General features: G+C 63.3%; 53 protein-coding genes (2 of these 53 running past the window's edge). 26 read left to right on the top strand and 27 right to left on the bottom strand.

What is annotated here, in order from left to right; translation table 11 throughout:
* From lpxK to MHM97_RS19355, 5 genes are all read right to left on the bottom strand, one after another.
* Positions 1–455: the 5' portion of a tetraacyldisaccharide 4'-kinase gene (lpxK, locus tag MHM97_RS19375; RefSeq protein WP_239324605.1), read on the bottom strand. It extends 547 nt beyond the left edge of the window; the window shows 455 of its 1,002 coding nt (coding positions 1–455); the start codon lies at positions 453–455; its stop codon lies off the left edge, out of view.
* Positions 442–1,641 (bottom strand): 3-deoxy-D-manno-octulosonic acid transferase, encoded by a 1,200-nt coding sequence (locus tag MHM97_RS19370; protein WP_239324604.1) that lies wholly within the window; start codon positions 1,639–1,641, stop codon positions 442–444. The genes lpxK and MHM97_RS19370 overlap by 14 nt, the downstream gene beginning before the upstream one ends.
* On the bottom strand, positions 1,641–2,441 hold the full coding sequence (locus MHM97_RS19365; RefSeq protein ID WP_239324603.1) for a 3'(2'),5'-bisphosphate nucleotidase CysQ: 801 nt from the start codon (positions 2,439–2,441) through the stop codon (positions 1,641–1,643). Before MHM97_RS19365 ends, MHM97_RS19370 begins: the two co-directional genes overlap by 1 nt.
* Positions 2,428–3,774 (bottom strand): TldD/PmbA family protein, encoded by a 1,347-nt coding sequence (locus MHM97_RS19360; protein ID WP_239324602.1) that lies wholly within the window; start codon positions 3,772–3,774, stop codon positions 2,428–2,430. Before MHM97_RS19360 ends, MHM97_RS19365 begins: the two co-directional genes overlap by 14 nt.
* Before the next feature lie 140 nt (positions 3,775–3,914).
* Positions 3,915–5,429: a DUF2125 domain-containing protein gene (locus MHM97_RS19355; RefSeq protein WP_239324601.1), complete on the bottom strand. Its 1,515-nt coding sequence runs from the start codon at positions 5,427–5,429 to the stop codon at positions 3,915–3,917.
* Positions 5,430–5,562: 133 nt separating this feature from the next.
* Between MHM97_RS19355 and MHM97_RS19350 the strand changes: the two genes are divergently transcribed.
* Both MHM97_RS19350 and MHM97_RS19345 read left to right on the top strand, forming a co-directional pair.
* Entirely contained in the window at positions 5,563–6,312 is a 750-nt protein-coding gene (locus tag MHM97_RS19350; protein WP_239324600.1) for an SDR family oxidoreductase, read from the top strand.
* Positions 6,309–6,938 carry an enoyl-CoA hydratase/isomerase family protein gene (locus tag MHM97_RS19345; RefSeq protein ID WP_239324598.1) on the top strand — a complete coding sequence of 210 codons (630 nt, stop codon included), beginning with the start codon at positions 6,309–6,311 and terminating at the stop codon, positions 6,936–6,938. The genes MHM97_RS19350 and MHM97_RS19345 overlap by 4 nt, the downstream gene beginning before the upstream one ends.
* Here MHM97_RS19345 and MHM97_RS19340 read toward each other — a convergent pair.
* The gene (locus tag MHM97_RS19340) at positions 6,935–7,240 is read right to left on the bottom strand and encodes an HNH endonuclease (RefSeq protein ID WP_239324596.1); all 306 of its coding nucleotides are present in this window, start codon (positions 7,238–7,240) and stop codon (positions 6,935–6,937) included. The genes MHM97_RS19345 and MHM97_RS19340 overlap by 4 nt on opposite strands.
* Before the next feature lie 66 nt (positions 7,241–7,306).
* On the opposite strand from MHM97_RS19340, the gene MHM97_RS19335 reads away from it, so the two are divergent.
* Complete coding sequence (locus MHM97_RS19335) at positions 7,307–8,503, top strand: TIGR03862 family flavoprotein (RefSeq protein WP_239324594.1); 1,197 nt, start codon at positions 7,307–7,309, stop codon at positions 8,501–8,503.
* On the opposite strand, the gene MHM97_RS19330 is transcribed toward MHM97_RS19335, so the two are convergent.
* The 5 genes from MHM97_RS19330 to MHM97_RS19310 all read right to left on the bottom strand — a co-directional run bounded on the left by MHM97_RS19330 (position 8,476) and on the right by MHM97_RS19310 (position 13,844).
* The gene (locus MHM97_RS19330; protein ID WP_239324592.1) at positions 8,476–9,066 is read right to left on the bottom strand and encodes a glutathione S-transferase family protein; all 591 of its coding nucleotides are present in this window, start codon (positions 9,064–9,066) and stop codon (positions 8,476–8,478) included. The two genes, MHM97_RS19335 and MHM97_RS19330, sit on opposite strands and share 28 nt — an antisense overlap.
* Positions 9,067–9,149: 83 nt before the next feature.
* Positions 9,150–10,178, bottom strand: a complete 1,029-nt coding sequence (gene holA, locus MHM97_RS19325; protein WP_239324590.1) for a DNA polymerase III subunit delta — start codon at positions 10,176–10,178, stop codon at positions 9,150–9,152.
* Entirely contained in the window at positions 10,175–10,708 is a 534-nt protein-coding gene (gene lptE, locus MHM97_RS19320) for an LPS assembly lipoprotein LptE (protein WP_239324588.1), read from the bottom strand. The genes holA and lptE overlap by 4 nt, the downstream gene beginning before the upstream one ends.
* Positions 10,695–13,268 (bottom strand): leucine--tRNA ligase, encoded by a 2,574-nt coding sequence (gene leuS, locus MHM97_RS19315; RefSeq protein ID WP_239324586.1) that lies wholly within the window; start codon positions 13,266–13,268, stop codon positions 10,695–10,697. Before leuS ends, lptE begins: the two co-directional genes overlap by 14 nt.
* An 87-nt stretch (positions 13,269–13,355) precedes the next feature.
* On the bottom strand, positions 13,356–13,844 hold the full coding sequence (locus MHM97_RS19310; protein ID WP_239324584.1) for a DUF3576 domain-containing protein: 489 nt from the start codon (positions 13,842–13,844) through the stop codon (positions 13,356–13,358).
* A 282-nt stretch (positions 13,845–14,126) separates the two neighbouring features.
* On the opposite strand from MHM97_RS19310, the gene MHM97_RS19305 reads away from it, so the two are divergent.
* Both MHM97_RS19305 and MHM97_RS19300 read left to right on the top strand, forming a co-directional pair.
* On the top strand, positions 14,127–15,149 hold the full coding sequence (locus MHM97_RS19305; RefSeq protein WP_239324582.1) for a porin: 1,023 nt from the start codon (positions 14,127–14,129) through the stop codon (positions 15,147–15,149).
* Between the two features lie 113 nt (positions 15,150–15,262).
* Positions 15,263–15,919 carry a YggS family pyridoxal phosphate-dependent enzyme gene (locus tag MHM97_RS19300; protein ID WP_239324580.1) on the top strand — a complete coding sequence of 219 codons (657 nt, stop codon included), beginning with the start codon at positions 15,263–15,265 and terminating at the stop codon, positions 15,917–15,919.
* On the opposite strand, the gene MHM97_RS19295 is transcribed toward MHM97_RS19300, so the two are convergent.
* Both MHM97_RS19295 and ribA read right to left on the bottom strand, forming a co-directional pair.
* Complete coding sequence (locus MHM97_RS19295; protein ID WP_239324577.1) at positions 15,911–16,411, bottom strand: L,D-transpeptidase family protein; 501 nt, start codon at positions 16,409–16,411, stop codon at positions 15,911–15,913. The genes MHM97_RS19300 and MHM97_RS19295 overlap by 9 nt on opposite strands.
* Positions 16,408–17,496 (bottom strand): GTP cyclohydrolase II, encoded by a 1,089-nt coding sequence (gene ribA, locus MHM97_RS19290; protein ID WP_239324575.1) that lies wholly within the window; start codon positions 17,494–17,496, stop codon positions 16,408–16,410. The genes MHM97_RS19295 and ribA overlap by 4 nt, the downstream gene beginning before the upstream one ends.
* 169 nt (positions 17,497–17,665) lie before the next feature.
* On the opposite strand from ribA, the gene MHM97_RS19285 reads away from it, so the two are divergent.
* The gene (locus tag MHM97_RS19285; RefSeq protein WP_005617145.1) at positions 17,666–18,352 is read left to right on the top strand and encodes a response regulator transcription factor; all 687 of its coding nucleotides are present in this window, start codon (positions 17,666–17,668) and stop codon (positions 18,350–18,352) included.
* A gap of 172 nt (positions 18,353–18,524) precedes the next feature.
* Here the strand turns inward: MHM97_RS19285 and MHM97_RS19280 are convergent, their stop codons facing one another.
* Entirely contained in the window at positions 18,525–19,643 is a 1,119-nt protein-coding gene (locus MHM97_RS19280; protein ID WP_239324573.1) for a TauD/TfdA family dioxygenase, read from the bottom strand.
* Between the two features lie 318 nt (positions 19,644–19,961).
* Here MHM97_RS19280 and MHM97_RS19275 point away from each other — a divergent pair, with 318 nt between their 5' ends.
* The 4 genes from MHM97_RS19275 (at position 19,962) to MHM97_RS19260 (ending at position 22,737) form a co-directional block, all read left to right on the top strand.
* Entirely contained in the window at positions 19,962–20,750 is a 789-nt protein-coding gene (locus MHM97_RS19275) for an exodeoxyribonuclease III (protein ID WP_239324571.1), read from the top strand.
* Positions 20,751–20,947: 197 nt separating this feature from the next.
* Entirely contained in the window at positions 20,948–21,883 is a 936-nt protein-coding gene (locus MHM97_RS19270) for a tetratricopeptide repeat protein (RefSeq protein ID WP_239324569.1), read from the top strand.
* Between the two features lie 27 nt (positions 21,884–21,910).
* Complete coding sequence (locus MHM97_RS19265; RefSeq protein WP_239324567.1) at positions 21,911–22,555, top strand: LON peptidase substrate-binding domain-containing protein; 645 nt, start codon at positions 21,911–21,913, stop codon at positions 22,553–22,555.
* The gene (locus MHM97_RS19260) at positions 22,552–22,737 is read left to right on the top strand and encodes a Trm112 family protein (protein ID WP_239324565.1); all 186 of its coding nucleotides are present in this window, start codon (positions 22,552–22,554) and stop codon (positions 22,735–22,737) included. The genes MHM97_RS19265 and MHM97_RS19260 overlap by 4 nt, the downstream gene beginning before the upstream one ends.
* Before the next feature lie 19 nt (positions 22,738–22,756).
* Here MHM97_RS19260 and MHM97_RS19255 read toward each other — a convergent pair whose 3' ends face one another.
* A complete protein-coding gene (locus tag MHM97_RS19255) occupies positions 22,757–23,983 on the bottom strand; it encodes a UbiH/UbiF/VisC/COQ6 family ubiquinone biosynthesis hydroxylase (protein ID WP_239324563.1) in 1,227 nt (408 codons plus the stop codon).
* Positions 23,984–24,159: 176 nt separating this feature from the next.
* Between MHM97_RS19255 and MHM97_RS19250 the strand changes: the two genes are divergently transcribed.
* The 4 genes from MHM97_RS19250 (at position 24,160) to MHM97_RS19235 (ending at position 30,627) form a co-directional block, all read left to right on the top strand.
* Complete coding sequence (locus MHM97_RS19250) at positions 24,160–25,491, top strand: amidase (RefSeq protein WP_239324561.1); 1,332 nt, start codon at positions 24,160–24,162, stop codon at positions 25,489–25,491.
* Positions 25,492–25,598: 107 nt separating this feature from the next.
* The gene (locus MHM97_RS19245; protein ID WP_239324560.1) at positions 25,599–26,777 is read left to right on the top strand and encodes an aminotransferase class I/II-fold pyridoxal phosphate-dependent enzyme; all 1,179 of its coding nucleotides are present in this window, start codon (positions 25,599–25,601) and stop codon (positions 26,775–26,777) included.
* A gap of 120 nt (positions 26,778–26,897) precedes the next feature.
* A complete protein-coding gene (locus tag MHM97_RS19240) occupies positions 26,898–29,960 on the top strand; it encodes a DNA translocase FtsK (protein ID WP_239324559.1) in 3,063 nt (1,020 codons plus the stop codon).
* A 67-nt stretch (positions 29,961–30,027) separates the two neighbouring features.
* The gene (locus tag MHM97_RS19235) at positions 30,028–30,627 is read left to right on the top strand and encodes a LolA family protein (protein ID WP_239324558.1); all 600 of its coding nucleotides are present in this window, start codon (positions 30,028–30,030) and stop codon (positions 30,625–30,627) included.
* Between the two features lie 43 nt (positions 30,628–30,670).
* Here MHM97_RS19235 and MHM97_RS19230 read toward each other — a convergent pair whose 3' ends face one another.
* Positions 30,671–31,258, bottom strand: a complete 588-nt coding sequence (locus MHM97_RS19230; RefSeq protein WP_239324557.1) for a transglycosylase SLT domain-containing protein — start codon at positions 31,256–31,258, stop codon at positions 30,671–30,673.
* A gap of 230 nt (positions 31,259–31,488) precedes the next feature.
* Between MHM97_RS19230 and hspQ the strand changes: the two genes are divergently transcribed.
* Positions 31,489–31,815: a heat shock protein HspQ gene (hspQ, locus tag MHM97_RS19225; RefSeq protein WP_239324556.1), complete on the top strand. Its 327-nt coding sequence runs from the start codon at positions 31,489–31,491 to the stop codon at positions 31,813–31,815.
* A 52-nt stretch (positions 31,816–31,867) separates the two neighbouring features.
* On the opposite strand, the gene MHM97_RS19220 is transcribed toward hspQ, so the two are convergent.
* The 3 genes from MHM97_RS19220 to MHM97_RS19210 form a co-directional block, all read right to left on the bottom strand.
* Positions 31,868–33,445, bottom strand: a complete 1,578-nt coding sequence (locus tag MHM97_RS19220) for a gamma-glutamyltransferase family protein (RefSeq protein ID WP_239324555.1) — start codon at positions 33,443–33,445, stop codon at positions 31,868–31,870.
* A 508-nt stretch (positions 33,446–33,953) separates the two neighbouring features.
* A complete protein-coding gene (locus MHM97_RS19215; RefSeq protein WP_239324553.1) occupies positions 33,954–34,394 on the bottom strand; it encodes an ATP-binding protein in 441 nt (146 codons plus the stop codon).
* 33 nt (positions 34,395–34,427) lie between these two features.
* Complete coding sequence (locus MHM97_RS19210) at positions 34,428–34,772, bottom strand: STAS domain-containing protein (protein ID WP_239324551.1); 345 nt, start codon at positions 34,770–34,772, stop codon at positions 34,428–34,430.
* Positions 34,773–34,868: 96 nt separating this feature from the next.
* Between MHM97_RS19210 and MHM97_RS19205 the strand changes: the two genes are divergently transcribed.
* The 10 genes from MHM97_RS19205 (at position 34,869) to MHM97_RS19160 (ending at position 45,835) form a co-directional block, all read left to right on the top strand.
* A complete protein-coding gene (locus MHM97_RS19205) occupies positions 34,869–36,041 on the top strand; it encodes a thiolase family protein (protein WP_239324549.1) in 1,173 nt (390 codons plus the stop codon).
* Positions 36,042–36,130: 89 nt separating this feature from the next.
* Positions 36,131–36,586, top strand: a complete 456-nt coding sequence (locus MHM97_RS19200; protein ID WP_239324547.1) for a GAF domain-containing protein — start codon at positions 36,131–36,133, stop codon at positions 36,584–36,586.
* Positions 36,587–36,747: 161 nt separating this feature from the next.
* Positions 36,748–37,317 (top strand): helix-turn-helix domain-containing protein, encoded by a 570-nt coding sequence (locus tag MHM97_RS19195; protein WP_239324545.1) that lies wholly within the window; start codon positions 36,748–36,750, stop codon positions 37,315–37,317.
* Positions 37,318–37,392: 75 nt separating this feature from the next.
* The gene (locus tag MHM97_RS19190; RefSeq protein WP_239324543.1) at positions 37,393–38,022 is read left to right on the top strand and encodes a LysE family translocator; all 630 of its coding nucleotides are present in this window, start codon (positions 37,393–37,395) and stop codon (positions 38,020–38,022) included.
* Complete coding sequence (locus MHM97_RS19185) at positions 38,019–38,390, top strand: GFA family protein (RefSeq protein ID WP_239324541.1); 372 nt, start codon at positions 38,019–38,021, stop codon at positions 38,388–38,390. Before MHM97_RS19190 ends, MHM97_RS19185 begins: the two co-directional genes overlap by 4 nt.
* Positions 38,391–38,420: 30 nt before the next feature.
* A complete protein-coding gene (locus MHM97_RS19180) occupies positions 38,421–40,865 on the top strand; it encodes a GcvT family protein (RefSeq protein ID WP_239324539.1) in 2,445 nt (814 codons plus the stop codon).
* A 79-nt stretch (positions 40,866–40,944) separates the two neighbouring features.
* Positions 40,945–43,398: a GcvT family protein gene (locus MHM97_RS19175; RefSeq protein WP_239324537.1), complete on the top strand. Its 2,454-nt coding sequence runs from the start codon at positions 40,945–40,947 to the stop codon at positions 43,396–43,398.
* Between the two features lie 126 nt (positions 43,399–43,524).
* Positions 43,525–44,460, top strand: coding sequence for an EamA family transporter RarD (rarD, locus tag MHM97_RS19170; protein WP_239324535.1), 936 nt, complete (start codon positions 43,525–43,527; stop codon positions 44,458–44,460).
* A gap of 170 nt (positions 44,461–44,630) precedes the next feature.
* The gene (locus MHM97_RS19165) at positions 44,631–45,086 is read left to right on the top strand and encodes a hypothetical protein (protein WP_239324533.1); all 456 of its coding nucleotides are present in this window, start codon (positions 44,631–44,633) and stop codon (positions 45,084–45,086) included.
* Positions 45,087–45,181: 95 nt separating this feature from the next.
* Positions 45,182–45,835, top strand: coding sequence for an RluA family pseudouridine synthase (locus MHM97_RS19160; RefSeq protein ID WP_239324523.1), 654 nt, complete (start codon positions 45,182–45,184; stop codon positions 45,833–45,835).
* Here MHM97_RS19160 and MHM97_RS19155 read toward each other — a convergent pair.
* Together MHM97_RS19155 and MHM97_RS19150 are read right to left on the bottom strand one after the other, a co-directional pair.
* Complete coding sequence (locus MHM97_RS19155; RefSeq protein ID WP_239324521.1) at positions 45,832–46,542, bottom strand: helix-turn-helix transcriptional regulator; 711 nt, start codon at positions 46,540–46,542, stop codon at positions 45,832–45,834. The genes MHM97_RS19160 and MHM97_RS19155 overlap by 4 nt on opposite strands.
* A 213-nt stretch (positions 46,543–46,755) precedes the next feature.
* A complete protein-coding gene (locus tag MHM97_RS19150; RefSeq protein ID WP_239324519.1) occupies positions 46,756–48,198 on the bottom strand; it encodes an aldehyde dehydrogenase family protein in 1,443 nt (480 codons plus the stop codon).
* Between the two features lie 284 nt (positions 48,199–48,482).
* On the opposite strand from MHM97_RS19150, the gene MHM97_RS19145 reads away from it, so the two are divergent.
* Positions 48,483–49,133, top strand: coding sequence for a peroxiredoxin (locus tag MHM97_RS19145; RefSeq protein ID WP_239324517.1), 651 nt, complete (start codon positions 48,483–48,485; stop codon positions 49,131–49,133).
* An 85-nt stretch (positions 49,134–49,218) separates the two neighbouring features.
* On the opposite strand, the gene MHM97_RS19140 is transcribed toward MHM97_RS19145, so the two are convergent.
* From MHM97_RS19140 to MHM97_RS19115, 6 genes are all read right to left on the bottom strand, one after another.
* Complete coding sequence (locus MHM97_RS19140; RefSeq protein ID WP_239324516.1) at positions 49,219–50,376, bottom strand: rhamnan synthesis F family protein; 1,158 nt, start codon at positions 50,374–50,376, stop codon at positions 49,219–49,221.
* 73 nt (positions 50,377–50,449) lie between these two features.
* Positions 50,450–51,313: a glycosyltransferase family 2 protein gene (locus MHM97_RS19135; RefSeq protein WP_239324515.1), complete on the bottom strand. Its 864-nt coding sequence runs from the start codon at positions 51,311–51,313 to the stop codon at positions 50,450–50,452.
* Positions 51,314–51,425: 112 nt separating this feature from the next.
* Positions 51,426–53,564: a polyribonucleotide nucleotidyltransferase gene (pnp, locus tag MHM97_RS19130; protein WP_239324514.1), complete on the bottom strand. Its 2,139-nt coding sequence runs from the start codon at positions 53,562–53,564 to the stop codon at positions 51,426–51,428.
* Positions 53,565–53,757: 193 nt separating this feature from the next.
* On the bottom strand, positions 53,758–54,018 hold the full coding sequence (locus MHM97_RS19125; RefSeq protein ID WP_239324513.1) for a DUF6525 family protein: 261 nt from the start codon (positions 54,016–54,018) through the stop codon (positions 53,758–53,760).
* A gap of 2 nt (positions 54,019–54,020) precedes the next feature.
* Positions 54,021–55,235, bottom strand: a complete 1,215-nt coding sequence (gene zigA / locus MHM97_RS19120; RefSeq protein WP_239324512.1) for a zinc metallochaperone GTPase ZigA — start codon at positions 55,233–55,235, stop codon at positions 54,021–54,023.
* Positions 55,236–55,363: 128 nt separating this feature from the next.
* Positions 55,364–56,321 carry the 3' portion of a TonB-dependent receptor domain-containing protein gene (locus tag MHM97_RS19115; RefSeq protein ID WP_239324501.1) on the bottom strand. Its footprint extends 1,013 nt past the window's final position, so only the last 958 of its 1,971 coding nucleotides appear in the window; its start codon lies beyond the right edge, outside the window — the gene reads right to left on this strand; it ends in the stop codon at positions 55,364–55,366.

The following is a 56,321-nucleotide window of genomic DNA, read 5'->3' as shown; positions in this document are numbered from 1 at the left end:
GCCACCGCCGGGTTCTGGAACCCGTCGTCCAGCACGATCACGGTTGCGCCCGCCGCCGCCGCGGCCTTGGCGCCGGTGTCGCGGTCCCGGGCGACCCAGACCTCGCCAAAGGCCGCCATCAGCAGCGGCTCATCCCCCACGTCGGCGGCACTGTGACGGGAAGGGTCGACCTGCACCGGACCCTCCAGCCGGCCACCGTACCCGCGCGAGACCACGTGCACGGTATGCCCGGCCGCGCCCAGCTGCTCCATCAGCCAGATGACGGTCGGGGTCTTGCCGGTGCCGCCCGCATTCAGGTTGCCGACGCAGATCACCGGGACCGGAACCCGCACCGGCGCCCCCTTGCGCAGGCGGGTCGCGGTCCCATGCGCATAGAGCCGGCCCAGGGGGGACAGCAGACAGGCGCGCAGATCGAAATCCCCGGGGGCCTTGTTCCAGAATTCAGGTGGTCGCATTGGCGTTTTCGCTTTGATCCAGCAGGTCCTGGACCCGGTCGAGGAGAGTGTCGGTCATCACCGCACCTTCGGTCACCACCTGCCAGCCTGCAAGCGCCATTTCGGCGGCGCGGTCCGGTGAGGACAGGCGGTAGACCGCCTCGGAGAGCTCTTCTTCGCCGTAGATGCGCTGGGCCGCGCCCAGGGCGGCCAGCCGATGATAGGCCTGCGCATGAGAGACCGTGCCCGGCCCGTGCAGGATGGCAGAGCCAAGCGCGGCGGCGTCCAGCGGGTTGCTGCCCTGAGCACCGCGGATCAGGCTGTTGCCGAGAAAACAGAGCGGGCAGAGGCGATACCAGAGCCCCAGATCTTCCGACAGGCCCAGGATCACCTGCGTGTGGTCTTCGGGTTCTTCGCCCATGTCCCAGTCGGCAAAGTTCAGCCCCTCCTTGCGCAGGAGGCTGCGCGCCGCATCGAGGTCTTCCAGCGTGTCGACCGTCATCACGAGCAGCAGCCGGTGCAGCAGCCGCAGGGTGGCGCGATGCGCGCAGAGGATCGGCAGCAGTTCGGTCAGGGACAGATGGGCCGCAAGCCAGAGCGGGCGGCTGCTGAGCTGGGTCTGCAATTGTGCAAGTTCATCATCATTGCAGCCGGGCGGGGTGCTGGACTGGAACAGCCGCCCCGAGGACCGAATGCGCTCGGCGGGAACGCCCGCCCGTTTCAGCCGCTCGGTGACATCGCGTCCCGGCACCAGGATCTCGGCAAACCCGTTCAGCAGCCGGTGGCGCTGGTCCGGGAGCCAGCGTGACGCGCGTCCCGGCAGCTCGTCCACATCGATGTCGACGAGCAACGAGGGAAGCGCGCGTTCCCGCAGTTGTCGCATCAGCAAGCGGCGCAGGCGCCCGCCGGTCCAGAGGCAGACATCGGGGCGCCAATTGTCCAGGAAACTGCGGATTTCCGTGGGTTGCTCCACGGTCAGCGGCCCTAGCGCGATGTCGCAGCCCTCGGGCAGCTGCGACGGCCGCATGTCGTCTTCCCAGGTCAGCATCATCATCAGATCGGGGCGGTTCGTTTTCAGCCGGTTGCCGACGTCGCACAACCCCAGCAGCCGCTCCTGCGTGGTTGCATGGGCCCAGACCAGCTCCCCTTCGGGGCGGGTCATGCGGGCGGTGCCAATGGGTCTGTGTTCCTCCGTGCGCCAGGGCATTATCGCCCATTCGCCTCCGCGCTGTAGACCAGACGAGAGAGCAGCTGGCGGTGCAGGGCGCCACTGCCTGCAACGACGCCGTCCTGCAACGCGTCCGGACGGTTGAAAATCATCGCGCGGCCGCTGCGGTCCGTGACGACGCCCCCCGCTTCCTGAAGGATCAGAACCCCGGCGGCGATGTCCCATTCCCAGGTCGGGCGCAGGGTGAGCATGGCGTCATAGGTGCCGTCGGCCACCCGCGACATGCGATAGGCCAGCGAGGGCCGGTGGCTGCGCCGAAAGCCGGGCGCGACACCATTGGTCCAGTGCTGCGCCTCCAGCGTCGGTTTGGCGCTGAGCACATGGGCGGTATCGCTGTCGTCGGCGGCACTGGCGGTGATGGCAAGGTTATTGCAGGTCGCCCCGGCCCCTGCCGCGGCGGCATAAAGCAGATCACGCTGCGGTAGATAGACCACTGCCGCGACCGGTTGCCCGGCTTTCACGATCGCCAGCGAATGCGCCCAGGTGCGGGACCCGTCGGCAAAGCTGCGGGTGCCGTCGATGGGATCGATCACAAAGACCTGTTCGCGGCTGTGGCGGGTGGGATCGTGCTCGCTTTCCTCGGACAGCCAGCCATAGTCAGGGCGGGCCGCTCGCAGGTGGTCCTCCAGATAGCGGTTCACCGCCAGGTCGGCCTCGGTGACCGGTCCGGCGCCATCGGGCTTGTCCCATTTCTTCGCGACGGTGCCCGTGAACTGCCCCGCGATCTCGCCTGCCTTTTGGGCGGCGGTGATGAGGAGCGTCAGATCAGTCTCCGGCAAGGGTCATCCCTTCGACCAGCAGCGAGGGCACCACCCGCGACAGATAGGTGCGCGCGTCATTTGCAGGCACCAGCGTTTTCAGCATGTCCAGGAGGTTGCCGGCGATGGTCACCTCGTTGACGGGATAGGCGATTTCGCCATTCTCGACCCAGAAGCCGGAGGCCCCGCGCGAATAATCGCCGGTGTTGGGGTTGATGGTGGAGCCGATCATCGAGGTCACCAGCAGCCCGGTGCCCATGTCGCGCAACAGATCGGCGCGGGACCGGTCGCCCTGTGTGAGCGCGATGTTCCAGTTCGAGGGCGACGGGACCGACCCGATGCCCCGCGCGGCGTTGCCGGTGCTCTGCAGCCCCAGTTTCCGGGCCGACGCCAGATCCATGGTCCATCCGGTAAGGATGCCGTTGTCGACGATCGCACGGCGCTGCGTCGGCAGGCCCTCGCCGTCAAAGGGGCGCGATCCGGTGGCGCGGGGGCGGAAGGGATCTTCGATCACCGAAAGCCCGTCCGGCAGGATATGCGCGCCGAGGCTGTCCTTGAGCCAGGAAGAGCCCCGCGCAACTGCCGCACCATTGGCGGCGCTGAGCAGGTGACCGATCAGCGATGAGGAAATGCGTTCGTCAAACAGCACCGGATAGGCGCCGGTCTTGGGGCGGCGGGCGTTCAACCGTTCGATGGCCCGTTCCCCGGCGGTGCGACCGATGTCACCCGCGTCGCGCAGGTCGGACTGAAAGATCCGCGAATCACCGTCGTAGTCGCGCTCCATGCCGGTGCCGGTGCCGGCGATGCCGACGCAGGAGATCGAGCGGCTGGTGCGGGCGTAGCCGCCTGAAAAACCGTTGCTCGCCGCCAGGTGAATATCATGGTGCCCATAGCCCGCGGCGGCGGACTGGACCTGGGTGATCCCATCAATGGCCGCGCAGGCAGCCTCGGCCGAGAGCGCGTCCTGTTGCAGCTGATCCGGCGCAGGCTCCGCACTGGGGTCGGCCATTTCAAGCGCCCCAACATCCCAGCCCTGTGCCAGTTGCTCTGCTGTGGCGAGACCGGCATAGGGATCTTCCGGTGCTTCTTTTGCCATGGCGACGGCGCGTTCTGCCATGGCGATCAGGGTTTCGGCCCGGGTGTCGGACGAGGAGACCTGCGCCTGTCGTTGCCCGACAAGCACACGCAGCCCGATGTCCACCCCTTCGGAACGTTCCGCATGCTCCAGCGTGCCGTCGCGCACCTCGATCGAGAGGGAGCTGCCCTCGGCAGCCATGGCATCGGCGGAATCGGCGCCGGCCTTGCGGGCAGCATCAAGCAGGGCGTGGCAGAGGGTTTCGGGCGTGTGTGTCATGGGCACCTTCACTCATGGGCGGCAATGCTAAAGAGCTAGCCAGACAGCAGGGTCACCGCAAGGGCTGTGCATCATAAAAAGGGGCTGCTCCGCTCAGGAACAGCCCCTTCATCTGTGCATTCAGGCCCGCAGGCCGCAGGTTATTTCAGGCGCTGGCCATTGGCGAGCACGTGACCGTCGTCGTTCACTTCGATCTTCGAGGTCAGCGTGTCATCACCGGCAGGAACCGCAAACATACCCATCATCATGCGCGCACCCATGGCGTCATCCTCGGACATCAGGCCCATGCCGATCAGCTTGTCGATCAGGGTGTTGGCGCCGACCAGTTTCAGGTTCGCCTCGCCGGAGGGCGCGGGCATGCCGTCAAAGCTCTCCAGGTCGGAGTTGTCGAAGGTGAAGGCTCCGGTGCCGGTCAGTTCGGCGCCGGCCGCGGAGAGCAGCACCTCGTTGATGGTGACGGAGTTCAGCTCGCCCGGGGCTTCCTCGCCGCTTTCGACCACAGCCATCTGCTCTTCGTCCACGAGGTCAAAGAACAGTTTGCCGGTGCCCGACATGTCCACGACCAGGGTGGCCGGATCATGCGGCAGCTCGCCGGTCGGGTCGATCAGACCCCAGAGCATCTCCGGAACCGCAAATTCCCGCAGCGCCAGGCCAAGGGCAAAATCCTGCTCCTCGTCGGATTTGGTCAGCGGCATCGCGAAGTTGACGCCCAGTTCTTCCATGCTGAGCGCGATCGGGAACGGGATGTCGGACCCCATCAGGTTCAGGGTGGTGTCGGTCTGGGTGACATCATAGGCCAGACCATCGGGGCTGAGGCCGATGTCGAAGGTTCCACCCTGCGAGGAGGTCTGCATCTCAAAGGTATCAGACCCGTCGGCGCCTTTGACATTGCTGTTGCCGGACTCGAAGGTGAAGGTGCCGGTATAGGCCATGCCGGCCTTCAGCATCGCCGCCACATCGGTCGGATCTGCGATGTCGGGCACGGTCACGTCGCCGGTGAATTCCAGGCCCTGCATGGCGCCGTCGATTTTGGCGCCGTCATCGCTGTCGGGATCCTGGAACATGAAATCATAAGCCAGCGCGGCCATGGTCATCGACTGGGTGTAGGCGCGGACGTCGCCGATCTTCATCACCGTGTTGCTGTCGAGGTCGGTCACGTTGATCGTCAGCGCCGCGATGTCGGAGGGCACCGCCTCGCCGTCGATTTCGAGATCCGCCAGCGTGATGGCGCCGGTGGCGGCAGAGTAGCTGTATTCCATTTCGGAGGCATCGCCGCTGACCACCATCGGGCTGCCGTCGTGGGTGTAGAGCAGCGTACCGGTGACCGCCTCGCCCTCGGCATTGATGTCAAAGGCCATCGGGAATTCACCCGGCATCACCACATTGACGGTGCCGTCGCCGTTTTCGACGAATTCCAGCGTGCCCATGGTCATGCCAAAGGAATCGCCCTCGATGTCCATCGACATCTTGATGTCGGAAACGGTGAGGGTGTTGCCGGAGAGGTCTTCCGACGCGGTGACCTCATAGCCGGTGCTGGACATGTAGTCCTTCCAGTCCGACCAGACCTCCTGGGCGCTCAGGTCGGCATGTGCCGCCTGTGCTACGAGCATTACGGGGGCAACAAAACCCAGGCCACGAATTAGAGAAACAGACATAGAAGAACCTTTCCTAGCGAAGAATTGGGGCGAACCTCTCCGCTCTTGCACCGACGGTCAAGGGAGCCAATGACTGGACCGTTCCCCCCAAGGCAGATTAACACAGAAGAAAACGTAGGTTGGGAGAGAATTTATGGAATTCAGAGATAAAACGGTCGTGATTTCCGGCGCCAGTCGCGGCATCGGGGCGGATGCCGCAAGGGTTTTTGCCGCCGCCGGGGCAAATGTGGTCCTGCTGGCCCGCAGCGCAGAGGCGCTGGAGGCGCTGGCGCAGGAGATCGGCGAAAAAGCGCTGGCGCTGGCCTGCGACGTGGCGGATTACGCCGCGGTCGACGCCGCCTTTGCGCGTGCGCATGCGGTTTTTGGCAGTCTCGACGTGCTGATCTGCAACGCAGGCATGATCGAGCCGATCTCTCGGCTGGAGCAGGCAGAACCTGATGCCTGGGCGCAGCTCATCAATGTGAATATTACCGGTGTGTTCAACATGATGCGGGCGGGGCTGCCGCATCTGAAGGCGGCGGGTGGTGGCTCGGTTCTGACCATCGGGTCGGGGGCGTCGCAACGACCACTGGAAGGCTGGAGCGCCTATTGCACCTCCAAGGCCGGGGCGGCGATGCTGACACAGGCGCTGCACCTTGAAGAAGCTGCCAACGGCATCCGCGTCATGGGGCTGTCGCCGGGCACCGTGGCCACGCAGATGCAGCGCGAGATCAAGGCCAGCGGCATCAATCCGGTCAGCCAGCTGGACTGGGAGGACCATATCCCGGCGGAATGGCCGGCGCGCACGCTGCTGTGGATGTGCAGCGCGGATGCGGACGATTTTGTCGGGACCGAGATCTCCCTGCGGGATGAGGGGATTCGCAAGCGGGTTGGCCTGATATGATCGAGAGCCATCAGGACGCGCGCGGCTGCCTGGTCCTGCGGCTTGATCGTCCGGACAAGGCCAATGCGCTGACGCCGGAGATGCTGGAGCGGCTGATCGCGGAATTGCGGTCAGCACAGGACGCACGTGCGGTGATCCTGACCGGCACCGGCAAGGTGTTCAGCGCCGGGGCGGATCTGGAGGCAGCCCGGGCCGGCCTGGCGACCTCGCCGCTGTGGGAGGAACTGTCCGGCACGCTTGCGGCGATGCCCTGTCTGAAGGTCGCGGCCCTGAACGGCACGCTGGCCGGTGGCGCCAATGGCATGGCGCTGGCCTGCGATATCCGCATTGCGGTGCCGGGCGCAAAGATCTTCTATCCGGTGATGCAGCTTGGCTATCTGCCGCAGCCCTCGGATGCGGCGCGGATGCGGGCGCTGATCGGGCCGGCGCGGACCAAGATGGTGCTGGCGGCCGGGCAGAAACTCTCTGCGCAGGAGGCCTATGACTACGGGTTGATCGACCGCATTGTCGCCCCGGAGGATCTGATGTCCGTGGCGGCATCCCTCGTGGAGCCGTCCGTGAGTGCGGCGCCGGACGTGGCCCGCGCCATCTTGCAGGCCTGCGACCGCGTGCCGGACCATCGCTAGCGTTTGCGCCGGTGTCCCGGCACCCGGGAGGTAAAGGCGGGCGGGCGCTTGCGGATCCAGGCGATGAACTTCGCCAGTCTCGGGTGCTGTTGCAGGGCCGCGATGGTGCTGTAATCACGGGCCAGCTCCGCCTCGCTGAGGGTGGCGTGGATTTCCTTGTGGCAGATGTGGTGTAACAGCACCGTCGGTCCGCCCTTGCCCCCTTTGAGTTTTGGCACCAGGTGATGCAGGCTCTGCGGGACGTCCGGCGGGATCGGCCGGTTGCAGAGCGGGCATGTGGGGTCGGTGGTCTGATCGGGCATGGTCGGTCACGAATTATGAAAGCACGCAGGTCAAGATGCGGCAGGGACAGCAAAAGGCAAAGTCGTATGCAAGATTGGGATGCGGTGGTGATCGGGGGCGGCCCGGCCGGTTTGATGGCGGCGGGAGAGATTGCCCAGATGGGGCATCGGGTGCTGCTGGTTGAGGCCAAGCCCTCGCCCGCCCGCAAATTCCTGATGGCGGGCAAATCCGGCCTCAACCTGACCAAGGACGAACCCGTCGAGACGCTGCTGTCGCAGTACGGCGAGGCCGAGGCGTGGCTCGCCCCGATGATCCGCGCCTTTGATGCCCGCGCCGTGCAGGACTGGGCGCGGGGGCTGGGGCAGGATTTGTTCACCGGGTCGACCGGGCGTGTCTTTCCCAGTGTGATGAAAGGCTCGCCGCTGCTGCGGGCCTGGCTGGCGGCGCTGGATGGCGGTGGTGTCACGCGGCAGCTGGGGTGGCGCTGGACGGGCTGGCAGGATGAGCACTTGTCCTTCGATACGCCCGCCGGGCCGGAGCGGATTTCTGCACGTGCGACGGTTCTGGCGCTGGGCGGTGCAAGCTGGGCGCGGCTCGGGTCCGACGGCGCCTGGGCGGCGATGCTGGCGGCGCGCGGCGTGCCGCTGGCCCCGTTTCAGCCCTCGAATGCCGCGCTCTCGGTGGCTTGGAGTGATCACATGGCCCCGCATTTCGGCGCCGCGCTCAAGGCCGTGGCCTGGCAGGTCGGGACGCAGCGGGGGCGCGGCGAGGCGACGCTGTCGCGGCGGGGGCTTGAGGGCGGCGGGCTCTATGCGTTGACCCCGGCGCTGCGCCAGGGGCACCCGTTGCATGTGGATCTTGCACCCGATCTGACCGAGGCCGCGCTGGCGGCGCGTCTTGCCAAGCCGCGCGGCAAGGCCAGTTGGTCCAACCACATGCGCCGGGTGCTGAAGCTCGCGCCGGTGAAACTGGCGCTGTTGCAGGAATTTGGCCGCCCCTTGCCACAGGATCCACAAGCGCTGGCTGCTGTCATCAAACATCTGCCGATCCGTCATTCCGGGCTGCGCCCGATGGACGAGGCGATCTCGACCGCGGGCGGCGTGCGGCGCGATGCGCTGGACGAGGGGCTGATGCTGAAGGCGCTCCCCGGCACGTTCTGCGCCGGAGAGATGCTGGATTGGGATGCGCCCACGGGCGGTTATCTGCTGACCGCCTGTTTTGCGACCGGGCGCTGGGCCGGGCAGGCCGCCGCGCGTTACTTGGACAGCGCCGCCACGCGCTGAAACGCCGGCCGTGCGCGCATGCGTTTGCCGTAGGCCAGCAACGCGTCGCTTTCGACCTCGAACTTCGCTCCACGGGCCCAGTTGAGGCAATGGGTGAGCAGGATGTCGGCGATGGAGAAGCTGTCGCCGGCGATGAATTCATCGGTCAACCGGGCCTCGACACGGCTGACGGAGCGGGCAAATTCCCAGCGCAAGGAATCCTTGATCGCCGGCACCCGCTGCTCTTCGGGCAGGGCAAAACTGTGCCGCGCAGCCATCCAGAGAAGCGCATCCATCTCGTCGTTGAGCATATTGGTGATCGCATCCTGCCGCGCGCGGGCCAAAGTGCCGGCGGGCGCGGTCAACGCGCCGTGCTTGTCGGCGAGATAGGTGATGATCGCCACGGAATCAGTCACGGTCGTGCCGTCCACCACAAGGGCGGGCACCTTGCCTGATGGGTTGTAGGCGCGGATTTCGGCGCTTTGCGGTGCCGCATCCTCCAGCTCGTAGGGTTGTTCCAGTTCTTCCAGCGCCCAGAGCACGCGAAACGTGCGGGTCATCGGCTTGCCGATCACTTTGTACATGATGTGTCCTCCTCGGTTGCAGGCAGATTTGCTGCACCTGCGAAGGAGGTCAAGCTGGCCGTCGCGTCGTCGCGGGATGGTGATCAGCGGGAGCGGGCCAACATGGCGAGCCGGATCAGGGCGCGCTCGGTCAGCGCTTGCGCCGGGGCGCTCTGTCCGGCGGAGCGCAACTGCAGGTCGGTGTCGGTCAGGATCGTCAGCGCGTTCTGCAATTTCTGCGCGCCCCAGCCCTGCGCCTGGCGCAGCATCCGGTCGCGCCGCTTGCCATAGAGCGGCGGACGCAATCCCCCGATGCCCTGCGCGGGACCGCCGGGATGGGCGGCGATGCTGTAAAGCGTGCGAAAATGCCGGGTGGCGCCGATGCAAAGGCTGACCGCGTTGGTGCCCTGCGCCTGCAAACGCCGCAGCACGGGGCCGATCTCGGTGCTACGCCCTTCGGCCACCACGTTGAGCAGATCGTCCAGCGCGGCTTCGGTGGATTGAGGCGCCACCGCGTCGATGTCCTCCAGCGTCAGCGGGCTGCTGTCGCCATGTTTATAGAGGCTGAGCTTTTCGATCATGCGAGAGAAATCGCCGGGGCCGATCTCATTGGCGATATCGGTCAGCGCCGACATGCTGTCGCCGGGCACATCGCGCACGCCTGCCTCGCCCAGGATGCGCTCGATTTCGGCGCGCGAGGGCGGGTCGTCATAGATGCCCGTGGCATAGGCGTTGCTGTGGGTCTCAAACGCCTTGCGCAGTTTCGACGAGGCCTTGAGCTGCCCGGCGGTGACCACGATCTGCGCGTCACCCGGCTGCCATTCCTGCAAGGCGGCGGTGATCGCCGGGGTGGCGGTGTCATTGGCATCCTCGACAAACACTGCGCGGATACCGGGAAAGAAGCCCACCGCCTTGACCGCATCCAGCAACTGGGCCGGGTCTTTGCGCAGGTCGCTTGCGGGCATGCGGGTCAGGCGCATCTCCTCCTCGGCGGCAGGGCCAAGGAGGGCGGCCAGCATCTGCTGACGTTTGAGCGACACGCGCATCGCGTCCGCGCCGTAGATCAACAGCCCGGTCTTGCCGGGGTCGGGGCGGGCGAAATAGCCCTCGGCCTCGCGCGGGCTGAGTTTCATGCGCCGGTTGTCCTGCCCAATCCGGGCACCGCATAAAGCCGGGTCACGATCTGATCGGCCAGAATCACCATCAGGCGTTCGTGTGCGTCGGTCTCTGAGGCGAGGGTTTGCACCGTGGTGCCGCTGGCGGAATAGCCCGAGAAATTCTCGACCTCGCCACTGGCCACGATCTGCCCGTCCGACAGACGCACGAGGCTGTAGCCCGCGGTGCCGGTCAGCGAATAGCGGGTGATGTCGCCCTCGGCGGTGATCGCCTGGCCGACCTCGGCCGTGTCGAGCGTCAGATCCATGCGATAGGCTGGCGCCCCCGCGCGGCCAAGACGTGTCTCTAGCTGGCGGACGAAGTAGTAGGCGTCGCTGTCGCGCGGCGCACCGATGGTTTCAGGCGCCTGAAACGCGATCTGGTTGCGCAGGGCGGTGCCCGCTCCGTTCGGCCCGTAGACCGGCTCAAACCCGCAGGCCGAGAGGCTGGCGCCAAGAGGCAGCGCCAGCGTGAACTTCAGGAATTTGCGTCGGTCAGGCAACCACATTGACGATCCGCCCCGGTACAACGATCACCTTCTTGGGCGCCGCACCGTCCAGCGCCCGCTGCACAGCTTCATGCGCCAGCGCCAGTTTTTCAACCTCTGCCTTGTCGAGATCCTTGGCCACTGTCAGCTCGCCGCGCCGTTTGCCATTCACCTGGATGGGCAGGGTCACAGAGTCCTCGACCAGCATCGCCTCATCCGCGACCGGCCAGGGGGCGTTGGCAATCAGACCTTCGCCACCCTGATGCGCCCAGATATCCTCGGACAGGTGCGGGGTCATCGGCGACATCAGCTGCGCCAGGGTCTTGATCGCCTGCTTTTGCACCGCGGCGCTGGCCTTGGATTTCGACAGCGTGTTGGTGAAGCCATAAAGCTTGGCGATGGCGGCGTTGAAGCCAAAGCTCTCGACCCCCAGCGTCACATCACGGATCGCCTTATGCATCTCGCGCAGGAGATCCTCGTCGCCTTCGCCCTTGGCATCCGGGTCCATCTCGCCAATGCGATCACAGAGGTTCCAGACCCGGTTCAGGTGCTTATAGGCGGCTTCGGCACCAGAGGCAGTCCATTCCACATCCCGCTCGGGGGGCGAATCGGACAGAACAAACCAACGTGCGGTATCAGCACCGTAGGTTGAGATGATCGCCAGCGGGTCGACCACGTTATTCTTGGACTTGGACATCTTGGCCGAGGGGATCACCTTAATCCGCTCGCCCGTCTCCTTGACGAAGACACCGCCGTCGCGTTCCTCGACCTCGCTTGGGTAATGATAGATCGCGCGGCCGTTGTCGTCCTTGCGCTCGGCATTCTCATAGATCGCGTGTGTCACCATGCCCTGCGTAAAGAGCGCATCAAATGGCTCTTTGGCGCTTTCGGGCAGGTGGCCGCAGATGTGTATCGCGCGGGCAAAGAACCGCGAATAGAGCAGGTGGAGAATCGCATGCTCGATGCCGCCGATGTATTGATCGACGTTCATCCAGTAGCTGGCCGCCTCCAGATCGGTCGGCGTCTCGGCGCGGGGTGCGGTGAAACGGGCGAAATACCAGCTGGAGTCCACGAAGGTATCCATCGTGTCGGTCTCGCGCTGGGCGGGCTTGCCACAGGCGGGGCAGGCGCAGTTGCGCCAGCTTGGGTGACGGTCCAGCGGGTTGCCGGGGACCGAGAAATCAATCGCCTTCCCGTCCTCATCATAAGGCAGTGCGATGGGCAGATTTTCTTTTTTCTCCGGCACCACGCCGCAGTCAGGGCAGTGGACGACGGGAATCGGGCAGCCCCAGTAGCGCTGACGGGACAGACCCCAGTCGCGCAGGCGGAATTTGGTGACGCCTTCGCCCCAGCCTTCGGCCTCGGCCTTGTCGACGGCGGTGTTGACGCCGTCCTCGCCGGTTTGTTCTTCGGCGCCAGCAAAGCCGCGCACATAGCGGACTTTCTCGGCTTTGGTGGGCACATAGGCCTCGGTCAGCTCACCTGCGCCTTCGATCGGTTCCATCACCGGGATGATCGGCAGGTCGTATTTGGTGGCGAATTCAAAGTCGCGCTGGTCATGCGCCGGGCAGGCAAAGATCGCGCCGGTGCCGTAGTCCATCAGGATGAAGTTGGCGATCCAGACCGGCAGCTCCCAGTTCGGGTCCAGCGGGTGCTTGACCCGCAGCCCGGTGTCGTAGCCCAGCTTCTCGGCAGTCTCGATCGCTTCTTCGGTGGTGCCGCCCTTGCGGCATTCGGCGACAAAGTCTGCAACCTCTTGCGATTCGGCCTCAAGCTGCTTGGCAATCGGGTGATCCGGCGAGATGCCAACAAAGCTCGCGCCCATCAGCGTGTCGGGGCGAGTCGTATAGACCTCGATCGCCTCTTCACCATCGGTACGTTCAAAGCTGAACTGCAACCCGCGGGACTTGCCGATCCAGTTTTCCTGCATCAGGCGCACCTTGGCCGGCCAGTTCTCCAGCCCGTCGAGCGCCTGCAAGAGTTCATCCGAATAATCGGAGATCTTGAAGAACCATTGTGTCAGCTCGCGCCGTTCCACCAGCGCGCCAGAGCGCCAGCCGCGACCATTTTCGACCTGCTCATTGGCCAGAACGGTCATGTCCACGGGATCCCAGTTGACCACGGCGTTCTTGCGGTAGACCAGACCTTTTTCAAGGAAATCAAGGAACAAGGCCTGCTGCTGGCCATAGTATTCCGGGTCGCAGGTTGCAAACATGCGCGACCAGTCGAGCGAGAGGCCCAGCGGCTTCATCTGCTCGACCATCGTGTCGATGTTGGAATAGGTCCAGTCCTTGGGGTGCCCGCCCGAGGCCATCGCGGCGTTTTCCGCAGGCATGCCGAAAGCGTCAAACCCCATCGGGTGCAGCACATTATGGCCGGTGGACAGCTTGTAGCGCGCGATCACGTCGCCCATCGTGTAGTTGCGCACATGGCCCATGTGCAGCTTGCCCGATGGGTAAGGGAACATCTCAAGCACATAGTACTTGGGCTTGTCGTGATCTTCTTTCGCTTGGAAAATGGCGGCCTCTTCCCAGGCTTTTTGCCATTTGGCTTCGATGTCCGAGGCTTCGTAACGCGACATGTGAGCGGTCCTTTGACTAAAAACGCCGGGCTTTAGACCCGGCGCTTCTGATACGTGTAATTTCTATTGGGTTCCAGTGCGCAGGCGTCAGATCTTCTTGTCGGCCATGCGTAGCTGACGCGCGCGGGACAGAATCGCATCTTCGACCGCGCGGGCGGTTTCCGCGCTCACGGCGCCGCCGCGGCTTTGCAGTGCGACATTGAGGGCGCGCGCCTCAAGGGCGGGGTCCTTGATGTGAATCGTGGCGCGATAGGCGCGGCCGCCGCCGGGGGGCGTGCCATAGCCGGTGATGATGACGCCGGTGAAAGGATCGACGGACTGAACCGGCAGGAAATCAAGCACATCAAGGCTCGCAGCCCAGAGGTAGCGATTCACCTGGACGCGCTGTTCGCTCTTGCGCGGGCCAAAGGCCTCCCAGATCGTGGTGCGATCTTCGCGCGCTTCGCGACCCTCGCCGGCCAGCACGATGGTGTCGGCATCATTGACCTCGGTGCCGGTGTCCAGCGACCGAAAGGCACCGCAGGACGCCACGAAAGCCAGTGACGAAAGAAGGATAAAGGTCTTTATACCACGCATTTTGGCCGGGCCCGCTCCTGATTTTCCAGTTGGACTACTCCTAGACAAGCGGGCATGCGCCAACAAGCCTATTCTTTAATAGACTCGCCGCTGCTGCGCTTTGACGGGATATTCGCCGAAATCGACTGTGGCACCGATGCATCAATTTGTTGATGAAAGGTTTTCCCCTTTCAGCGCGCGCTTGCTTCACGACCCCAATTCGAGCGAGAGGATGTGCGTACTTGAGGAGCGAAGTGGCGTCAGCCGATTGCTTCTTTGGAAATTCAAACCCGAGGGAAAACCATGAAAAAGATTCTCTTCGCTTCGACCGCACTGGTCGCGACCGCAGGCGTCGCAGCAGCAGAGCTGACCATCGGCGGCTCCGCACGTTTTGGTCTGGCTTACAACGAAGCTCAAACTGACGAGACCCGCATCGAACAGCGTATGCGCGTCAACATCACCGGCATCGCGGAAACCGACGCTGGCGTGAAACTGGAAGCTCGCTTCCGTCTCGAAGCCAACGAAGACTCCCACGCCAACGACATCTCCGGTCGTGGCCCGGGCGCAGCTGGTTTCGCAGTGTCCTACGGCGGTCTGCGTGTTGACGTTGGTAACGTCTCCGACGTTTTCGACTCCGGCGACCAGGTTGACTTCTACGGTTACGGCATCGGTCTGACCGCCCTGATCGAGCACAACTCCGTGTGGTACGACACCGCAGCAGACATCGGCGGCTTCGGCGCAGGTGACGCGGACGCGACCACCATCAAAGCTCGCTACAACGTTGGTGACTTCTCCGCATCGCTGTCCTACACCGAGACCCGCGCTCAGGCAGCGTCCACCTTCTCCATCGTTGACACTGCTGACATCGACGGCGACGGCGACACCACTGACTCCGTGACTGTCACCAACGATGACGCAGTTGCAGCCAACGAAGAGTTCCAGATCGGTCTGGGCTACACCCTGGCAAACGGCATGACCATTGCTGCTGCTTACGGTGACGACGACAACGCAGGTGACTACTACATCCTGAACGTTGCTGGTTCCGCAGGTGCTCTGGGTTACTCCGTAATCCTCGGCGACGGCGACATCTTTGACGCCGGCGGCGTTTCCGGTGACCTCGCCTACGGTGCGTCCATCAACTACGAGATCTCCTCCGCAACCGCGATCCAAGCTGTTGTTTCCGGTGGTGGTCTGGACTCCTCCGAAACCGCTTACGGCCTGGGCTTCACCCACGGTCTGGGTGGCGGCGTCACCCTGGCAGGCGGTATCGCACGCGACACCTCCGAAAACACCCTGGCAGACCTCGGCGTGAAGTTCTCCTTCTAAGCCGATCTGAACCACAGTGTTCTTGGGGCGGGCTCTTCGGAGCTCGCCCTTTTCTTTTGTGCGCAAACAGTGTTTTGTCCGGCCAAACAGCCCCCTAGCTAAATGAGGCCGAGATGTCGCTGAGTGAGATCAAATCCCGTATCGCCACTGCCGAGGCTGCCGCCGGGCGCGCGCCCGGTTCGGTGGACCTGATTGCCGTGTCCAAGGTCCAGCCCAACGAGCGCGTGCAGGCCGTGCTGGAAGAGGGACACCGGATTTTTGGCGAGAATCGCGTGCAGGAGGCCGCAGGCAAATGGCCCGGATTTCGCGAGACATTCCCGGATGTGGACCTGCACCTCATTGGCCCGTTGCAAACCAACAAGGCGCGGCAGGCGATGGAGCTGGTGAATGCCATTCATTCCGTGGATCGCCCGAAGCTCGCCACCACGCTGGCGCGGCTTGCGCAGGAGCTCGGTCATTGCCCGGAGCTGTTCATTCAGGTCAACACCGGTGAAGAAGAGCAGAAAGCGGGTATCCTGCCCAAGGACGCCGATGGTTTCATCCAGGAGTGTCGCGCGCTCGACCTGCCGATCAAGGGGCTGATGTGCATCCCGCCGGTGGATGAAGAGCCAAGCCTGCATTTTGCCCTGCTCGCCAAGATCGCCGCGCGCAACGGGCTGAACGGTCTGTCGATGGGCATGAGCGGCGATTTCGAGAGCGCCATCGCGTTGGGAGCCACCCATGTACGGGTCGGGTCTGCGATCTTTGGCGAGCGCGCCTATTCAGCGTGAGCGCACGATGACCCGCGCACCCGGTTGCAGACGCTCGGCAATCCAGCGCAGGGTCTGGCGTGAAAAGGCGATGCAGCCTTCTGTTGGATACCCGGGCCGGCGCCATTGATGCAGGAAAATCGCCGAGCCGCGCCCCTTGACCGAGTTGGGCCAGTTCCAATCGGTGAGCAGCACCAGATCATAGAGCGGATCTGCGCGGCGCAGGGTCTCGTGACTATAGGCGTAGGGCGCGCGCACCATGTGATTGTAATCCGGCGCCGCCCCGTCGTCCGACCACAGATCGCCGGGGAGAATCGGCGTCGCCCAATCCTGCGGCGCGGTGATACGGTCCGGGCGATAGAGCATGCCGACAACGCGGTGGATGCCCACCGGCGTAGCGCCATCGCCTTCGCGTTTATCAGGCGTAATGCCTCCTTTGCCGATGCTGCAGGGAAACACCCGTCCCATAAACCGCAGCCCCTTCGGCGTCAGCACCAGATCCGCAGGCGTCATAGCATGTGACCCGACTTGCTGGCTTTGGTCGCGAGGTAGTGGCGGTTGAAGTCGTTCTCTCCCACCTTGAGCGGCACCCGTTCTGCAACCGTGATGCCGGTTTTCTCCATCATCGCGATCTTGCCGGGGTTGTTGGTCATCAGGCGGACGGAGGCGAATCCCAATTCGCGCAGGATCGAGGCACCAAGTCGGAAGTCGCGCTCGTCATCTTCGAACCCCAGTCGGTGGTTGGCCTCCACCGTGTCAAAGCCCTGATCCTGAAGGGAATAAGCGCGCATCTTGTTGGCGAGGCCAATCCCGCGCCCTTCCTGGTTGAGATACAACAGAACGCCCGCGCCCTCGGTTCCCATCTGCGCCAGTGCACCACGCAACTGCGGGCCGCAATCGCATTTGAGCGAGCCCAGGACATCGCCAGTGAAACAGGCCGAATGCAGCCGGGCGAGCACAGGCTTGCTGCGATCCGGGCGGCCAATTTCGATGGCATAGTGTTCCTCGCCACCGTCTTCGGGACGGAAGATATGCAGGCGTCCGGCCTCGGAGGCTTCCATCGGCAGGCGCGCAGCGGCGACCGGATGCAGGGGCGAACTTCTGTTCAACAGGGGCTCGGCAACTGCGCGGGGCAGCAGGGTCAGATCGTGCTGGAGCGCAAAGTCCCCGGCGTTGTCCAGCGCGACATAGGCGGCGGCGGGCAGAAGCCGTGCGGATTTCACCAGCGCGATGGCCAGGCGCGGCAGCGTTGCATCGCCACTGCGGGCACTGGTCAGCGGCCCCTTCATGGGCGTTTGCAAATCATCCGCCGGATCAGCCAGCGCCTGTATCCAGGTCAGGCCCAAATCTGCGGGCACCGTGACCCGTGCGATGTCCTCGTCATAGACACGCGCCTTCAGCGTTGCCGCGCGCCGCGCCGTCAGCGCCAGTGACACCGGCCCGAGTGCGCGCAGATCGGCGAGGCGCTCGGGGCTCAGGCTTTCGACCGCAATGGCAAGAATGGCAGTGTCGCCGGTGGTCAGGATCACCGGCAATCCCATCCTCAGATCCACACGGGCACGGGCGATCCGCTCCAGCATTGTCGGCAATAGGCTCATCAGGTCTTGGTCCCGGCTGTAACATCAGGAGCCTACTCCTATGCTCAATTGCTGCAAAAGTGAAATATTTCCGCGCCTGGGGACACGTCGACGTGAAGCTGCGATGGCAAAGCTTGTTCTTTTGCGGGCAGGCACACATCTGTGAACACAAGACAACAGGAGACACCACATGGCCCAGTTGAAGAAAATCCTGCTCGTTGATGATGACGAGGATCTGCGCGAGGCGCTGAGCGAACAGCTTGTTATGACCGAAGATTTCGACGTCTTCGAAGCCGGTGACGGGCAGGGCGCAATGGAGCGCGCCAAGGAAGCGATCTATGATCTGATCATCCTCGACGTCGGGCTGCCCGACACCGATGGGCGCGAGCTGTGCCGCCTGATGCGCAAGCAGGGTGTGAAGTCGCCGATCCTGATGCTGACCGGTCATGACAGTGACGCGGACACGATCCTGGGGCTTGATGCCGGCGCTAACGACTATGTCACCAAACCGTTCAAGTTTCCGGTGCTGTTGGCCCGCATCCGCGCCCAGCTGCGCCAGCACGAACAATCCGAGGACGCGGTTTTTGTGCTTGGGCCCTATACGTTCAAACCCGCGATGAAGATCCTGATCACCGAAGACGAGCGCAAGATCCGTCTGACCGAGAAGGAAACCAACATCCTGAAGTTCCTCTACCGCTCCAACGATGGCGTGGTGCCCCGCGACGTCTTGCTGCATGAGGTCTGGGGATACAACGCAGGGGTTACAACCCATACGCTGGAGACCCATATCTACCGTCTGCGCCAGAAGATCGAGCCCGATCCGTCGAATGCGAGGCTCCTTGTGACGGAATCAGGCGGTTACCGATTGGTGGCCTAGGCAACAATCAGGTGTGGAACAAATTTCGGCTGCACACGTTATACGGTCGAGACACATCAGAAATCCCGCGCATATCCGGGTTATGATATGCATCCTCCCTGTTGGACTGGCCGGGCTTCGCGCCCGGCCTTTTTTTGTGCCGTGTCAATTTGTGCGTGTCAATTTGTGCGTGTCAGGCTGTGCGGTGCAAAACGCGCAGGCGGCTCTCGAACTCGCCGCGATCCACGTAACACCCGTGCAGGTGGCGATAGCCGGTTTGCGGGTCAAAGGCGTCACGCCCGTGCAGCACGCGCCGATTGTCGAACACAACCATCTCGCCGCCCTTGAGTTTGAGTGTCACGAGGTATTCAGGCGACCGTGTCAGGATCATGAACTGCCGATAGGCCCGGTAGTAGCGCTGCATCAATGCGGGTTCGAGGTCGAAGATATCCGCCAGATGGGCGTTGAAGCAGATCTCGATCACGCGGCCGTCTTCGTCGAGGGTGATGACCTTCTTGCGATTGCGAATGTCGGTCTCATGATCGTGAAAGCGAAACGGGACCGAGACGGTAGAGAGCAGCTCAAAACTCTCGGGGTCTTGGTGGCGCAGGTCCTCGGCGATGGCGTAGCCGTCGCAAAACAGCGAGCCGCCGCCCTTGGCCTCGTTTGCCAGGCAATGCAGGAACTGAAACCCCGGCGGCAGTTCCTGATTGGTCAGATCCGTGTGCAGGGGCAGGGCGATGGGGGTGTAGGCGAGGTTGTTGGGATTGGGTTTGGATTTCACCTCAAACGTGACGCCAAAATTTGTTTGCCGCAGAAAGCCGATGCGGCGGGCAACCTCCATGCCGGCCTCGGTTGTGTCCGCAAGCCCCTCGACGATCGACAGGCCCATGATCTGGGTCTGCTCCAGCCAGCTGCGCAGCATGCCATCCGAGGTCAGCACCTCCTGCGCCGCGACGCGGGGGATGCCGTCGGCGCCCAGATCTCTGCGCCAGGGCTGAAACCCGGTGCGCGCCGGATCAAACGCGCGTGTGCCCGGCACATGCGCATGCAGCCAGGTCAGGTCAAAGCGACTGCTGCTCTCGGCCGCATCCTGCCAGTGAACCATCAGATGCGAATCCAAGATCGCAACGGATGCTGCGGTGATGTCGGGCGGGATTGCGGAGAGATCGGTGACCCGCTCCTGTGTGTCGGGGTGAAACCCGGCGGGGTCATTGTCGCGCAACCAGATATAGGGGTAGCGGGCGGATGTGCCATCGGTGAAAGAGACGAGAACGCATGCGTCCTCGGGCTGCAAAACGGCCTGTGCCATGAGAATCCTCCTGGCGTTTGGGATACTAGAATGTGGTGGAATCGCCCCGTCAGGGCGCAGCAGCAGGCGCCGGCGGCGGCCACCAGTCATAGGCCTTCTTGTAAGGGTGCCCGGGGCGTTGCCCCAATACCGGTACCATCAGTTCGGCCAGTCCCGTGTCTTTGCATCTCTTGTTCAAGTGTAGAATATGGGGCGCGGTGTTTTGCAAGGCCTTTCACGGCGTCGAAATTGCGCAGGAAACCGCAGGCGCCCCACTGGTATCTCGGGCGCGGCACAGGCAATATCCCGGCAAACACTTGCCAGAGATAGAGAGCCCGCATGTCCTTTACCCTCGCCACATGGAACATCAACTCCGTGCGCCTGCGCGAACCGATCGTGCTGAAACTGCTCGAAGAGGAGGGGCCGGATGTGCTCTGCCTGCAGGAATGCAAGAGCCCGGTGGAGAAGATCCCGATGGAGGCGTTCCGGGCGCTGGGATATACCCATATGGTTGCGCGCGGGCAGAAGGGCTACAACGGCGTGGCGATCCTGTCCCGGCTGCCGATCGAGGATGTGGGCGACAAGGATTTCGCCAGCCTCGGCCATGCCCGCCATGTGGCGGGACGGCTGGAAAATGGTGTGACCATCCACAATTTCTATGTGCCCGCTGGCGGTGACGAGCCGGATCGCGAGAAGAACGTGAAATTCGGCCAGAAGCTCGACTACCTGACCGAGATGCGGGACTGGTTCCATGCGGACCGGCCCGAGAAATCGGTGCTGGTCGGGGATCTCAATATCGCGCCGCGCGAGGATGACGTCTGGGACCACAAAAAACTGTTGAAAGTGGTGAGCCACACGCCGATCGAGGTGGAGCATCTGGCGCAGGTGATGGAGGCGGGCGGCTGGGCCGATGTCACGCGCAAGGATATCCCCGACGGGCAGCTTTATAGCTGGTGGAGCTATCGCGCCAAGGACTGGGACGCCGCCGACAAGGGGCGCAGGCTGGACCATGTCTGGACCACGCCCGACATCACCAACGCCACCCATTCCAGCCGCATCCTGCGCGACGCGCGCGGGTGGGAAAAGCCAAGCGATCACGCGCCGGTCTTTGCCACATTCGACCTCTGATCTCCGGGATCAAGGGGCGGGGAGGCTCCCGCCAAAAGACGCGCGCCCCAAGGGGCGCGCATTTTTGTTGGGCCGGGCGCCGCACCTGCCGGTGCGGCGGGGGCAGGACGCGATCTTGACGCCAAACTCATCCCTTGGTTTTCCGGCGCTGAAATCGCATATAGGGCGCAAGCAAGACTCGAAAGGAGTGCGGAGCAATGATGGACATTCTGGGCGGTGGTGCGAGCGCGGCACCTGCGGGCGATCTCATCAAGGATGTGACCGAAGAGACCTTTATGGCAGAGGTTGTCGATGCCTCCATGGAGGTCCCGGTGATCGTGGATTTCTGGGCGCCGTGGTGTGGTCCCTGCAAGACGCTGGGCCCGATGCTTGAGGCAGCGGTGACAAAGGCCAAGGGCGCGGTCAAGATGGCCAAGATCAACGTTGACGACAACCAGCGCCTGGCCGCCGCGTTGGCGCAGCAGGGGTTGCCGCTGCAGTCGATCCCATCCGTCGTGGCCTTTTACCAGGGGCGTCCGGTGGACATGTTCCAGGGCGCGCTGCCGCAGTCGGAAATCGACGCCTTTCTGCAAAAGCTGGCGGAGACCGCAGGCAGTACCGCAGATGGCGGCCTGGGCGAGGCGTTAGAAACGGCCGAGCAAATGCTGGAAGAAGGCGCGGCCGCGGATGCGGCGCAGGTCTTTGCCGCGATCCTGGGAGAGGACGACAAGAACGCCGCGGCCTACAGCGGCCTGGCGCGGTGCCACGTGGCTCTGGGCGAGCTGGACCAGGCGGAGGCGGTGCTGAACGGTGCCCCTGCCGAGATTTCCACGGCGGCCGAAATCGAGGCGGCGCATGCCCAGATCGAACTGGCGCGGCAGGCGGAGAACGCAGGCCCGGTTGCCGATCTGCGTGCAGCGGTCGAGGCCAATCCCGACGACCGTCAGGCCCGCTTTGATCTGGCGCAGGCGCTGCACGCCGCAGGCGAGGCCGAGGCGGCGGTGCAGGAGCTGCTGGAGTTGTTCCGGCGTGACCGCGAGTGGAACGATGGCGCGGCCAAGGCCCAGCTGTTCACCATTTTCGAGGCCCTGAAGCCCAATGATCCGGTGGTGCTCAATGGCCGCCGCAAGCTCAGCTCGATGATATTTGCCTGACGCGAATGCGGCGCTAGGTTCTCTGTCATGATAAAAGCCGCAGACCTGCCGGATACGATCCCAGTCTTTCCTTTGCCCGGGGCACTTCTGCTGCCCCGGGCAAAGCTTCCGCTGCATATCTTTGAGCCGCGCTATCTTCAGATGCTCGAGGATGCGCTCAAGACCCGTCATCGCGTCATCGGCATGATACAGCCCTGTAGCGCCCGTAAGGCGGAGGGGAGCGGCCTGCATGCGATCGGGTGTGCCGGGCGGGTGACCCAGTTTTCCGAAACCGAAGACGGGCGGTATTTCATCACGCTCTGCGGCCTCTCGCGGTTCCGCGTCATGGCCGAGGTCGAGGGGTTCACCCCCTATCGGCGCTGTTCGGTGGACTGGAACGGGTTTGATGCGGATCTTGGGCACGCCGAAGGGGATGCAGCCTTTGATCGCGCGGCGCTGTTGGAACTGCTGGGGCGCTATCTGGAGGCGCGCGGGATGTCGACCGACTGGGGCGTGCTGGATGAAGCGGGCGATGAGCTGTTGGTGAACTCGCTGTCGATGCTGCTGGATTTCGAACCCGAGGACAAGCAGGCGCTGCTCGAAGCCCCCAGCCTCACAACCCGGCGTGAAACGCTGGTCACATTGATGGAGTTTGCCCTGCGCGGCGGCTCGCTTGAGGAAAAACTGCAATGAATGAGACAACACCTGCCTTTGACCGGCACATGCTGGAGGCGCTTGTGTGCCCGGTCACGCAGACGGTGCTGGAATATGACGCCGAGGCGCAGGAGCTGATTTCGCGGTCGGCAAACCTTGCCTTTCCGATCCGCAACGGTATCCCCGTGATGCTGACGGATGAGGCGCGCCCGCTGGAGTGACCTGGAACCGGGCGCGCGGTCAGAGCGGGCGCCCGCGCAGCAGACGCGGCAGATCCCCCGAGAGCCCTGCGGCTTCGCGCACAAAACCCCGGCGCAGTCCGGGCAGCGCGTTGGTCAGCCCAAGGCCCAGGTCACGGGTGGCGCGCAGGATCGGATTGTCGTTGGAAAACAGCTTGTTGAACACATCTGTCGCCAGTGCCAGGGAGGTCGTGTCAAACCGCCGCCACTGCTGATACCGCGCCAGTACAAGCGGGCTTGCGATGTCCTCACCGCGCCGCGCGGCATCCGTCAGCACTTCGGCAAGGCTTGCAATATCGCGCAGACCGGCATTGAGCCCCTGACCCGCGATCGGATGCAACCCATGTGCCGCATCCCCCACCAGGGCCATCCGTTCGCCGTAGAACGCATTGGCGAGGCTCAGTTTCAGCGGATAGCTGAAGCGTTTTCCCTCCAGTCCGATCTCTCCGAGAAACGACCCAAATCGCGGGCGCAGCACGGTGAGGTAATCCTCATCCGAGAGTGCTTGAATGCGGGCGGCCTCTGCGTGGGTTTCGCTCCAGACGATGGAACTGCGATGGCCGGGCAGGGGCAGGATCGCCAGTGGCCCCGGCGGCATGAAGAACTGATGCGCGATGCCGTCGTGCGGCTGCGCGTGCGAGATGGCGCAGACCAGCGCGGTCTGGCCATAGTCCCAGCCGGTGCGCTTGATGCCGGCGCGTTCGGCAGTGCCGCTGTGACGACCGTCCGCGCCCACCAAAAGCGCGCCCGAGAGCTGCGTGCCATCCTCAAGCGTGACGGTGACCGCGTCCCTGCTGACGGTCTGTGCAACCACCCGCTGGCCTGAAATCTGCGTGATCTTGGGCTCCGCCTCCAGCGCCTCCAACAGGGCGCGGCGGAGATAGCGATCCTCGACCATATAGCCCATCGGGCCTTCGTCCAGATCGCTTGCCTCAAAATGCAGAAACAGCGGTGAGGGGCCACGCCCGGCGATGCCGTCGCTGACCTTGATCTCGTTCATCGGCTGCGCGTGATCTTCTATGCGGGCCCATATGCCAATCTGCTGCAAAAGCCGCGTGGACGCGAGCGCCAGCGCATAAGACCGGCCATCAAAGCCCGCATCCTCGCGGATCGGCGCGGGCAGCGCATCAATCAGCGTCACAGAATGTCCGGCCTGTGCAAGCGCCAGGGCAAGTGAGGGGCCGTTGAGGCCACCGCCCACGATCAGGATATCACGCGTATCAGTCATGCCCCGCAATATGCGCCCTGCCGGGGAATTGTCCATGCCATTGTCCAGAGGCACGCTGCCGCAGCTTGCGGGTTTCGTGACAGGGTCGCGCGGGATTGTGTGCCCGGAACGCTCTCGCTACGGTGGCGACACATTGAAATTCGCCCCATCACGGGGATCACGAGAAGGCACACGCGATGCAGGACTGGCTGACCATGAGCGCCGCCCAACTGGGCCGCGGTATCGCCGCGGGAGAGATCGACCCGGTGGCACTGACAGAGACCTATCTGGCGGCCATCGACAGCCATCCCGCGACCGCGCGAATCTACACGCAAGTCACCCGCGAGCGTGCCTTGGCCGAGGCTAAGGCCGCGCAGGAACGCGCAAAATCCGGCCTGCGCCGCTCGCCCCTCGACGGGGTGCCGCTCAGCTGGAAGGATCTGTTCGACAGTGCCGGGGTGGAAACCGAGTCGGGCTCGGATCTGCTGAAAGGCCGGGTGCCGGACAGGGATGCGCTGGTGCTGGAAAACGCAACCGCCATGGGGGCGGTGTGCCTGGGCAAGACGCATATGAGCGAGCTGGCGTTCTCCGGTCTTGGCCTCAACCCGGTCAAGGCTACGCCGCCCTGCGTCAATGATCCAGAGGCGGTGCCCGGCGGGTCGTCGTCAGGTGCGGCGGCTTCGGTGGCCTTTGGGCTGGCGGCAGGCGCGATCGGGTCCGATACCGGCGGGTCGGTGCGGATCCCGTCAGCGTGGAATGACCTTGTGGGGCTCAAGACCACCTCCGGCCGCGTCAGTCTTGAGGGCGTTGTGCCCCTGTGCCTGAAGTTCGACACCATTGGCCCGCTTGCGCGCACGGTCGAGGATGCCGCCCTGATACTGGCGCTGATCGAAGGCGCGGCCACTGCGCCGGATCTGGAGGGCGCATCGGTCGAGGGCAAGCGATTTGCGGACCTTCAGACGGTGGCGCAGGACGATCTTGCGCCGGAGGTGGCCACTGCCCATGCCGCCGCGCTGGACAAGCTGCGCGAGGCGGGGGCGGAGATCGTCCCGCTTGCGGTGCCGGAGCTGCCGGAGGCCATGGCGCTCTCTGCGATTCTCTACACCACCGAAGCCTACGGCCTGTGGAAAGACGTGATCGAGGCGACACCGGATCTGATGTTCCCGGAAATCCTCGCCCGGTTCCGCTCCGGTGCGGAATTCTCCGGCGCGGATTACGTGGCGGCCTGGGCCAAGCTTGAACAGGTGCGCATGCTCTGGGATCAGGCGGTTGCGGGATTTGATGCGGTGCTGGCACCTGCGGCCCCCATCCTGCCGCCCAACCTGGCCCGTTTGCAGAGCGATCACGACTACTACGTCACGTCGAACCTGATGACCTTGCGCAACACCCGCATTGGCAACCTGATGGGCGTCTGCGCGCTCTCGCTGCCCACGGGCACCCCCAGTTGCGGCTTGCAGGTGATCGGTCAGCCCGACTGCGAGGAGGCGCTGCTGCGCGTGGGCGCGGGTATCGAGGCCGCACTGGCCTGAAAGACACACTGTTGCATCCGCGCCATCAGCGGGTGGACGCATGCCCGTTTGGCCTGTAACTTGCGGGGCAAACGGGGCGATTACGATCCCGGTATTGAGGCACAGACATGAAGTTTCCCGAGCGGTTTGCCCATCTGCCGCCCTACGCGTTTCCGCGTTTGCGTGCGCTTCTTGACCATCACGCGCCTGGTGGCGACGTGGTGCAATTGACCATTGGCGAGCCAAAACACGAATTTCCCGCATGGGTCACCGATGTGATCGTGGAGAATGCCTCCGCGTTCAACAACTACCCGCAGAACGAGGGCACCGACGCGCTGCGCGGTGCAATGGCGGACTGGGCGGCGCAGCGCTATGGCGTGACGCTTGATCCGGCGACCCGGCTGATGGCCCTCAACGGCACCCGCGAGGGGCTTTATAATGCGGCGATGGCGCTCTGCCCCGAGGAAAAGAACGGCCAGCGGCCGGTGGTTCTGATCCCGAACCCGTTTTATCAGGTCTACATGATCGCAGCGATTTCGGTGGCGGCGGAGCCGGTGTTTGTCCCCGCAACCGAAGAGACCGGCCACCTGCCGGATTATGCGTCGTTGCCCGAGGATGTGCTGAACCGCACCGCCGTGGCCTATATCTGCTCGCCCGCCAATCCGCAGGGCGCGGTGGCCTCGCGCGCCTACTGGCAGCAGTTGATCGCGCTGGCAGAGCAATACGATTTCAAGATCTTCGCGGATGAGTGCTATTCCGAGATTTATCGCGACGAGGCTCCGGTGGGGGCCCTGACCGTCGCGGATGAAATGGGTGCAGATCCGGAGCGGGTGGTTCTGTTCAACTCGCTCTCCAAGCGTTCCAACCTGCCGGGGCTGCGCTCCGGCCTGCTGGCCGGTGGTCCCGAAACACTGGTGCAGGTGAAGAAGCTGCGCGCCTATTCCGGTGCGCCGATGCCCGGCCCCTTGCAGGCCGCGGCCGCCCGGGTCTGGGCCGATGAGGCGCATGTGGTTGAGAACCGCGCGCTTTATCAGGAAAAATACCGCATCGCGGATCAGGTCTTTGCCGGTCTGGAGGGCTACATGTCGCCCGAAGCGGGATTCTTCCTGTGGCTGCCGGTCGAAGATGGCGAGGCGGCGACGCTGAGGCTCTGGCAGGAGACCGGCGTGCGGGTGCTGCCCGGCGCGTTCCTGGCGCAGGGCAAGGGGGCAGAAAACCCCGGGCACGGATATATCCGCGTGGCGCTGGTTGCGTCAGAGGAACAAACACGCACCGCCCTTACGGTGCTGCGCGATTGTCTCTATTGAGATGACAGGACTGCCTGCTTCCGCACCTGTCGGGGGCAGGCCAAAAGCAAGACGAAACACCGGTGGGGCTGATCCAAGAGCGAAACAGCCGATGCCCCACGCGAGCGAACCGAGGTAGGCATGGCATTTCAAACCCGCGGGCGGGATCCGCTTCTGGACAGCAACATGCAGGCAGCCATTGAGAAACGTGGCAAGGAGCTGATCGGGCTCCTTTTGATCGGTATCGGGCTGCTGGTGGCTGCGATGATCGGCAGCTACACGCCGGACGACAGCAACTGGATGGTGTCCACGGATGCCCCGGTGCAGAACTGGCTTGGCCAGACCGGTGCGTCGATTTCCTTCCTGCTGATTACCTTTCTGGGCAAAGGGTCCTGGGCGATTTCGGTGTTCCTCTTTGCCTGGGGCGGGCGGTTCCTGCTGCACAAGGGCGAGGAGCGTATTCTCTGGCCCGCGCTGATGCTGGTGTTTTGGCTGATTGTGGTCGCGCTGCACTATGAGACGCTGGTGCCGGACGCGGAGTGGAGAGCGTTTCACAGCTTTGGCCTTGGGGGCATGATCGGCAATACCGCACTGGGTGGCCTGTTGGCGCTGCTGCCCTTCGGGCTGGCCTTTCTGGTCAAGTTCCTGTCGTTTCTGACCGCCTTGGCGATGGTGGCGCTCGGCGCGTTTGTGTTGGGGTTCACCCGTTCGGAGCTGTCCCGGATCGGGCGGTTCCTGCTGGTGGGGATGATCCTGGCCTATGGCACATTGGCGAGCCTGACGGGGCGTGGCGCCAGCGGTGGTCTGCAGGCGGCGCGCAACTGGCAGGCGCGGCGTGCCGAGCGGAGGGCCATGGCGGTTGAGGCAGAGACCGATGATGATCCGCTGGTCTACAGCGACCCGTTGCCGGAAAACCATTTTGCACGCACCGAGCCGCAGTTCGGCCTGCATGCGCCTGCGCCAGCACCGGAGCCTGCGCCGCAGGTGGAAGAACGTGGCGGTTTGTTCAGCCGGGCCACCAACCTGATCCGCCGGGCGGAGCCGGTGGAAATGCCGGAACCCGAATTGGTCGACCCGGCCCCGGTTGCGCATGTCGATGATGATGTGCCCGGCGACGAACGGATCGCACAGAAAATTGCCAATGCCGTGCGGATCCGTCGCGCCCAGCACGAGCCGCCGCAACCCGATCCAAACCTGCCGTTGACCAAAGGGCGTGGCAAACGACCCGAGCCGCTGATCTTCAATGCCCCGGCGCAGCAGGCATCTCACGTTGCGGAACCGCCGCTGTCGGCGCATCCGGAGGAGATGACTACGCCTCCGCAGGCCCCGATCCCGCAGGCGCCCGCGCATCCGGTGGCCGAAACGATGGTGGAGCCGCAAGCGCCGGACGTGTTCCTGAGCGATCAGGTCCCGACCGAGGACCTGCCCGAAGCCCCGCCAACAGCCCTGCCAGACGCTCCCGTCTCGACGGTACAGGACGCCGCGCCCGACACCGGCGGCGCGGAGCTGCCGCGGGTTCCGATTACACCGCGCGCCGATCCAAAACCGGCGGCGGCCATGGCGCCGATGGACATTCCGGTGGCCGAGCCGCGCAAGGCCGTGGTCGAACAGCCGCAACGCAAGCCGGTGCAGCCCTCGACACGTGCCAAGGCAGAAGCCCAGCCCACCCTGTTCAAGGACGACAGCAGCGATTTCGAACTGCCGCCCCTGTCCCTGCTGACCAACCCGGCCGCCATCGAGCGGCATCACCTCAGCGACGAGGCGCTGGAAGAAAACGCACGCATGCTGGAATCCGTGCTGGATGACTATGGCGTCAAGGGAGAGATCGTCTCGGTCCGCCCCGGTCCGGTGGTCACCATGTACGAGCTGGAGCCCGCGCCCGGTCTCAAGGCGTCGCGCGTGATCGGTCTGGCGGATGACATCGCACGGTCGATGTCGGCGCTGTCGGCCCGTGTGTCCACGGTTCCCGGCCGCTCGGTGATCGGGATCGAACTGCCCAACGAGAATCGCGAAAAAGTGGTGCTGCGCGAAATCCTTGCCAGCCGGGACTTTGGCGACGGCACCCAGAACCTGCCGCTGGCGCTGGGCAAGGACATCGGTGGCGACAGCATGGTCGCCAATCTCGCCAAGATGCCGCACCTGCTGATCGCGGGCACCACCGGCTCCGGTAAGTCTGTGGCGATCAACACCATGATCCTGTCGCTGCTCTACAAGCTCACGCCCGAGGATTGCCGCCTGATCATGATCGACCCGAAGATGCTGGAACTGTCGGTCTATGATGGCATCCCGCATCTGCTCTCGCCCGTTGTGACCGACCCGAAAAAGGCGGTTGTGGCCCTGAAATGGGTCGTGGGCGAGATGGAAGACCGTTATCGCAAGATGTCCAAGATGGGCGTGCGCAATATCGCGGGTTACAATGGCCGCGTCTCCGAGGCGCTGGCCAAGGGTGAGATGTTCAGCCGCACCGTGCAGACCGGGTTTGACGACGACACCGGCGAGCCCGTGTTTGAAACCGAAGAGTTCGAACCCAAGAAACTGCCCTATATCGTCGTCATCGTCGACGAGATGGCCGACCTGATGATGGTTGCGGGCAAGGAGATCGAGGCCTGCATCCAGCGTCTGGCGCAGATGGCGCGCGCCTCGGGTATTCACCTCATCATGGCCACGCAGCGCCCCTCCGTGGACGTCATCACCGGCACCATCAAGGCAAACTTCCCGACGCGGATTTCCTTCCAGGTGACCTCCAAGGTCGACAGCCGTACCATCCTTGGTGAGATGGGCGCCGAGCAGCTTCTCGGGATGGGCGACATGCTCTATATGGCGGGTGGTGCCAAGATCACCCGCTGCCACGGCCCGTTTGTGTCGGATGAAGAGGTCGAGGAGGTGGTGAACCACCTGAAACAATTCGGCCCGCCCGATTACGTCGGCGGCGTAGTCGAAGGCCCCGATGACGAGAAGGCCGACAATATCGACGCGGTGCTGGGCCTCAACACCGGCGGCAATACCAATGGCGAGGATGCGCTCTACGATCAGGCGGTGGCTATTGTCATCAAGGACCGCAAATGTTCGACCTCCTACATCCAGCGCAAGCTGGGCATTGGCTATAACAAGGCCGCGAGGTTGGTGGAGCAGATGGAGGAAGAAGGCCTCGTTTCGCCCGCAAACCACGTTGGCAAAAGGGAAATTCTCGTTCCCGAGCAATAGGCGACAAAAGGCCGGGCGCTCTGCCCGGCCTCTTCACTTTGGGTCACACGCGCATATCTTCTACATCATGAAACAGTTTGTCTTTGCTCTTGCGCTTGGCGCAACCACGCTGGCCTCCACCGCGGCAACCGCGGCGGAGAAGCTGAGCCTGAATGAAATCTCGGCCTATCTGAACAGCTTTGCCACCGCGCAGGCGGACTTCACGCAGGTGAATGACGACGGCAGCCTGTCCACCGGGCAGCTGTATATCCGCCGTCCGGGCAAGGTGCGCTTCGAGTATGATCCACCGCATTCCGGCCTGGTGCTGGCAGAGGCCGGAACCGTTGCGATCATGGACCCCAAGTCGAACCAGCCGCCGGAGACCTATCCGCTGAGCCGGACGCCGTTGTCGATCATCCTGGCGCGCCGGGTCAATCTCGGGCAGGCCAACATGGTCGTGGGGCACGGGTTTGACGGGGTGTCGACGGTGGTGCGGGCACAGGACCCCAAGAACCCGGAGCACGGCAGCATCGAGCTGATGTTCACCGACAATCCGGTGCAGCTGCGCAAATGGGTGATCCACGGCGGCGCCGGCGAGGAAACCACGGTGATCCTGGGGGATATGCAGACCGGGATGTCGTTCCGGTCCAGCATGTTCAGCATTTCGCGTCCCAAACGCGACCGCTGAAACGAATTCTGCCCCGCGCGGGCCTATGCGCGGGGCAGGTGCTCTAGCGAAACTTGCGGCAACCGCTCAGCTGGACCTGATAGGCGTTGGAGCGCGCTTCCACCTTGTTGGCCACTCTCAACAGCCAGCTCTTGCTGCGATAGCTGCCGCGGGCATATCCGGTGTGGCCTTCGTGATAGGCCAGATACTGGTTGCGGGCGTCGGTGAGCGGGATGCCGTTGCGCTGGTAGCTGCGCGCCATGTACCAGCCCATGAAATCGGTCGCGTCGTCGATCCGGTCCCGACGGGCAAAGCGGCGCCCGGTGTCGTCCTTGTAGTCGTCCCAGGTCCCGTCCAGCGCCTGTCCATATCCGTAGGCACTTGAGATCCGTCCCATCGGAATGATGCCGAGCACATATTTGTGCGGCGTGCGGGCCTTGCCGTCAAAGCGGCTTTCCTGATGGATCGTCGCCATCTGGACATGCACGGGAACCCCCCACCGGCGCTCTGCGGCGCGGAAGGCGCGAAGATATTTGGGACGCTCGGTGATGATGCTGCAGGCATTGTCCAGATTGCGCGGCGGGGAATTATACCCACCACCACAGGCGGCCAAAGCCAACAGGAGCGCCAGGGCACTTATGATTCTGCTCATTGCCTCTGCCTATTTGGTTTTTTTCGCAGTTTAGCCAATTGCGGGGGCAGAAGAAATCCCTATTGACAGGGCCGGGGGGCTGTCGCTGATCACTAAAAGTTTGTTTGAAACGATCAGGTTGACCGACTGTAAAGACCGCTCTGACAGATTGTTTCTGCAAAACCTCGCCACCGAGGTTGGACAACAGGGGGAAGAAAACGCTAGTACAGTGTGAGAAGAGGGCCGGAAACATGCTGAAAACACGCGCAAAATATAATCTTGGCCAGGTCGTTCGTCACCGCAAGCACCCGTTTCGGGGCGTGGTCTTTGATGTGGATCCGGAGTTTGCAAATACCGAGGAATGGTATGAAGCAATCCCCGAAGAAAGCCGTCCCGCCAAGGAACAGCCCTATTACCACCTGCTCGCTGAAAACGATCAGACCTACTATGTTGCGTATGTCTCAGAGCAGAACCTGATTGCGGATTATTCTGGTGAGCCGGTGAGCCATCCGGATGTCTATGAGATGTTCACCGGCTTTGACGATGGCAACTATCAGCTACAGTATCAACTGAACTAACGGGTCCGGCGGCGTCCCGATGCCAGGTCCAACCCGGCATCGGTGGCCTATCTCAGTAGCCGAGCGCGCAGCCGTCCTTACGCGGATCGCTTGCGCCTTCCAGCACGCCGTTGTCGTGAATGCGGATCGCCTGGGCGCCGCCGATCGGTGTGTCCGGAACCTCGACCGTGTGGCCCATCTCTGACAGCTCGGAGCGCACCGCATCGCGATAGCCGCGTTCGACCTTGAGCACGCCCGCATCCGAGAATGCGCGCGGCGCGTCGATCGCCGCCTGCGGGTCCATGCCAAAATCCCGCAGGTTGGAGACAAACCGTGCATGCCCGTTTGGCTGATACGCGCCCCCCATGACGCCAAACGGCATGGTGACACGCCCCTGTTCTGCCAGCATGGCGGGGATGATGGTGTGCATCGGGCGCTTGCCGCCCGCGAGCTCGTTGGGGTGGCCGGGGTCAAGGCAGAATCCGGCCCCGCGGTTCTGCATCAGGATGCCGAATTTCTCGGACGCGATGCCAGAGCCGAAGCCGTGGAAGAGCGAGTAGATCAGCGAGACGCTCATGCGGTCCTTGTCGACCACGGTGATATAGACCGTATCCTTGTGCACCGCTTCGCTGATGTCCTGCGGGGCCGTCATCGCGCGCTTGGGGTCGATCAATGCGGCAAGGCTGGCGGCGGTCTCCGGCGCCAGCATGTGGTCGAGCCTGGACATGTGATCCGGGTCGGAGATGAACCGGTTGCGCGCATCATAGGCCAACTTGGCGGCTTCGGCCTCGATATGCGCGCGTTGAGCGCCAAAGGGATCAAGCGCGGCGATGTCAAAATGCTTCAGGATATTGAGCATCAGGATCGCCGTCGCGCCCTGGCCGTTGGGGGGATGCTCCCACAGCTCCACATCCTTGTAGTGACCTGAAATCGGCGCGGCCACGGTAGAGCGTGTCGCGGCAAAATCCTCGACGGTTTGGACGCCGCCCAGCTGGGACAGGGCAGCGACCATATCCTCGGCGATCTCACCGCTGTAAAAGGCATCGCGCCCGTCGCGCGCGATCCGCCGCAGCACCTCGGCCTGGCCCGGGGCGCGAAACATCTCGGCGACCTGTGGAGCGCGTCCGTTCAGAAGATAGCTGTCGCGCGCCGCCCCCTGGAGCGTGCCGGCATTGTTGCCCCAGTCAAAGGCAACCCGCGGCGCAACCGGGACGCCTTCTTCGGCGTAGTGAATGGCGGGGGCCAGTACCGTGCCGAGGTCAAGTTTCCCTTCGTTTGCAGAGAGATGGCAGAACGCATCGATGGCGCCGGGTATCGTGACCGCGTCGACCGAGTGCAAAGGCACGGTTTGCAGCCCCCGCGCGCGCAGAGCCTCTGCCTGCGCGGCCTGGGCGGCGCGGCCTGATCCGTTCAGGGCCCGGACGGTGTCTTCGCCGGCGCGGGTGTACAGAGCAAAGCAATCGCCGCCGATCCCGGTCATCATCGGTTCACAGATGCCCAGAAGAACCGCCCCGGCGATCGCCGCATCCATCGCGTTGCCGCCGCGTTTCAGAATGTCGATTGCGACCTGTGCCGCCAGCGGGTGCGACGTGGCACAGATGCCGTTCTGCGCAAAGACCGCAGAGCGGCCCGGTTGATGGAAATCACGCATGCGGTTCCTCCTCTTTTTGGCCGCGGGTGGCGGGGTCATTCATCCTATATCGCCGGCGTAAAATCCACGAGATTTCAGGAGCAAGCGCAATGAAAACCGCAAACGCAGCCCTCGGAACTCTGGCTGAGGCGTGCAGCGACACACGCGGGGGCTTTGTCCAGAGGGCGATGCGGGCACGGTCTGACGATGGCAGTGCGCCGGTCGCAACATCTCGTCTGGCGATGCAGGACCGGAGGAACGCGCAAGGAGGCAGGAGAGCAAAGCAAACGCCGGTGGCCAGCACTGGCAAAGACACCCCGGCGCCATGCACTTGGTGGGGGCAGAAACACACGGCGCCGGGGGAAGCTTTGGTTCAGCTACACGTTGATTTGTTGCTTACCTTTCGGGCGCTCGTGGGTCCGGATTGCGGCGGATTTGTGAAGCGGCGGCAGAGTTGTCGGGCATCTGAGCTAAATTCGCGTCACTTTGGCGATCCGCGCGCAGACCGGTGATGCGGCGCGGGGCAACCTCAGTTGGTGAGCTGAATTTCAAAGCACAAGGACAGCTGGTTGTTGTCCATGTTGCGCTGATACTGGATGTCGCTCGTCAATTCGCGGATCAGAAACCAGCCGAATCCCCCTTCGGGCAGATCTTCCAGCGGCGTATCGGTGTTGACGTCGACGGCCCGCCCCTCCGGCAGCTTGGAGGCTGGAAAGGGCGCGCCGGCATCGCGAATCTCGACCCAGAGCCGGTCAGGGTGCAGATTGCACCTGATCAGCACATCGCCGGTGGCGGTTTCTGCATAGGCATGCTCCACCACATTATTCACCGCCTCGGCGAGGGCGATCTGTACCTCGTCGACCCGGGTATTCGGAATACCCATTTCCTTCAGGCGCTCGACCACCGAGACGATCCCCCGACGGGCATCCAGTTCGGTCGCCCTGAAGGAGCAGGCGAAGGAATCAACCATGAAGTTCAGGCTCCACAGGCGGGTTGGGCTGCGTCAATTTTCAACGTGTTCGGGGTCCAGGGCATCCTGGAGCGTATCATAGAGGTTAAAGACCGTGTCCATTCGGGTCAGGCGAAAGACCTTGTCCACCATCGGGGTCAGCCCGGCGAGGTCGAGCTTGCGCTCCTTGCCAAGTTGCTTCATCGCGGCGACAATCGCGCCCAGACCACTGGAGTCGATGAAATCGACCCTGGACAGGTCAAGGATCACGCGCTTTGGACCGGCTTCGGTTTCCGTGCGCATGTCTTCCTTGAACTGGATAGCCATGGCCGCATCAATGCGCTGGGCGTTTACGGTAACCACTTGTGCGCCGTCCGCTTCGGTGCTCGTCAGGCTCATTTCATGTTCCTCGGCTCGTCTTACTTGGAACTCACCCTAGACCTTAAATGTTATCATTCAGTATGGATAGTTTAGAAAATTGAAGGAGTCGAAAGAATGGCCAGAATTGCGATCGCAGGCGCGGCCCGGACACCGATGGGCGGTTTCCAAGGGATGTATGAAGGTGTAACCGCAGCCGAGCTGGGCGGCGCGGCGATCAAGGCCGCGCTGCAGCGCGCGGGCGCGACCACGGTGGATGAGGTGCTGATGGGCTGTGTGCTGCCCGCCGGGCAGGGACAGGCGCCGGCGCGTCAGGCCGGGTTCGCCGCGGGGCTGAGCGAGGAAGTCCCCGCCACCACGCTGAACAAGATGTGTGGCTCCGGCATGAAGGCGGCGATGATGGCGTTCGACCGGCTGGCGCTCGGCGGGGCTGATGTGATGGTCGCCGGCGGCATGGAGAGCATGACCAATGCGCCCTACCTGCTGCCGAAGATGCGCGCGGGCGCCCGGATCGGGCATGGTCAGGTCATCGACCACATGTTCCTCGACGGGCTGGAAGACGCCTATGACAAGGGGCGCCTGATGGGGACCTTTGCGGAGGACTGTGCGGAGTTCTACCAGTTCAGCCGCGAGGAGCAGGATGAGTTTGCGCTGGGGTCGCTGTCCAATGCGCTGGCCGCGCAGGACAGTGGCGCATTTGCCAATGAAATCACCGAAGTGGTTGTGAAAACACGCAAAGGTGAGGTGGTGACCGACTCTGACGAACAGCCGAAATCGGCGCGTCCCGACAAGATCCCGACGCTGAAACCGGCGTTCCGCGAAAACGGCACCGTGACGGCGGCGAATGCCTCTTCGATCTCGGACGGCGCCGCGGCGCTGGTGCTGGCGTCCGAGGATGCGGCGGCGGCGCGCGGGTTGCAGGTCAAGGCGCATATTCTGGGGCATGCCAGCCACGCCCAGGCGCCGGGATGGTTCACCACCGCGCCGGTTCCTGCCGCGCGCAAGCTGCTGACCCGGATCGGTTGGGATGTGGAAGACGTGGACCTGTGGGAGGTGAACGAAGCCTTTGCGGTGGTTCCGATGGCCTTCATGCGGGAGATGGGCCTGTCGCGTGACAAGGTGAACGTGAACGGTGGCGCCTGTGCTCTGGGGCATCCGATCGGCGCGTCGGGGGCGCGTATTATCGTGACCCTGCTGCACGCGCTTGAAACCCGCGGGTTGCAGCGCGGCGTTGCGGCAATCTGCATTGGCGGCGGTGAAGGCACGGCGATCGCGATCGAGCGGGTCTGACTCCAAAGCGACGCGCGCTGTCCACGAGATGAGACAGGATTGAGGAGGGGGGGACCCTCCTCTTCATATTCAGAAAAGGCAAAACTCCAATGCGGGTGAACTATTCCGAGCTGGCCAAGACGGTGGCGGCATTGACCGAGGGCGAAACCGACGCGGTTGCGTTGATGGCGACAGTGGCGTGTGAGCTGCATCATGCCGATGAGCGCTTTGACTGGACGGGTTTTTATCGGGTGACCGAACCCGAGGTGCTGAAGATCGGCCCCTATCAGGGCGGTCACGGGTGCCTGGTCATTCCGTTTTCGCGCGGAGTCTGCGGGGCGGCCGCCCGCACCGGCGAGGTGCAACTGGTCGAGGACGTCGAGGCCTTCCCCGGCCATATCGCCTGCTCCTCCTCCACCCGATCAGAGATCGTGCTGCCGGTGCGCAACGGCAAAGGCGAGGTGATCGCCGTGCTTGATATCGATAGCGACCGGCCCGCGGCCTTCACCGCCGAAGATGCCGAGCACCTTCAGGCGCTGCTTGCGCAGGTCTTTGGCACGCTCTGAGCCTGCGGCCGATCCAACGATCTAAACTGTAGACAACCGGCGCAGCCTGCGCCGGTTTTTTTTGTCCTGACAGTACCCGTGAAATTTCGCTTTGGAATTTCACGAGAATCGTGCATGGTGAAAATTGAGATGTAAATTTCACAACCCCGCTGGAGGCGCATTTGAACGACCACACGCCCGCTCTCACCACGCTTGGCGCTGATCTGCGCGCGCTGCGGCGGGCGCGGGGGATCACGCTTGCGGATCTTTCGGCCCGCATGGGGCGCTCGGTGGGATGGCTCAGCCAGGTGGAGCGGGACAAGTCGGAGCCGTCGATCTCCGACCTGCGGCAGATTGCAAAATGCCTGGATGTGCCGATGTCGATGCTGTTTGCCCATGCCTCCGCCCCGGTGGCGGAACAGGGCTATATTGTGCGTGCGGGGGCCCGGCGGCCCATGGGCTCCGGCGAGGAAGGGCTGATCGAGGAACTGCTCTCACCCGATCTGACTGACGACTTCGAGATGGTGCATTCCACCTTTGCCCCGCACGCGCGCATGCAGGCGCCGGCCCATCGCCCGACACAAGAGGTGGCCTATGTGATCTCCGGCCACCTCGATCTGCAGATCGGGACCCGGCATTTCACCGTCGGCCCCGGCGACAGTTTCCGCATCCGCCACGAGCCCTTTCAGTGGTCGAACCCCTATGACGTGCCCTGTGTCGTCATCTGGGTCATCGCGCCGCCGGTGTATTGATGCGACTGGCTGCGGTCTTCCACCCGTTGCCGCGCGCCGCGCGAGGGGCGTTTGTCATGACGCCGGGGGCTGCGCATGAGCTTTGATGCCTGGATCGTCTTTGCCCTGTTCTGGGCCGCGTTTGTCACCACGCCGGGGCCGAATGCGGTCAATTGCATCTCCAACGGCATGAGCCTGGGGTTTGGCAAGGCGATGTTGGGGGTGCTGGGCATCCTGACCCAGGCGACTGCGTTCCTGCTGCTGTCCGCGCTTGGGATCACGGCGTTGATTGCGGCCTCGCCCACCGGGTTTTTCATCGCAAAGCTGGCCGGCGCGGGTTTTTTGATCTTTCAGGGCATCCGCGGCTGGCGCAATGCGACAAACCCGGTGCCGGTGGCCGAACGTCCGGCGCGGCATGTCTACCTGCATGCGCTGGCGGTGGCGACGATCAACCCCAAGAGCGTCGCGGGCTACCTCGCCGCCTTTTCGCAGTTCGTGCAGCCCGATGTGCCGATCTGGTCGCAGATGGCCGTCATCGTGCCAACCGCGCTGACGCTGACAACGCTCAGCTACACCGGCTTCACGCTGCTGGGCGTCGGCATGGGCCGGGCGGCGCTGGCAGCGGTCTTCAACGTCTGGATCCGCCGCCTGCTGGCGATCTGTTTCATTGTCTATGGCGTCCTTCTGGGCGCCAGCAGCACCCCAAATCTGGAGACAGCATCATGATCAAGGGAAACTGCCTGTGCGGCAATATACAGTTTGAAACCGAGGCGGACCCACGGGGGCCGTCGATGTGCCACTGCGGCCAATGCCGGCGCCAGTCCGGCGGCATCTGGTCCTCGGCCTATGTGGCGGACACGGATCTGACCATCACCGGCGATGTCACCTGGTTTGCCTCCAGCCCCGGTGCCAAGCGCGGGTTCTGCGCCACATGCGGCTCCTTTCTGTTCTGGAAGGCGCTGGAGGAAGACACCACCAGTTTTGCGCTTGGTGCGGTTGCCGCCCCCACTGGGATCACCCTCGAAAAGCACATCTTCGTGGCCGACAAGGGCGACTACTACGAGATCGCCGACGGTCTGCCGCAAAACGCCTGACCTGCCACCCCTTGCAAGAAGGAGCCGACCATGTCTGATTTTCCCACACAGGCCCGCGTCGTCATCATCGGAGGCGGCGTTGTCGGCTGCTCCGCGCTGTATCATCTGGCCAAGAAGGGCTGGACCGACTGCGTTCTTCTGGAAAAGAACGAGCTGACCGCCGGCTCCACCTGGCACGCGGCAGGCAATGTGCCGACGTTTTCGACATCGTGGTCGATCATGAACATGCAGCGCTACTCGACCGAGCTTTATGCCCGCCTTGGCGCAGAGGTCGACTATCCGATGAACTACCACCAGACCGGGTCGATCCGGCTGGCGCATTCCAAGGAGCGCATGCAGGAGTTCGAACGCGCCGCCGCCATGGGGCGCTATCAGGGAATGGATATCAAGATCCTGACACCGGAAGAGGTCAAGGCGCTTTATCCCTTTATAGAGACGCATGATCTGGCTGGAGCGCTCTATGATCCCAACGACGGCGACATCGACCCGGCGCAGGTGACCCAGGCGCTGGCCAAGGGCGCGCGCGACATGGGGCAGCGGATCATCCGTTTCTGCCCCGCCACCGGTGTCACCCAGACCGGGGACGGCTGGATCGTGCACACCGACAAGGGCGACATCGCCTGCGACCATGTGGTGAATGCCGCCGGCTATTATGCGCAACGGGTCGGTGAGTGGTTCAAACCCTACGGCGGTCGCACCGTGCCGATGATGGTGATGAGCCACCAGTATCTGCTGACCGAGGAAATCCCCGAGATCGAGGCCCACACCAAGGCCACCGGCAAGAAGCTGCCTCTCTTGCGCGACGTCGATGTCTCCTACTATCTGCGCCAGGAAAAACACGGCTACAACCTCGGCCCCTACGAGCCGAACTGCCGCGCCCATTGGGACACATCAGACGATCCGATGCCGGAGGATTTCTCTTTCCAGCTCTGGTCCGATGACCTTGACCGGATCGAGGATATCGTCACCGACGCAATGGCGCGGGTGCCGCTGATGGCCAGGTCCGGTGTCTCGCGGGTGATCAATGGCCCGATCCCCTACGCCCCCGATGGCCTGCCGCTGCTCGGCCCCATGCCCGGCGTCAAGAATGCCTTCGAGGCCTGTGTCTTTACCTTCGGCATCGCCCAGGGCGGCGGCGCGGGCAAGGTGCTGGCGGAATGGATCGTCGACGGGCAGACCGAATGGGACATGTGGTCCTGCGACCCGCGCCGGTTCACCGATTACACCGATCACGACTATTGCGTGCAAAAGGGCATGGAGGTTTATGGCAACGAATACGCCATGCATTTCCCCCGTCACGAATGGCCCGCCGGGCGCAACAAGAAACGCTCGCCGGTGCATGATCAGGTTCTTGCGCAGGGCGGCCAGATGGGGGCCTACAATGGTTGGGAGCGCGCCAACTGGTTTGCGCAGCCGGGCGATGACACCGCGCCAGAGACGACCCACACCTGGGAACGCTCCGGTCCCTGGCAGCAGCGCATCCGGGAGGAATGCGAGGCGGTGCGCGATCACTGCGGCGTGCTGGATCTGCCGGGGTTTTCGCGGTTTGCGATCTCCGGCGACGGCGCGGCAGAGGCGTTGCGCGGGCTCATCACCGGTGCCCTGCCCAAGGTGGGGCGGATGAACCTTGTTTATGTTGCTGATCCGCGTGGCCGCATCCTGACAGAGATGTCCTGCCTGCGCCGCGGTGAGGATGAGTTCACGATGATCACCGCCGCCAGCGCCCAATGGCACGACCGTGATCTCCTGCGCGCGGCCCTGCCGGAGGGGATCCGGCTGGAGGATGTCACCACCACGCGCGACACGCTAATCGTCACCGGGCCAAACTCGCGCGAGATCCTCGGCCCTCTGACAGATGCCGACCTCGCGCGCGGGTGGCTCAGCCATCAGGCGGCCACCGTGGCCGGACAGCCTGCCCATCTCGTGCGCGTGTCCTTCGCCGGTGAACTTGGCTGGGAGGTTCACGCGCTGAACGACCACATGCCGGACATCTACGCGGCCCTGCTTGTGGCAGGCGCCAAACCCTTCGGCATGTATGCGCTGAACAGTTTGCGCATCGAAAAGGGCTATCGCGCGTGGAAGGGCGACCTGTCCACCGACTACAGCCTGTTCGAGGGTGGGTTGGACCGGTTTGTCAGGCTCGACAAAGTGCAGGATTTCCCGGGCAAGGCGGCGCTCCTGGCCGAGCAGAAAGAAGGGCCAAAGAAACGCTTTGTGACCCTTCTGGTCGACGCGGCGGAGGCGGACGCGCCCTATATGTCCTGCCTCTGGAAGGGGGACGAGATTGTCGGTGAAACCACGTCGGGCGACTGGGGCTACCGGGTCGGCGCCTCGATCGCGCTGGGTATGGTCCGGGCGGACCTTGCATCCCCGGGCACCGAACTCGAGGTGGAAATCTACGGCAGCAAACACCGCGCCGTGGTGCAGCCCGATCAACCGCTCTGGGATCCGGACAACCTGCGCCTGCGCGCCTGAGCCTTCATCTTCTCTCAAATATCCCGGGGGTCCGGGGGCAGCGCCCCCGGCGAACCGCCTGCATGAAAGGAGCCTCACCATGGCAGATCTCCCAGAACAGGCCCGTGTCGTCATCATTGGCGGTGGCGTCGTGGGCTGTTCCGTCGCCTATCACCTGACCAAACTCGGCTGGAAGGATGTGGTGCTTCTGGAACGCAAGCAGCTTACCTCCGGGACCACCTGGCACGCGGCGGGCCTCATCGCGCAGCTGCGCGCCACCGCGAATATGACCAAGCTGGCGAAATACAGTCAGGAACTCTACGGCGCGCTGGAGGCGGAAACCGGCGTTGCCACCGGGTTCAAGCGCTGCGGTTCGATCACCGTGGCCCTGACCGAGGAGCGCCGCGAAGAAATCTTCCGCCAGGCCGCCATGGCCCGCGCCTTCGGGGTGGAGGTCGAGGAGATCTCGCCCCAGGAAGTCAAGGCCCGCTACGATCACCTCAATATCGAGGACGTCACCGCAGGTGTCTGGCTGCCACGGGACGGGCAGGGAGACCCGGCCAATATCGCGCTGGCGCTGGCAAAGGGCGCACGGCAACAGGGCGCGCTGATCAAGGAACGGGTGAAGGTCAGCGGCATCCGTCGCGATGGGCGTCGTGTCACCGGCGTCGACTGGTGCTCTGATGACGGCGCGGATCAGGGGCATATCGCCTGCGACATGATCGTGAACTGCGCCGGCATGTGGGGGCGAGAGGTGGGGCGCATGGCCGGTGTCAACGTCCCGCTGCATGCCTGCGAGCATTTCTATATTGTCACCGAGAACATCCCCGACCTCACCCAACTGCCGGTGCTGCGGGTGCCGGACGAATGCGCCTACTACAAGGAGGACGCAGGCAAGATCCTGCTTGGCGCGTTTGAGCCCAACGCCAAACCCTGGGGCATGGCGGGCATCCCCGACAGTTTCGAATTTGATCAGCTACCCGAGGATTTCGATCACTTTGAGCCGATCCTGGAGGCTGCGGTGAACCGGATGCCGATGCTGGCCGAGGCCGGGATACATACGTTCTTTAACGGGCCGGAGAGCTTCACCCCGGATGATGCCTATCACCTGGGCCTGGCGCCGGAGATGGACAATGTCTGGGTTGCGGCGGGGTTCAACTCGATCGGTATTCAATCCGCAGGCGGCGCGGGCATGGCGCTGGCGCAGTGGATGGAGGAGGGCGAGAAACCCTTTGACCTCGGCGACGTCGACATCGCGCGGATGCAGCCCTTTCAAGGCAACCGACACTATCTGTTTGAACGCTCCAGAGAAACGCTTGGGCTGCTGTATGCGGATCACTTCCCCTACCGGCAGAAGGCAACGGCACGCGGGGTGCGCCGCACCCCCTTTCATCACCATCTGAAGGATCAGGGCGCCGTCTTTGGCGAACTGGCGGGCTGGGAGCGCGCCAACTGGTTTGCGCAGCCGGACCAGACCAAAGACTATGAATACAGTTGGAAACGCCAGAACTGGTTTGAAAACTCGGCTGCGGAACATCGTGCCGTGCGCGAGAATGTCGGCATGTACGACATGTCCTCCTTCGGTAAGATCCGCGTCGAAGGGCCGGAGGCCGAGGCGTTCCTGAACTACATCGGCGGCGGTGATTATGCCGTGCCGGTGGGCAAGATCGTCTATACCCAGTTCCTCAACCGCAGGGGCGGGATCGAGGCTGACGTGACCGTCACCCGGCTGTCGGAGACGGCCTACCTCGTGGTGACACCGGCGGCCACGCGGCTTGCCGATCAGACCTGGATGGCGCGTCACAAGGGGGACTTCAACGTGGTCATCACCGATGTGACGGCGGGCGAGGGCGTGCTGGCGGTGATGGGACCAAACGCGCGCACCCTGTTGCAGAAGGTCTCGCCCAGTGATTTTTCCAACACCGTGAACCCCTTTGGCACCGCGCAGGAGATCGAGATCGGCATGGGGCTGGCGCGCGTTCACCGCGTCACCTATGTGGGCGAGCTGGGATGGGAAATCTATGTGCCCACCGACATGGCGGGTCATGTGTTCGAAACCCTGTGGCAGGCCGGGCAGGAGATGGATCTCAAGCTCTGCGGCATGCACATGATGGACAGCTGCCGGATCGAGAAAGGCTTTCGCCATTTCGGCCATGACATCACCTGCGAGGATCATGTGGTGGATGCCGGGCTGGGATTTGCGGTCAAACTCGACAAGGGTTGCGATTTCATCGGCCGTGCGGCAGTGGCACAGCGTAAGGAGACCGGCCCCCAGAAACGTCTTGTGCAATTCCGCCTCACCGACCCGGAGCCGCTGCTGTTTCACAACGAGCCGATCCTGCGCGATGGCGAGTATGTGGGCTACCTGTCGTCTGGGAACTACGGTCACACCCTCGGCGGCGCCATCGGCCTGGGCTATGTTCCTTGCGCGGGGGAAACCGCGGCGCAGGTTCTGGCGTCTACCTACGAGATCGACGTATGCGGCACCCGGGTGCGCGCCGAGGCATCGCTCCGGCCGATGTATGATCCCAAATCGGATCGTGTAAAGGTCTGATCGATCTGCTAGCCAGTTTGGACCGCAGCGCCCGATGGATCAGCGGCGCTGCGGTTTTCTTTTGTGTATTAAGGCGTTGGCGTGTTTCAGCCGGGCATATGATTCGCAGGACGGGGAGGTCCGGTCATGAGCAGCACAGCGACAAACGAGGACACGCCTCAGGGCCTCGCCTTTGCACTGACAGCCTATTTCATGTGGGGGTTCCTGCCGCTCTACATGAAAATGCTGGCCCATATCCCGCCGACCGAAGTGGTGGCACACAGGGTGATCTGGTCGGTCCCGATCGCCGCCGTTCTGCTGCTGTTGCTGGGGCGGATGAATGACCTCAAGGCTGCGCTGTGCAATCCGCGCGTGCTGGCGATGGGCTGTGTGACAGCGGCGTTCGTGTCGGTGAACTGGGGGATCTATGTCTGGTCCGTCGGCTCCGGCTACGCGCTGGAGGCAGCGCTGGGCTACTACATCAATCCGCTGTTCTCGATCGCGCTGGGTGCCTTGCTGCTGGGCGAGCGGCTGACGCGTGCTCAGATGGTGGCGGTTGGCCTTGCAACGCTTGCGGTGATCATCCTGACCGTGGAAACGGGGCGGCTGCCGCTGGCCGCGCTGGGTCTGACCGTGTCCTGGGGATTCTACGCGTTCTTCAAGAAATCCCTGCCCATCGGCCCCAATCAGGGCTTCCTGCTGGAGGTGCTGATCCTCACCATTCCGGCGCTGGGCTACATCGGCTATCTCACCGCCACCGGACAGAGCCATTTTGCCGCCCTGCGCCATGATACGCTGCTGCTGCTGGGCTGCGGCGTGGTTACGGCGGTGCCGCTGATCATCTATGCCAATGGCGCCAAGCTGCTGAAACTCTCGACTATCGCGATCCTGCAATATATCGCCCCGACGATGATTTTTCTGGTCGCCGTCTTTGTCTTCAAGGAGCCCTTTGGCGGTGCGCGCATGGTGGCCTTCCCGCTGATCTGGGCCGCGCTGGTGATCTATTCCACGTCGCTGTTGCGCGAGATGCGACGCAAGGGGCGGGAGGCGCTGACCGAGGCGGCACCTGCCCGCGAAGCCTGAAGCACGCCACCTTTTGATTGCAACTATCGGTTGTCATCTGTTGGTCTCGCCTTTGCCATTTTGGGGCCCCAAACCCTCGCCACATCTTCCTCTTACCAGCCACGGGCTGGCGACGATTCAGTTTGATTCTCAGATATTACGAAGGTGACGTTTTGGATTTAGGAGTAGACGTGTCCGCTGTGACGGGCATGACGCAACAGGTGACGCAATCCATGTCCTTGCTTGCGGTTTTTGTTCTGGTTGGTGGGATCGGGCGTCTGGTGTTTGTCGCCTATGGTGACAAGCTCACGGGCGTGAACCCGTTTCGCAATCTGTCCGGCCCCGCCCTGCTGCTGGCCGGTGCGGTGATCATCCTTGGCCCGATGTTCTTTTCGAGCAAGCTCAACCGCATATGGGTCAATATCAAGAGCTACACGGCGGAACCCTTCATCACGCAGCTGCTCGACCGAGATTCCTGCACCATCACGGATACATCCTATTGCGTGGTGATCTTTGAGGGCGAGCGGGAGATCGTGGTCAATTGGTACAACCGCGGTGTCTATCTGTGGGGGGTGTTGAACCCCGAAGGCGGCGCGGTCTGGGATGCGCCACGTCCCCCGCGCAGACCTGATACGGCGGCGACCTGATCCGGCACGACATCCCAGCCGATCGCGGGCGTTGTGCGTGACGGGGCCTGCGGCGGATGCTTGCGTTGCGGTCCCGACGCCGCTACGCAGCGCGCATGACCGTATCCAGCGCCTATTGCCCGCCGAGCGACCCGCTCGAGATCCTGCACCATGATTCTCAGATCCTGGTGGTCAACAAGCCTGCGGGGTTGCTGTCGGTGCCAGGCAAGGGCGCGCATCTGTCGGACTGTCTGATCAGCCGTATCCAGGCTGTGTTTCCCGAGGCCTTGTTGGTGCATCGGCTCGACCGGGATACCTCCGGCGTGATGGTTTTTGCGATGACCGCGCATGCGCAGCGGCATCTGGGGCTGCAGTTTGAAAAGCGCATGACGAAGAAAGCCTATGTGGCCCGTCTGACCGGCAAGCTGGAGCCGCGTTCGGGGACCGTTGATCTGCCGTTGATCGTGGATTGGCCCAACCGTCCGCTGCAAAAGGTCTGCACGGAAACCGGCAAGCCTGCCCATACCGACTGGAAGGTCATAAGCTACGGTGCGGATGAAACCCGGGTGCGGCTGCACCCCAAGACAGGCCGGTCCCATCAGTTGCGGGTTCATATGCTTGCGCTGGGGCATCCGATCCTCGGCGATCCGCTCTACGCATCGGGGGCGGCGCTGGAGCATACGCGTATGATGCTGCACTCCGAGGAGCTGCGGCTGAAGCATCCCGAGGGCGGGGTGTCGCAGAAGTTCCGGGCGAAGGCGCCGTTTTAGGCTCTCGCCGGTTTTTGCAGCTGCCCGTCCCCGGCACGGAAATGCCGGGGCGTCGCGCCCGAGACAGCGCGGAATTCGCGTTGAAAATGCGCCTGATCGGCATACCCGCAGCAGAAACCGATCTCCGCGAGGCTGATCCGTGACGTGCGCAAGAGGCTGGCGGCAGATTTGGTGCGGGCCTGTCGCAAGGCGGTCGAGAAGGTACTGCCCTCCGCCAACAGGTAGCGTTGCAGGCTGCGGCTGGATACGCCAAGCTCTGCTGCCGCCTCCTGCAATCGCCAGGCGCGGGCGGGATCGGCCGCGATCAGGCGCAGCAGGTGGTCTGACAACCGCGGAGATCCGCCGGTATCAAGCCCGACCGGCTCCGGCGCCTGCCGCCATGTGAGGCCCACCCCGCTGGAGGACACCCCGTCAAATCCGGCGCGCAGCAGCAGCCCGTGCAGGATTGCACATCGTGTTTCAAGGTCCGCCGGGCAAGGCTCGGGATGCAGCGCAAGAGACAAGCCGCTGCCACCGACAGGCCTGGCCTCCAGACGCAGCGGACTGGCGCAGTAACGCTCCAGTCGGCAGAGCTTGTCAGCGATCAGATGCGCGTCGGGATAGGCGACGACACGCGTCACCACCGGCTTTGACGATCCTGCCAATGTGGTTGGAATGCGATCGGTCGGGCAGTCTCCGGTCAGGCCCAAAGCGTTCAAAAAGTCCATTGCGCACCTCCGGGGCGAGGTCAGCCTAACACGGGGTCTGAAAACAGATCTGAAAAATACGCCCGGCAGAGCGTGAATACCGCGCGAACTCTCGCAAGTTTCGGTGAACATTTTAAGACGTTGCCCCCGGATCTTGTCAGGAACGGAAGCAAACAAAAAGGACCGCCCGGTTCAGGGGCGGTCCATCTGTGTGTGTGGGGCTGGGTGCCGGGATCAGCTTTCGGGGGTCCAGCCGCCGACGGCCTTCACCTCGAGAAAGTCCTCAAGCCCCCAGACGCCACCTTCGCGGCCATTGCCGGATTGCTTCATGCCGCCAAAGGGCGCACCGGCGCTGCGGGATTTGCCGTTCATCTCCACCATGCCGGAGCGCAGAACCCGCGCCATGCGGTTGGCGCGCGCGCCGTCCTGTGTCTGCACGTAGTTGGTCAGGCCATAGGGCGTGTCATTGGCGATCTCGACCGCTTCTTCCTCGGTCTCGAACGGGATGATGGTCATCACCGGGCCAAAGATCTCTTCGCGCGCGATGGTCATCTGGTTGTTCACATCGGCAAAGACCGTGGGCTTCACATAGTAGCCCTTGTTCAGCCCGTCGGGGCGACCGGTGCCACCAGCGACCAGACGTGCGCCCTCGTCGATGCCCTTCTGGATCAGATCCTGGATCTTGCTCCATTGCAGTCCATTGACCACGGGGCCGATATGGCGGCCTTCCTGGGATGCGGGGCCGACCTCGACCTTGTTGGCCACTGCGGCGGCTTCTTCGACCACGCGGTCGTAGATGCCCTTTTGCACCAGCATGCGGGAGGGCGCGTTACAGCTCTGGCCGGTGTTCTGCATCATGTGCAGCACGCCGCGCTTCACCGCCTTTTCATCGGCGTCCTCAAACACGAGGTTCGCCCCTTTGCCGCCCAGTTCCAGATGCACCTTCTTCAGCGTGTCCGCTGCCGCTTTGGAGATCGCGGTGCCCGCGCGGGTGGAGCCGGTGAAGGACACCATATCCACATCCGGGTGCGAGGACAGCTGGGTGCCGACACCCGCGCCATCGCCGTTCACGAGGTTGAACACACCGGGCGGGAAACCGGCCTCATCCACGATCTCGGCAAAGATCATCGCGTTGAGCGGGCTTTGCTCGGACGGTTTCAGCACCATGGTACAGCCCGCAATCGCGGCAGCCCCGAATTTGAGCGTGATCTGGTTCATCGGCCAGTTCCACGGTGTGATCAGTGCCGCGACGCCGACCGCCTCGTAGATGATGCGATCGTTGGGGGCGTGATCGCCAAGCGGGCGTTCGAACTGGAAATTCTTCGCGGCCTCGATAAAGCCGTTCAGGTGCCAGGTCCCGGCGCCCACCTGGCTGGAGCGCGACAGATCGATCGGGGCGCCCATTTCGGTCGACATCGCCTGCGCCAGATCCTCGGCGCGGGTGTTGTAGACCTCGATCAGTTTCTCCACCAGCGCGATACGCTCGGATGGCGGGGTGGCCATCCAACCGGGCAGGGCGGCCTTGGCGGCGGCAACGGCGGCATCGGTATCCGATTGGCTGCCCAGAGAAATTACCGTGCAGGGCTCCTCCGTCGACGGATCGATGACGGCATAGTCGTTGGCGGTCGCAGGAGAGACCCACTGACCATTGATATAGAATTCGCGTTTCTCAAGCATGGTTTGCTCCCTTGTCGAGACGATGGCGCGGGCCGGTTTCCGGCGCGTTGCCGGCAGTGTGGCAGCGACCGTGTCCCACCACAAGCCGGATTTTTGATCAAATTCTGACGCGCGCAATTTCGCGCCTTGCTCACGGCCCTTTCGATCAAAGCTTCTCCGGGGCGGGTAGGTAGGGCGGTCTGCGACAATTTCCGCCGCGGATGGGCAATGTGCTTTATCACCGGCGGAAAGGGAGTAGGTTTGACCCAGCGATTCACGTGACTTGCACAAGAAGGAGCACTCAAATGGGTTTGCGCATTAACGACGTGGTGCCGAATTTCACGGCCGAGACCGATCAGGGCACCATTACCTTTCATGACTGGATCGGCGACAGCTGGGCGATTCTCTTCTCCCACCCCAAGGACTTCACCCCGGTCTGCACCACGGAATTCTCTGCCGTGGCGCAACTGGGCAAGGAATGGGAAGCCCGCAACACCAAGGTGATCGGCGTCTCTGTCGACAGCGCCGAGGATCACCGCAAATGGAAGGGCGACATCGAATCCTACGGCAAGGCGGAAGCGGGGTTCCCGATCATCGCTGACGAGGGGCTGGCGGTGTCCAAGGCGTTCGACATGCTTCCCGCCGAGGCCTACCTGCCCGACGGGCGCACGCCGGCCGACAGCGCCACCGTGCGTTCTGTGTTCATCATTGGTCCGGACAAGCAACTGAAGCTGTCGATGACCTACCCGATGACTGTGGGGCGGAACTTTGCCGAGATCCTGCGCGCGCTCGACGGGTTGCAGATGTCCGGCAAAGGCGTTGCGACCCCCGCAAACTGGGTGCCGGGCGAGGACGTCATCATTCCACCAAGCGTGTCCAATGAGGACGCCAAGGCGAAGTTCGGTGAGTTCGAGACCATCTTCCCCTACCTGCGCAAGACCAAGGCGCCAGAGTAAGGCGGGCACACCGACCATCAGCGGTTCGGTATCGCAAGATAAATATGGGCCACGGTGGGGTTGCCGTGGCCCGTTCTGTGTTCGCTTAGTCTGCGACGGGGGCAAACGCTTTGGCGCGGGTGCGGCGCAGATCCAGCGCCTCGTCCCAGATCACCTGACCAAAGGGCCCATCCAGGTCGCGGGCAAATGCCAAAGTCAGATCCGACGCTGTTTCGTCGAGCCAGATCGGTGACTTCTTCAGGAAGGCAAAGCCAAAGTCACGATGCACCAGTCGCGGCTGCGTGTAGCTGATCCCCTGGCGTGCGATGCTGGTCAGGATGAGGCCGATCAGCTCTTCGCGGGTTGGGGTTCCCGCCAGCGTCTTTGCCAGAATGTCCTGCATCTGCGGCATTTCCGGGATCACGGTCTGTTCAGCGATATGTCTCAGCTCATCATCGGGCAGTGCCGAGAGGTGCTGATCGAGATCGGCGATGTCCAAAGTGCTGGCATGGGTGAATTGATTGCGGATCACCCATTGCGACATGCCGATTTCGCCGCGACGCACCGTCACGGTTTTGTTGTTGGTGAGTGGGAAGTTGCGCCAGAACCGCTGAAAGGATGGGTCCGAGAACAGCTTGCCGCTGATCATCAGGGCGAAGGAGCAGTAGTGGAAGTTTCGGTGGTCACTGGAGTAACTCCAGCGCATGTTGCGAAACTCTTCGGGATTCACCCGGGCGTGCCCATAGTTGGTTGCGGCGCCGACGTAGTCCAGATCGAGCTGTTCCGCCTGATGCAGCCAGTTGGTAGATCCCGGAAGAGGGAACCAGGCAGAATCGTTCAAGAGAACCAGTCGTTCGACGTCTGCAAACCGTTGGGCGATTTCCAGCACGCCATCGCGATACCCTCCGAAGTCATACCCGTAGTTCGGCCGCTCTATCAGCAGGCATGCGTGTTCATGGATCGTGCTGCGGTCCGCGTCGTTCAGCGGGAGATTCGACACGACGACGGTCGCGTAGCCATTGGCTGCAAGGTAACGCAAGGCCTCCAGATGCGATGCCAGTACCCCGGTCTGAGGAAAGATCAGATAGATCGCGATCTTCCCCGTAGGTGACGCCGTGCCCTCTGTCACCTGTTTGCGGGGGGCCAGAACGCGATCATAGTAGGTTTTTGAAAACAAAAGGCTCGTCAGCCGCGGCGGCAAACGTTTGAGCTGTAAAAAAGGACGGGTCAGCTCGCGTTTGATCTTCCAGAGGGGCAACGCCATTCAAACACCTTGTGACTTTGAAACAATGTCTGCGGACTTAGCCTGTTGGGGCTGGCTGTGCAACGCGGCCCGCTTAGTCCGTCAGGAAAGGCTGATTGGCGCCGGGCGCATTCCGCGCGGCCCAGACCCCACGCAGATAGGCCCAGTGCTTGGCGCGCTTGCGTGCCGAGAGCAGTGTCAATGGTGACAGGAGCTGCATCATCGCGTCCCTCAGGGCCACAGCAAAGGCGCGGGACATACCGTGCTTGCGGCACGCGTAGACGCGGGATTGTCCCATGTACCAGGCCTTCAACGCCGCTGTCCGTGGCGAGCGCGCAGTGGATTCGCCAAACAGATGCACAACCTCTGCCGCTGTCACCAGGCGCAGCGGGCCGCAGGTCTGGCGCAGCCGCAAGCTGAGGTCGTCATCCTCGTGATAGAGAAAGATCTCGGGGTCAAACCCGCCAACCGCCTCAAAGGCGGCGCGCCGCACAAAAATCGCTGACCCTTGCAGGACGGGTAGGTCCCCGTCGCGCTCCGCCGCCTCGCGCGGCAGCCAGAGCGGTTTTGGCAACAGCTTGCTGCGCCGTTTGAAGGCAATCTTGCCATTGCCCTCGCGCAGGCGCGGATTGAACGCGCAGGCGTTGGGGTGCGCATCGGCCGCCGCCAAAAGCGCCTCCACCGCGCCCGGAGACAGCGTCGCATCCGGGTTGACGAAGAACAGGAACTCGCCGGTTCCATGTGCCGCGCCGAGATTGCAGCCCGGCCCAAACCCGATGTTGTGCTCTGAGATCACCAGTTCTGCGCCATGCGTCGCCGCGAGGTGCCGGACCTCGTCGGTATCCTGCGAGCCATTGTCGACGATCACACAGTCCACATTTCCGGGAACCGAGGCCAGCAACGTCGGCAGAACGGCAGCAGAGTTATAGGCAACGGTAACAAGGGTAACGCGGCTCATGTGATCCTTTCCGGTGGCCTGCGGCAACGTCAGTGACGCGCGACCAAAAAAATGCCCGGGACACTCCTGTCCCGGGCATCTTATGTCAGATCCGCGTGTGGCGGGAAAAGGCTTATTCCGCCTCTTCTTTCTTCTCGGCTGCGATCGGCTCGCCGGTTTCCTGATCCACGACCTTCATGGACAGGCGCACCTTGCCGCGATCGTCAAAGCCCAGGAGCTTGACTTTCACTTCCTGACCTTCCTTCAGCACGTCGCTGGGGTGGTTCAGGCGGCGGTTTTCGATCTGGGACACATGCACCAGACCATCGCGCTTGCCAAAGAAGTTCACGAAGGCGCCGAAGTCGACGATCTTCACGACCTTGCCGGTGTAGATCGCGCCTTCTTCCGGCTCTGCCACGATCGCGTGGATCATGTCATAGGCCTTCTGAATCGCTTCGCCGTTTGCGGAGGCAATCTTGATCACGCCATCGTCGTTGATGTCGACCTTGGCGCCGGAGACTTCGACGATCTCGCGGATGACCTTGCCGCCGGAACCGATGACTTCACGGATCTTGTCGGTCGGAACCTGCATGGTCTCGATGCGCGGTGCGTGCTGCGAGAACTCGGAGGCTTCGGTCAGCGCCTTGGACATTTCGCCGAGGATGTGCAGACGGCCCGCTTTGGCCTGAGCCAGCGCGTTCTTCATGATTTCAGGCGTGATGCCTGCAACCTTGATGTCCATCTGCAGGGAGGTGATGCCTGCTTCGGTGCCCGCAACCTTGAAGTCCATGTCGCCGAGGTGATCCTCGTCGCCCAGGATGTCGGTCAGGATGCCGTAGGAACCGTCGTCTTCCAGCACGAGACCCATGGCCACACCGGCAACCGGTGCTTTCAGCGGCACACCTGCGTCCATCATCGACAGCGAGCCACCACAGACAGATGCCATGGAGGAGGAGCCGTTCGATTCGGTGATCTCGGAGACCACGCGGATGGTGTAGGGGAAGTCGGTCGGTGCCGGCAGAACCGCCTGCAGCGCGCGCCATGCCAGCTTGCCGTGGCCGATTTCACGACGACCGGGCGAACCCACGCGGCCCACTTCACCAACCGAGTAGGGCGGGAAGTTGTAGTGCAGCAGGAAGTTCGATTTGAAGTTGCCGTGCAGGGCGTCGATGAATTGCTCATCGTCGCCGGTGCCCAGCGTGGTCACCACGAGACCCTGCGTTTCACCACGGGTGAACAGAGCAGACCCGTGTGTACGCGGCAGAAGGCCGGTCTGGCATTCGATGCCACGAACCTGATCCAGAGCACGACCGTCGATGCGGCGACCGTTCTTGACCACGTCGCCCCGCAGAACAACGGATTCGAGCTTCTTCAGCGCGGAGCCGAGGTTGCCGTCTTCCTGCTGCTCTTCGGTCAGAGATGCGATGATCTCTTCTTTGGCGGTGCCAACGGCAGCAACACGTTCCTGCTTGTCAGAGATCGCATAGGCTGAGCGCATTTTCTCTTCACCGGCGGCCTTCACAGCCGCGAACAGGTCGGAGTAATCCGGCGGGGTGAAGTCGAACGGCTCTTTTGCGGTTTCTTCCGCGAGCGAGACGATCAGGTCGATGACCGGCTGGATCTGCTCGTGTGCGAAGGTCACAGCGCCGAGCATTTCTTCTTCGGTCAGCTCGTAAGCCTCGGATTCCACCATCATCACGGCGTCTTTGGTGCCGGCAACAACAAGGTCCAGACGCTGCTCGGGGTTGAGGCGCAGGTCCTGCATGTCGTCGACGGTCGGGTTCAGGATGTACTCGCCATCCTCGTAACCGACGCGCGCACCCGCGATCGGACCCATGAACGGCACGCCAGAGATGGTCAGCGCCGCGGAGGCCGCGATCATCGCGACGATGTCGGGGTCATTGACCAGATCGTGGGACAGCACGGTGCACATCACCAGAACTTCGTTTTTGAAGCCGGGAACGAACAGCGGGCGGATCGGACGGTCGATCAGACGTGCAGTCAGCGTCTCTTTTTCAGTCGGACGCGCTTCACGTTTGAAAAAGCCGCCCGGAATCTTACCGGCGGCGTAGTATTTTTCTTGGTAGTGCACGGTCAGCGGAAAGAAATCCTGACCGGGCTTTTGTTCGCGGGCGTAGGTCACGTTGGCCATGACCGAGGTTTCGCCGAGGGTCGCGATCACGGTGCCATCTGCCTGGCGCGCAACCTTACCGGTTTCCAGTGTGAGCGTTTCTTCGCCCCACTGCATTGTTTTCGTCGTTACGTTGAACATCTATCGTATCCTAAGTCGGAGCGCTCCCAGGCGTATCCCGGGTCTCCTAATTGCGTGGCGGCCCCATTGCCGCCGACCCTTATGCTATCTTTCTTTCGCGTGCCGGGGTCTGGGCACATCGTCTCAGATAGTTCCGCCCATACATGAGTTTGTCGCAGAAAGAAAGTGTTCGCTTGCGCGGTGGGCTGCCGGATCAGGCCTGTTGGCTGCGGTTCAGGGTTTTGCGCTCTGCGGCATCCAGCCGGGCCAGGGCGGCCTCTGGCGACAGGCCGTCACGCTGTGCCGCCTGCCAGATGCGCCGGCAGGACTGCGCCGACCAGGGCAATGCGGCCTCCTGCAGCCAGGCGCGCAAAGGTGCGGGCAGGCGATCATAAGCTGCCATTGGGTCCTCGCGCCTGCGCCGGGTGGGCAGTGCGACTGCCCCCCGGTTGCCGTTCTTATCCCGACGTCGCATGGTTACGCCGCCTGATCGGCCCGCCGCCACAGCGGGAAGGGATCGTCCAGATCCGCGTAGTCCGGCAGAGTCTCGGCCGTTGCTTCGCGGATCAGGCAAGCATCCAGTGTGGCCTTCAGGGCGGGCCAGTCGATGCCTGCGCCGATGAACACCAGTTCCTGACGGCGATCGCCAAAGGGCTCCTGCCAATGGGCCTGCATATAGTCACGCGCCTGCTGGTGGGTCGGCCAGCGTTCGGCAGGTACGGAGGCCCACCATGTGCCCAGCGGCGCCACGCTCGAAAGCGCCCCCGCGAGCGAAAATTCCGCCACCCACTCGGGACGGGTGGCAACCCAGAAATGGCCCTTGGCGCGGATCACGCCGGGCAGATTGCCGTTCAGCACAGCATGCAATTCACCGGGATCAAACGGCGCCCGCGCGCGATAGACAAAGGACGCGATACCGTATTCTTCGGTTTCCGGCACATGATCGGCAAAGCCGTATAGCTCCTTGGCCCACATCGGATGCTCGTGTGCCTTTTCAAAGTCAAACAGCTTGGTGTCGAGGATCTTGTCGGCAGGCACTTCGCTGAAATCGGTCTCGATGATCTCGGCATCGGCGTTGAGGCTGCGGATGATCTTGCGTGCGGCGTCCACTTGTTCGGGGCTGGCAAGGCTCACCTTGTTCAGCACCACCACATCCGCAAATTCCATCTGATCGGTCAGCAGATGCACGAGGGAGCGCTCGTCCTCTTCGCCCAGCGTTTCGCCCCGGTCTGCCAGCAGGTCGTGGCTGGCAAAATCCCTGAGCAGGTTCACCGCGTCGACCACCGTGACCATCGTGTCCAGACGCGCCACATCCGAGAGGCTCTCTCCCTCGGCATCGCGGAAATCAAAGGTCGCGGCGACGGGCAGCGGTTCCGAGATCCCGGTGGATTCAATCAGCAGATAGTCAAACCGCTGTTCAGCGGCGAGGCGGCGCACCTCCGCCAGGAGATCATCGCGCAGGGTGCAGCAGATGCAGCCGTTTGACATCTCCACCAGCGTTTCCTCGGTCTGGCTCAGGTCTGCGCCGCCCTCGCGCACCAGATCGGCATCAATGTTGACCTCGCTCATGTCGTTCACGATCACCGCCACCCGGCGGCCTTCGCGGTTGTTCAGGATACGGTTCAGAAGCGTCGTTTTGCCCGCTCCGAGAAAACCGGAGAGGACGGTGACGGGAAGGCGGGGATCGGACATCTGCGACTCCTGTGTGAAATGTTATAATGTAACAATCACGAAGTGCCAAAAGAGGCAAGCCCCCTATAATGTGAAAAACCGCGCCCCCTTCAGGGGACGCGGTGGGGCACTTCAAGCTGTGGTGCAGATCAGAACCGCAGACGTGCGGTCAGCGCAATGGCGCGGCCCGGTTCATTCAAGGCCACAACCCGGCTGCTGCCGATCCCGTCGGAGCTCCGGCTGGCATAGGTCTCGTCAAACAGGTTGCGCAGGTCCAGACGCAGCTCGAGGGCGTCGTAGCGTGCGGGCACATAGGTGGCGTAGAGATTGACAACCTCATAGCTCGGCAGGGTGGTGCCGGCCTCATCGTTTTCCAGCGCGATTTCGGCCGATCCACCGATGCGCCATTGCGAGGACAGGTCCATCCCCGCTTCGAGCGCGATGAGGTGCCCCATCGGACGACCGAGATAGTATGCGGTCGATCCAACAGCTGCGTCATCCACCTCCACATCGGCATAGGTCCAATTCACCCGCGCAAACCCGCGATCCCAGGTGTATTGCAGCGAGGTGTCGATCCCGCGGCTGCGCAGATCGGACAGGGCCCCACGCGCACCGCTGGACGGCAGCACCGCTGCGATGTCATCCACATTGGTCTGGAACAGCGCCGCGCTGGCCTTCCAGGCGCCATTGTCAAAGCGCAGACCGATCCGGCCAGCGTTTGCACGCGAGGAGGTGAACCCGGCGTAGTTCCACGCCCCTCCGAAGTTCACAAGCGCAGCCTCGCCCAGCTCGAAACCGCCCCAGGAGGAGGCCAGACCTGCGTTCAGCGACCAGGTGTCGGACAGCACGACATCAACGGTGCCGTTGACGCTCAGGCCGGTCTCGGAAAACTCGGACCCATCGGCGCCGGTAAACTTCTGCGTGTCGATGCGCGCACCATAGCTGACCGAGACCCGCGTGCCGATGTCCTGCCGGGCCTGCGCAAACAGCCCGATATTGCGGAGCTCTTCTTCGCCGCTGCTGCCCAGAGCGGGGCCGGGGCCCCGGCCTTCGCCCTCTGCCGTTTCCCGGAAAAAGTCGATCCCCGCGGTCACATTGCCCCCGGCA

The organism is Epibacterium sp. Ofav1-8 (assembly GCF_022348185.1).
Taxonomy (GTDB): Bacteria; Pseudomonadota; Alphaproteobacteria; order Rhodobacterales; family Rhodobacteraceae; genus Epibacterium.
Note: the sequence above shows the minus strand (reverse complement) of the source record. Positions and strands in the feature narration are given on the sequence as shown.

Coding starts and splice junctions, on each gene's coding strand:
- MHM97_RS19350 (WP_239324600.1), top strand. CDS start 5,563: ATGGAATTCAGAGATAAAACGGTCGTGATTTCCGGCGCCAGTCGCGGC.
- MHM97_RS19275 (WP_239324571.1), top strand. CDS start 19,962: ATGTCCTTTACCCTCGCCACATGGAACATCAACTCCGTGCGCCTGCGC.
- MHM97_RS19215 (WP_239324553.1), bottom strand. CDS start 34,394: ATGGTTGATTCCTTCGCCTGCTCCTTCAGGGCGACCGAACTGGATGCC.
- MHM97_RS19200 (WP_239324547.1), top strand. CDS start 36,131: ATGCGGGTGAACTATTCCGAGCTGGCCAAGACGGTGGCGGCATTGACC.
- MHM97_RS19305 (WP_239324582.1), top strand. CDS start 14,127: ATGAAAAAGATTCTCTTCGCTTCGACCGCACTGGTCGCGACCGCAGGC.
- MHM97_RS19370 (WP_239324604.1), bottom strand. CDS start 1,641: ATGCCCTGGCGCACGGAGGAACACAGACCCATTGGCACCGCCCGCATG.
- MHM97_RS19235 (WP_239324558.1), top strand. CDS start 30,028: ATGAAACAGTTTGTCTTTGCTCTTGCGCTTGGCGCAACCACGCTGGCC.
- hspQ (WP_239324556.1), top strand. CDS start 31,489: ATGCTGAAAACACGCGCAAAATATAATCTTGGCCAGGTCGTTCGTCAC.
- MHM97_RS19280 (WP_239324573.1), bottom strand. CDS start 19,643: ATGGCACAGGCCGTTTTGCAGCCCGAGGACGCATGCGTTCTCGTCTCT.
- MHM97_RS19220 (WP_239324555.1), bottom strand. CDS start 33,445: ATGCGTGATTTCCATCAACCGGGCCGCTCTGCGGTCTTTGCGCAGAAC.
- MHM97_RS19355 (WP_239324601.1), bottom strand. CDS start 5,429: ATGTCTGTTTCTCTAATTCGTGGCCTGGGTTTTGTTGCCCCCGTAATG.
- MHM97_RS19250 (WP_239324561.1), top strand. CDS start 24,160: ATGCAGGACTGGCTGACCATGAGCGCCGCCCAACTGGGCCGCGGTATC.
- holA (WP_239324590.1), bottom strand. CDS start 10,178: ATGAAACTCAGCCCGCGCGAGGCCGAGGGCTATTTCGCCCGCCCCGAC.
- MHM97_RS19300 (WP_239324580.1), top strand. CDS start 15,263: ATGTCGCTGAGTGAGATCAAATCCCGTATCGCCACTGCCGAGGCTGCC.
- rarD (WP_239324535.1), top strand. CDS start 43,525: ATGAGCAGCACAGCGACAAACGAGGACACGCCTCAGGGCCTCGCCTTT.
- lptE (WP_239324588.1), bottom strand. CDS start 10,708: ATGTGGTTGCCTGACCGACGCAAATTCCTGAAGTTCACGCTGGCGCTG.
- MHM97_RS19205 (WP_239324549.1), top strand. CDS start 34,869: ATGGCCAGAATTGCGATCGCAGGCGCGGCCCGGACACCGATGGGCGGT.
- MHM97_RS19310 (WP_239324584.1), bottom strand. CDS start 13,844: ATGCGTGGTATAAAGACCTTTATCCTTCTTTCGTCACTGGCTTTCGTG.
- MHM97_RS19140 (WP_239324516.1), bottom strand. CDS start 50,376: ATGGCGTTGCCCCTCTGGAAGATCAAACGCGAGCTGACCCGTCCTTTT.
- MHM97_RS19160 (WP_239324523.1), top strand. CDS start 45,182: ATGACCGTATCCAGCGCCTATTGCCCGCCGAGCGACCCGCTCGAGATC.
- MHM97_RS19185 (WP_239324541.1), top strand. CDS start 38,019: ATGATCAAGGGAAACTGCCTGTGCGGCAATATACAGTTTGAAACCGAG.
- MHM97_RS19240 (WP_239324559.1), top strand. CDS start 26,898: ATGGCATTTCAAACCCGCGGGCGGGATCCGCTTCTGGACAGCAACATG.
- MHM97_RS19260 (WP_239324565.1), top strand. CDS start 22,552: ATGAATGAGACAACACCTGCCTTTGACCGGCACATGCTGGAGGCGCTT.
- MHM97_RS19155 (WP_239324521.1), bottom strand. CDS start 46,542: ATGGACTTTTTGAACGCTTTGGGCCTGACCGGAGACTGCCCGACCGAT.
- MHM97_RS19125 (WP_239324513.1), bottom strand. CDS start 54,018: ATGCGACGTCGGGATAAGAACGGCAACCGGGGGGCAGTCGCACTGCCC.
- MHM97_RS19345 (WP_239324598.1), top strand. CDS start 6,309: ATGATCGAGAGCCATCAGGACGCGCGCGGCTGCCTGGTCCTGCGGCTT.
- MHM97_RS19135 (WP_239324515.1), bottom strand. CDS start 51,313: ATGAGCCGCGTTACCCTTGTTACCGTTGCCTATAACTCTGCTGCCGTT.
- MHM97_RS19360 (WP_239324602.1), bottom strand. CDS start 3,774: ATGACACACACGCCCGAAACCCTCTGCCACGCCCTGCTTGATGCTGCC.
- MHM97_RS19340 (WP_239324596.1), bottom strand. CDS start 7,240: ATGCCCGATCAGACCACCGACCCCACATGCCCGCTCTGCAACCGGCCG.
- MHM97_RS19210 (WP_239324551.1), bottom strand. CDS start 34,772: ATGAGCCTGACGAGCACCGAAGCGGACGGCGCACAAGTGGTTACCGTA.
- ribA (WP_239324575.1), bottom strand. CDS start 17,496: ATGAGCCTATTGCCGACAATGCTGGAGCGGATCGCCCGTGCCCGTGTG.
- MHM97_RS19230 (WP_239324557.1), bottom strand. CDS start 31,258: ATGAGCAGAATCATAAGTGCCCTGGCGCTCCTGTTGGCTTTGGCCGCC.
- MHM97_RS19270 (WP_239324569.1), top strand. CDS start 20,948: ATGATGGACATTCTGGGCGGTGGTGCGAGCGCGGCACCTGCGGGCGAT.
- MHM97_RS19285 (WP_005617145.1), top strand. CDS start 17,666: ATGGCCCAGTTGAAGAAAATCCTGCTCGTTGATGATGACGAGGATCTG.
- zigA (WP_239324512.1), bottom strand. CDS start 55,235: ATGTCCGATCCCCGCCTTCCCGTCACCGTCCTCTCCGGTTTTCTCGGA.
- MHM97_RS19175 (WP_239324537.1), top strand. CDS start 40,945: ATGGCAGATCTCCCAGAACAGGCCCGTGTCGTCATCATTGGCGGTGGC.
- MHM97_RS19295 (WP_239324577.1), bottom strand. CDS start 16,411: ATGACGCCTGCGGATCTGGTGCTGACGCCGAAGGGGCTGCGGTTTATG.
- MHM97_RS19145 (WP_239324517.1), top strand. CDS start 48,483: ATGGGTTTGCGCATTAACGACGTGGTGCCGAATTTCACGGCCGAGACC.
- MHM97_RS19190 (WP_239324543.1), top strand. CDS start 37,393: ATGAGCTTTGATGCCTGGATCGTCTTTGCCCTGTTCTGGGCCGCGTTT.
- MHM97_RS19150 (WP_239324519.1), bottom strand. CDS start 48,198: ATGCTTGAGAAACGCGAATTCTATATCAATGGTCAGTGGGTCTCTCCT.
- MHM97_RS19265 (WP_239324567.1), top strand. CDS start 21,911: ATGATAAAAGCCGCAGACCTGCCGGATACGATCCCAGTCTTTCCTTTG.
- MHM97_RS19255 (WP_239324563.1), bottom strand. CDS start 23,983: ATGACTGATACGCGTGATATCCTGATCGTGGGCGGTGGCCTCAACGGC.
- MHM97_RS19180 (WP_239324539.1), top strand. CDS start 38,421: ATGTCTGATTTTCCCACACAGGCCCGCGTCGTCATCATCGGAGGCGGC.
- MHM97_RS19330 (WP_239324592.1), bottom strand. CDS start 9,066: ATGTACAAAGTGATCGGCAAGCCGATGACCCGCACGTTTCGCGTGCTC.
- MHM97_RS19245 (WP_239324560.1), top strand. CDS start 25,599: ATGAAGTTTCCCGAGCGGTTTGCCCATCTGCCGCCCTACGCGTTTCCG.
- leuS (WP_239324586.1), bottom strand. CDS start 13,268: ATGTCGCGTTACGAAGCCTCGGACATCGAAGCCAAATGGCAAAAAGCC.
- pnp (WP_239324514.1), bottom strand. CDS start 53,564: ATGTTCAACGTAACGACGAAAACAATGCAGTGGGGCGAAGAAACGCTC.
- MHM97_RS19335 (WP_239324594.1), top strand. CDS start 7,307: ATGCAAGATTGGGATGCGGTGGTGATCGGGGGCGGCCCGGCCGGTTTG.